We start from the raw sequence: 57,186 nt of genomic DNA, 5'->3' as shown, positions 1-57,186 counted from the left end.
CTTTGGCCAGAACTTCCTGCACGATGCCGGCGTTATCGACCGTATCCTGCGCTCTATCCATGCCAAAGCCGAAGACCGTCTGCTGGAAATCGGCCCGGGCCAGGGCGCACTGACCGCCGGCCTGCTGTCCTCCGGCGCGCAACTCGATGTGGTGGAACTGGACAAGGACCTGATCCCGATCCTTAACCAGCAGTTCGCCGGCAAAAGCAATTTCAACCTGCACCAGGGCGATGCACTGAAATTCGACTTCAACACGCTCAACGCCGCGCCAAACAGCCTGCGCGTGGTCGGCAACCTGCCGTACAACATTTCCACGCCGCTGATTTTTCACCTGCTGAATAACGCCGGCATCATTCGCGACATGCACTTCATGCTGCAAAAAGAAGTGGTCGAGCGTCTGGCCGCGGGTCCTGGCGGTGGTGATTGGGGTCGTCTGTCGATCATGGTTCAGTACCACTGCCGCGTCGAACACCTGTTCAACGTCGGCCCGGGCGCGTTCAATCCGCCGCCGAAAGTCGATTCGGCAATCGTTCGTCTGGTGCCGCATGCAGTACTGCCGCACCCGGCCAAGGATCATCGCCTGCTCGAACGCGTGGTGCGCGAGGCGTTCAACCAGCGCCGCAAGACCTTGCGCAACACGCTCAAGCAACTGCTCAGCAATGCCGAAATCGAAGCCGCCGGCGTCGATGGCAGCCTGCGTCCCGAGCAACTGGATCTGGCCGCGTTCGTACGCCTGGCAGACCAGCTCGCCGTACAAGTTCCGGCCGCCCCTGTCGCCGACTGACCGGCGATGAACGCTATCGGGCAGCACACCACTCTGGTTTACTGCCCGATACTTGCCTAGACTGATTCCCCATCAGCTACGCCCCGCGTTCCGTTTCGTTAAGGCCTTTCTGCATGTCCGATTCCCGTTATAAGGTTGATGTCAGCGTCGTCACCCGCTATCTGGCAGAACAATCGCAACCCGAAAATGACCGCTTCGCTTTCGCCTACACCATCACTGTGCAGAACAACGGTCAGATTCCAGCCAAGCTTCTGTCCCGGCACTGGGTGATTACTGACGGTGATGGCCATGTCGAAGAAGTGCGCGGTGAAGGCGTCGTCGGCCAGCAACCGTTGATCGACGCAGGCAAGAATCACGTCTACACCAGCGGCACCGTGATGACCACCAAGGTCGGCACCATGCAGGGCACCTATCAAATGCTCGCCGACGATGGCAAACATTTCGACGCGGTCATCAAACCGTTTCGCCTTGCCGTGCCCGGAGCCCTGCACTGATGACGACGTATGCCGTCGGCGACCTGCAAGGCTGCCTCGAACCGCTCAAATGCCTGCTCAAGCAAGTGGCGTTCGATCCGCAACTCGATCGACTCTGGCTGGTGGGTGATCTGGTCAACCGTGGCCCGCAATCGCTGGAAACCCTGCGTTTTCTGTACGGCATGCGCGAGTCGCTGGTTTGCGTACTCGGCAATCACGATCTGCATCTGCTCGCCGCCGCAAGAAACATCGAGCGCCTGAAGAAATCCGACACCCTGCGGGAAATCATCGAAGCGCCGGACTGCGCAGAACTGCTCGAATGGGTACGCCAGCAAAAACTCATGCACTACGACGAGCGTCGCGATGTCGCCATGGTTCACGCCGGCATCCCACCGCAATGGTCGCTGCGTCGCGCCCTGAAATGCGCCGCCGAAGTCGAGACGGCATTGCGCGATGACAATATGTTGCCGGCCTTTCTCGACGGCATGTATGGCAACGATCCGGCGAAATGGGACAGCGATCTCAAAGGCGTCGAGCGCTTGCGGGTCATCACCAACTATTTCACGCGCATGCGTTTCTGCACCGCCGAAGGCAAACTCGATCTCAAAAGCAAGGAAGGTCTGGATGCTGCTCCGCCCGGCTATAAACCTTGGTTCCAGCACAAGGAGCGCAAGACCCGCGGCCTGCGCATCATCTTTGGCCATTGGGCGGCGCTGGAGGGCAACATCCACGAACCGGGTATCTCGGCGCTGGACACCGGTTGTGTCTGGGGTGGCAGCCTGACCCTGATGAACGTCGACAGCGGTGAACGCCTGTCGTGCAAATGCGATGAACATGGCGGACTCGCACCTTCAGTCGCACCATCCATTCCCGAAACTTCACCAGTCGGCGCACCGCGTTAGACTGCGTTATCAGTTGAGCAACAGGAACACAGCCATGACCGAATTCAAACGAATCCCCCCGGAGCAGGCCCAGGCACTGCGCGAAAAAGGCGCCGTCGTGGTCGACGTGCGCGACCCGGCGACTTTTGCCGCCCTGCACATCAGGGGTGCGAAGCATCTGGACAACCATTCTCTGCACGCTTTCATTCAGGGTGCCGACCTCGATGCGCCGACTGTCGTGGTCTGCTATCACGGCAATTCCAGCCAGGGCGCAGCCGCCTATCTGGTGGGCCAGGGCTTCTCCGACGTCTACAGCATGGACGGCGGCTTTGAACTGTGGCGTACGACTTATCCTTCGGAAACTGCGCAAGGCAGCGACGAATAATTTTTTTTGTCACGCGCAGCCCCCGGCTTCCGCGGGCCTGCGCGAGGCAGACGAACGGTCTGCCACAACTAATTACGTATCTCGCCTTTACCTCTCGAATTCCCAACTATCCTTAAGCGCAGGCCATCCAAAACAGGGGAGAGCCGGTACACCGGCGCACGGGTCATCGGGAGTAGCTTCCGTGGTTGTCCACTGCGGGAGAGTTCTGGGGGGTAAACAACGGCTGCCACTGTGGCTGTTGCCAGCATCGACTGAGTGATCCGGCGTCGGCTCCACGTATCGAGCGAGGTGACGTCATGAGTATCTTTAGCCACTTCCAACAACGCTTCGAATCCACACGCCAGGAAGAATTCTCTCTGCAGGAATACCTGGAACTGTGCAAAAAGGATCGCAGCGCCTACGTATCCGCCGCCGAACGTCTGCTGCTGGCGATTGGCGAACCGGAACTGCTCGACACTTCGACCAACTCGAGGCTGTCGCGCATCTTCTCCAACAAGGTGATCCGCCGTTATCCGGCCTTTGAAGACTTCCACGGGATGGAAGAATGCATCGACCAGATCGTCTCGTATTTCCGCCACGCCGCTCAGGGCCTGGAAGAGAAGAAACAGATCCTTTATCTGCTCGGCCCCGTCGGCGGCGGTAAATCGTCCCTGGCCGAGAAGCTGAAACAGCTGATTGAAAAAGTGCCCTTCTACGCAATCAAGGGCTCACCGGTATTCGAATCGCCACTGGGTCTGTTCAACGCCACCGAAGATGGCGCGATCCTCGAAGAAGACTTCGGTATCCCGCGGCGCTACCTCAATACCATCATGTCGCCGTGGGCGACCAAACGCCTGGCCGAATTCGGCGGCGATATCAGCCAGTTCCGCGTGGTCAAGCTGTACCCGTCGATTCTCAATCAGATCGCCGTGGCCAAGACCGAACCGGGCGACGAGAACAACCAGGACATTTCCGCACTGGTCGGCAAGGTCGACATCCGCAAACTCGAGGAATACCCACAGAACGACGCCGACGCCTACAGCTACTCCGGTGCGCTGTGCCGGGCCAACCAGGGCCTGATGGAATTCGTCGAAATGTTCAAGGCACCGATCAAGGTGCTGCACCCACTCCTGACGGCGACCCAGGAAGGCAACTACAACAGTACCGAAGGCCTCGGCGCGATTCCGTTCACCGGGATTCTGCTCGCTCACTCCAACGAATCGGAGTGGCATACCTTCCGCAACAACAAGAACAACGAAGCCTTCATCGACCGGATCTACATCGTCAAAGTGCCGTACTGCCTGCGCGTCAGTGACGAAGTGAAGATCTACGACAAACTGCTGTTCAACAGTTCACTGGCCAAGGCGCACTGCGCGCCGGATACCCTGAAAATGCTGGCGCAGTTCACCGTGCTGTCGCGTCTCAAGGAGCCGGAAAACTCCAATATCTATTCGAAGATGCGCGTCTACGACGGCGAAAACCTCAAGGACACCGATCCGAAGGCCAAGTCGATTCAGGAATACCGCGACTCGGCCGGCGTCGACGAGGGCATGAACGGTCTGTCGACCCGCTTCGCCTTCAAGATCCTGTCCAAGGTATTCAACTTCGATCCGCATGAAATCGCCGCCAACCCGGTGCACCTGCTCTATGTGCTGGAACAGCAGATCGAACAGGAACAGTTCCAGGCCGAGACCCGCGAACGCTACCTGCGCTATCTGAAGGAATACCTCGCGCCGCGCTACATCGAGTTCATTGGCAAGGAAATCCAGACCGCTTACCTCGAATCCTACAGCGAGTACGGTCAGAACATTTTCGACCGCTACGTGCTCTATGCGGACTTCTGGATTCAGGATCAGGAGTACCGCGACCCGGAAACCGGCGAAATCCTCAACCGCGTCGCGCTCAACGAAGAACTGGAGAAAATCGAAAAACCGGCCGGCATCAGCAATCCGAAGGATTTCCGCAACGAGATCGTCAACTTCGTCCTGCGCGCCCGGGCCAACAACAATGGCAAGAACCCGACGTGGCTCAGCTACGAAAAACTGCGGGTGGTCATCGAGAAGAAAATGTTCTCCAACACCGAAGACCTGCTGCCCGTCATCAGCTTCAACGCCAAGGCCAGCAAAGAGGACCAGCAAAAACACAACGACTTCGTTACACGCATGGTTGAACGTGGCTACACCGATAAACAGGTACGACTGCTGTCCGAATGGTACCTGCGGGTCCGCAAGTCGCAGTGAGGCAGCTGCAAGCTACAAGCCACAAGCTGCAAGACAAAGCGCGTAAGCCCTGAATCCTGGGTCATTCGCATTACTTGCAGCTTGCAGCTCAAAACTTGAAGCTCCCCGGAGGGCCTATGAGCTATGTGATCGACCGACGCCTCAATGGCAAGAACAAGAGCACGGTGAACCGTCAGCGTTTCCTGCGGCGTTACCGTGACCACATCAAGAAGGCCGTCGAAGAGGCGGTCAGCCGGCGCTCCATCACTGATATGGAACACGGCGAACAGATCAGCATTCCCGGTCGCGACATCGACGAACCGGTGCTTCACCACGGCCGCGGCGGCAAACAGACCGTAGTTCATCCCGGCAACAAGGAATTCACCGCCGGCGAACACATCGCCCGCCCACCCGGCGGCGGTGGCGGACGCGGTCCGGGCAAGGCCGGCAACTCCGGCGAGGGCATGGACGAGTTTGTCTTCCAGATCACCCAGGAAGAGTTCCTCGAATTCATGTTCGAAGACCTCGAACTGCCGAACCTGGTCAAGCGCAACCTCAGTGGCACCGACACCTTCAAAACCGTGCGCGCCGGGATCAGCAACGAAGGCAACCCGTCACGCATCAATATCATCCGCACCCTGCGTTCAGCTCATGCACGGCGTATCGCCCTGTCCGGCAGCAGCCGGGCCAAGCTGCGCGAAGTCAAGGCAGAGCTGGAACGACTGAGACGCGAAGAGCCAGACAACTTCGGCGATATTCAAGAACTCGAGGCGGAAATCGAAAAGCTCAGCGCGCGCATTCATCGCGTGCCGTTCCTCGACACCTTCGACTTGAAGTACAACCTGCTGATCAAACAGCCGAACCCCAGCTCGAAAGCCGTAATGTTCTGCCTGATGGACGTTTCCGGCTCGATGACCCAGGCGACCAAAGACATCGCCAAGCGCTTCTTCATCCTCTTGTACCTGTTCCTCAAGCGTAACTACGACAAGATCGACGTGGTGTTCATCCGCCATCACACCAGCGCCCGGGAAGTCGATGAGGAAGAGTTTTTCTACTCGCGGGAAACCGGCGGCACCATCGTTTCCAGCGCGTTGAAACTGATGCAGGAGATCATGGCCGAGCGTTATCCGAGCAACGAGTGGAACATCTATGCCGCTCAGGCCTCCGACGGCGACAACTGGAACGATGACTCGCCGATCTGCCGTGACATTCTGATCAACCAGATCATGCCGTTTGTGCAGTACTACACTTACGTGGAGATCACCCCGCGCGAACATCAGGCCTTGTGGTACGAATACGAACGCATCGCCGAAGCCTTTTCTGACACGTTTGCCCAGCAGCAACTGGTCTCGGCCGGAGATATCTATCCGGTCTTCCGTGAACTCTTCCAGCGCAGGTTAGTGACATGACCGCCAAAGAGCAGAAGCGCCAACCCATTTCCACCGGCTCGGAATGGACGTTCGAGCTGATCCAGACCTACGACCGCGAGATCGCTCGGATTGCGGCCCGCTATGCGCTGGACACCTATCCCAACCAGATCGAAGTGATTACCGCCGAACAAATGATGGATGCCTATGCATCGGTGGGCATGCCGCTGGGGTACCACCACTGGTCCTACGGCAAGCACTTCCTCAGCACCGAGAAGTCCTACAGCCGCGGGCAAATGGGCCTGGCCTACGAGATTGTGATCAACTCCGATCCGTGCATTGCCTACCTGATGGAAGAGAACACCATCTGCATGCAGGCATTGGTAGTGGCGCACGCTTGCTATGGTCACAACAGTTTCTTCAAGGGCAACTACCTGTTCCGCACCTGGACCGATGCCAGTTCGATCATTGACTATCTGGTGTTCGCCAAGCAGTACATCATGCAATGCGAGGAGCGCCACGGCATCGATGCGGTGGAAGACCTGCTCGATTCCTGCCATGCACTGATGAACTATGGGGTTGACCGTTACAAGCGTCCCTATCCGATCTCTGCCGAAGAAGAGCGGCGCCGGCAGAAGGATCGCGAAGAGCACATGCAGAAACAGATCAACGATCTGTGGCGCACCATTCCCAAAGGTGCGGACAAGTACAGCGACAAGGACAACGCACGCTTCCCGGCCGAGCCGCAGGAAAACATCCTCTACTTCATCGAAAAGCACGCGCCGCTGCTGGAGCCGTGGCAGCGCGAGATCGTGAGAATCGTGCGCAAGATTGCCCAGTACTTTTATCCACAGCGCCAGACCCAGGTGATGAACGAAGGCTGGGCAACGTTCTGGCATTACACGTTGATGAACGACCTGTACGACGAAGGGCTGGTCACCGACGGTTTCATGATGGAATTCCTCACTTCACACACCAGCGTGGTGTTCCAGCCGGGTTTTGACAGCCCCTATTACAGTGGCATCAACCCGTACGCACTGGGTTTTGCCATGTATCGCGACATTCGGCGCATGTGTGAAGAGCCTACCGAGGAGGATCGCCACTGGTTTCCGGAAATCGCCGGTACCGATTGGCTGTCGACCATCAAGTTCGCCATGAGCAGCTTCAAGGATGAGAGTTTCATCCTGCAGTACCTGTCGCCAAAAGTGATTCGCGACCTGAAACTGTTCAGCATTCTCGACGATGACCAGAAAGACGACCTGCTGGTGCCAGCCATTCACGACGAAAGCGGCTATCGGATCATCCGCGAAACTCTGGCGGCGCAGTACAACCTCGGCAATCGTGAGCCGAACGTGCAGATCTACAGCATTGATCGACGCGGCGACCGTTCACTGACCCTGCGCCACCAGCAGCACGATCGCAAACCGCTGGGCGATTCCACTGACGAGGTGCTCAAACACCTGCACCGACTCTGGGGCTTCGACATTCATCTGGAAACCCTGCAGGGCGACCAGATCATGAAAACCCATCACGTTCCGCCACGTAGCGAACATAGTGAAGGCGATTACGGTCGACTTGATCTGGCCGTGATACATCTTTGAGCCGGTTCTGGCCTCCGAAAGTCTGACGCAAGGGTTATCCTGTCGGGCTAACGGAGGTTTTTTATGCAGGTTTACAAGGTTGGCGGCGCGGTACGTGATCGCCTGTTGGGGTTGCCGGTCACCGATATCGACCGGGTCGTCGTCGGCGCAACGACCGAAGAAATGCTCGCTCAGGGATTCCGCCCGGTGGGCGCGGATTTTCCAGTGTTTTTGCACCCGAAAACCGGCGAGGAATATGCCCTCGCCCGCACGGAACGCAAGAGTGGCCGTGGTTATGGCGGCTTCACGTTTTACGCCAGCCCTGAAGTTACCCTCGAAGAAGACCTGATCCGCCGCGACCTGACCATTAATGCCATGGCCGAGGACGATCAGCAGAATCTGACCGATCCGTACCATGGCCAGCGCGATCTGGAAGCGCGAATCCTGCGCCACGTTTCCCCGGCATTCGCCGAAGATCCTTTGCGTGTTCTGCGCGTTGCCCGCTTCGCCGCGCGATATGCAGGCCTTGGATTTACCGTTGCGCCAGAAACGCTGGAGCTGATGCGCGAGCTCAGCGAATCCGGTGAACTGCAAGCCTTGACCGCTGAACGTAGCTGGAAGGAAATTTCTCGGGCATTACTGGAAGATCAGCCACAGGTATTCATTGAGGTGCTGCGTGACTGCGGCGCGCTGAAAGTGTTGATGCCGGAGGTCGACGCGCTGTTCGGCGTGCCGCAACCGGAAGCACACCACCCGGAAATCGACACCGGGCTGCACACCCTCAGCGTGTTGCAACAGGCGGCGCTGCATAAACAACCGCTGACGGTACGCTGGGCCTGCCTGCTGCACGATCTCGGCAAAGGGCTGACGCCACAAGAAGAGTGGCCTCGACACATTGCCCACGAGCACACCGGATTGAAGCTGATCAAAGCAGTCAACGAGCGCTTCAAGGCACCAAAGGATTGCCAGGAATTGGCATTGCTGGTCGGCCAGTACCACACCCATGGTCACCGGGCGCTGGAGTTGAAAGCTTCGACACTGCTGGAGTTGCTGCAAAGCTTCGATGTGTATCGCCGCCCGCAGCGTTTCGAAGAGTTTATTGCTGCCTGCGAAATGGATGCTCGTGGCCGCAAAGGGCTGGAGCAGCGGAGTTATCCACAGGCGGATTATCTGCGTGGAGCGGCAACCGCAGCGCGCGGTGTGGCGGTGCAGCCATTGCTGGAACAGGGTTTCAAGGGACCGGCCCTGGGCGAAGCGCTGAAGCGCGAACGACTAAAGGTGCTGAAAGCCTATAAAGACGCGGCGTCTGCATAAAGCTTCGTCGGACCACAGCCCGGAGCCGACTCACTCCCACATTTTGGAACGCGCTCCCCTGTAGGAGTGAGCCTGCTCGCGATGGCGCCCTTGAGCTCAGTGCAAATCCGAAGGCGTAAGCTGCTGCCCTCGCCAGTCGAATGCCACCGGCGCCAATACCTGATCAATCTGCGCCTCGGCCCACAGCGTAGCAAAGCTTTTTCCCACACCCGGATGCACCCGATCCGGAGCAATCAGCGACAGCGGCCACAGCACAAAGGCATTTTTCAGGATTTCCGCCCGCGGCAGCACTAGACCATCGAAATTGCCGGCCAGATCGCCGTACAACAGCACGTCGATATCCAGCGGCAAGCCTTTGCGATCCGGAGCATAGCGGCCATTGTCCGCTTCGATGAATTTCAGTCGTCGGTCCAGCTCCATCAGCGGTAGATCGGTCTGCGCCGACACCACGAAATTGAAAAACGGACCGCTCTTTATGCCCACCGGCAGGCTTTCGAACACCGCCGAACAGCGGATATCCACCAGAAACGTCGCCAAAGCGTCGAGCCCGGCGCGCAAATGAGTTTCCCGGTCGATGTTGCTACCGAGCCCGAGGTAGACCTGAGTCAGCGACATCCGCGCTCGATCTCCACGCCCACGCCGCCCTTGGCCGCCGGCACCGCGCCCGGCTTGGTGAGTTTCAGACGAACCCAAGTGATGTTGAACTCGCTCATCAGCACTTCGACCAGACGCTCGGCGAAGGTCTCGACCAACTGAAACCGCGCTTGCTCGGCAAACGCCTGAATGCGCTTGGAAACGCTGGCATAGTCGAGCGCCAGGGTCAGGTCGTCACCGGCAGCGGCCGGGCGGTTGTCCCAGGCGAAGCTCAGATCAAGTCGCAGGCACTGGCGGATGCCGCGCTCCCAGTCATAGGCACCAATGACGGTGTCGACTTCCAGGCCCTCGATAAACACTCTGTCCAAGCACTTCTCTCCGCTGCACGACAAGGGCGCGATGCGCCGTTAGAATCAGGGCGTCCTCGCCCGGAATAGTTAGCATGTTTTGGTTACTGGCGATTCTCGCCTACCTGCTCGGCTCGCTGTCCTTTGCCATTTTGCTCAGCCGCCTGACCGGAAATCCGGACCCGCGAATGAGTGGCTCGGGCAATGCCGGCGCCACCAACATGCTGCGCCTGGCCGGTCGCAAACTGGCGATCCTGACCCTGCTGGGTGATCTGTGCAAAGGCTTGCTGCCGGTACTGATCGCAGCGGCTGTAGGCCTTTCGCTGCAGGATCAGGCGTGGATCGGCGTTTGCGCCGTGATCGGTCACCTGTTCCCGCTGTATTTCCGCTTCCGTGGCGGCAAAGGCGTCGCCACCGCTGCCGGCATGCTGCTGGGCCTGTATCCGCCCGCCGCGCTGCTGGCCGTTTGCGCCTGGCTGCTGACGTTCTATCTGACCCGCACCAGCTCGCTGGCGGCGCTGATTGCCACGCCGCTGACCCTGCCGTTGCTGGCCTGGCAGGAACCGGCAGCGCTGCTGCCGATGAGCGCGCTGACGCTGCTGATCGTCTGGCGCCACCGCGGCAATCTACGCGACCTGTTTGCCGGGCGCGAACGGCATTTCTAAATAGCGCCGCCGAGCGCCATTCCTTACAACGCCGACAATTGCTCCATCGGCCAGCGCGCCTGCACGCTGATCGCCAGTGTTTCCTGCTGACCGGCCTGCAGGCGCTGACAGCCGGCAAAGGCGATCATTGCGCCATTGTCGGTGCAGAACTCGGGGCGGGCATAAAACACCTCGCCTTGCATGTCGCCGAGCATCTTTTCCAGGGAAACCCGCAAAGCCCTGTTGGCACTGACGCCACCCGCGATCACCAGACGCTTCATGCCCGCCTGTTTCAGCGCGCGCTTGCACTTGATGGTCAAAGTCTCCACCACGGCCTGCTGGAACGCCAGCGCGATGTCGCTGCGGGCTTGTTCGCCGTCGTCCCCGGCGCTGACGCATTGCTGCCAGGTGTTAAGGGCGAAGGTCTTGAGGCCGCTGAAGCTGAAATCCAGACCCGGGCGATCACACATCGGACGCGGGAAAGTGAAACGTCCTGCAGTGCCCTTTTCAGCCAACTTGGCGATTTCCGGACCGCCGGGATAATTGAGGCCCATCATCTTCGCGGTTTTGTCGAACGCTTCGCCGGCGGCATCGTCGAGTGTCTCGCCGAGCAGGCTGTATTGGCCGATGCCATCGACCTGAACCAACTGCGTATGCCCGCCCGACACCAACAAAGCGACGAACGGGAATTGCGGCGGTTTCGGCTCCAGCATCGGCGCCAGCAAGTGGCCTTCCATGTGGTGCACGCCGAGCGCCGGAATGCCCCAGGCAAACGCCAGCGCCTGCGCGCAAGACGCACCGACCAGAAGCGCGCCAACCAGGCCGGGACCTGCGGTATAGGCGATCGCATCGATCTCGGTGGGCACGCAGTCGGCCTCGGCCAACACCTGACGGATCAAGGGCAGCATGCGTTTGACGTGGTCACGCGAGGCCAGCTCGGGCACTACTCCGCCGTAAGCGCGGTGCAGGTCGATCTGGCTGAACAGCGCGTCGGCCAGCAGACCGCGTTCACTGTCATATAATGCGACGCCGGTTTCGTCGCAGGAGGTTTCTAATCCCAGTACTAGCATGGGTTTGCGCCTTGTTTAGGCTGAATTCGAAGGCGCGCATAATAGTCGCCGCGGGATGCCCCGACCAGCGGTTTTCGATCAGAGGCTTTGCATTCCGAGCGATGAGGGGTTAACATCCGCAACCCTTAAAAACCGACGTCTTCAAGTGCTCTTTTGCCGCGAGGATGTTGACCCCGGTAATGAATGAAGGTAGCTCTGGATGCCAGCCGTCAAAGTAAAAGAGAACGAACCCTTCGACGTAGCTCTGCGTCGTTTCAAGCGCTCCTGCGAAAAAGCCGGTGTACTGGCTGAAGTTCGTAGCCGCGAATTTTACGAGAAGCCAACTTCTGAGCGTAAGCGCAAGGCAGCAGCTGCTGTTAAACGCCACGCCAAGAAAGTTCAGCGCGAACAGCGCCGCGCCGTTCGTCTGTACTAATACACAGACGTTCGTAGCAAGCTTCTTGCCTAAGCCCGGCTCACTGCCGGGCTAATGGCATTTGCGTAAAACGCTTGATGCTTCACCGTCGACGCCGCAGATGCGACCGAGACAAATCCGCTTCACCGCGTCAGGCCTGGCTTTTTTGCCAGCGGTGCACGTCTTTTCTGACGAGCCTTTCAAGGCTACTGACGAGCACACCCACTGATTCCTCTTACGACGATCAGCCCAAGGCACCTCATGCGTGCCCGCTTTATTGAGCTATCCGAGGCCTTTTACCGGCCGTCAGCGGACTCAGCGCAACACTTTCAAATAGTCGAAGACTGATAGGTACTAACGTCAGTGGATTTTCGGCAGATACACTTCCCGACAGCGATCATGCAGACGACACCGGTCGAGCCGCACATCTTGTGCGCTTCCAACAAAGACCCGCGTCCGACAGCCTGTCGCAACGGACTTTTTGCAGCGCAGACGACGAGAACGCCATGGCCGGGCTGATACCCCAGAGCTTCATTGACGACCTGCTGAACCGCACCGACATCGTCGACGTGGTCAGCTCGCGCGTGCAATTGAAGAAGGCCGGCAAGAACTACACCGCCTGCTGCCCGTTCCACAAAGAGAAAACTCCGTCTTTCAGCGTCAGCCCCGACAAGCAGTTCTATTACTGCTTCGGCTGCGGCGCCGGTGGCAACGCCCTCGGCTTTCTGATGGATCACGACAACCTGGATTTCCCCCAGGCCGTCGAAGATCTGGCCAAAGCCGCCGGCATGGAAATCCCTCGCGAAGAAAGTGGCCGCGAGCGCAAGCCCCGGCAACCGACCGATTCGCCGCTGTATCCACTGCTGACCGCTGCCGCCGATTTTTATCGGCAGGCGCTCAAGAGCCATCCCGCGCGTAAAGCCGCGGTTGATTACCTCAAGGGACGCGGACTGACCGGCGAGATCGCCCGGGATTTCGGCCTCGGCTTTGCACCGCCAGGCTGGGACAACCTGTTCAAGCATTTGAGCAGCGATACCCTGCAACAAAAGGCCATGATCGACGCTGGCCTGCTGATCGAGAATGCCGAAACCGGCAAACGCTATGACCGCTTCCGCGATCGCGTGATGTTCCCGATCCGCGACACCCGCGGCCGGATCATTGCATTCGGCGGCCGCGTACTGGGTGACGACAAACCCAAGTACCTGAACTCCCCGGAAACCCCGGTATTCCATAAAGGCCAGGAACTCTATGGCCTGTATGAAGCGCGCAAGAACAATCGCAACCTTGACGAAATTATCGTCGTCGAAGGTTACATGGACGTCATCGCCCTGGCCCAGCAAGGCTTGCGCAATGCCGTCGCCACGCTGGGCACCGCCACCAGCGAAGAACATCTGAAGCGGCTTTTTCGCGTCGTGCCGAACGTGCTGTTCTGCTTCGACGGCGATCAGGCTGGCCGCAACGCCGCATGGCGTGCACTGGAAGCCACCCTGCCCTGCCTGCAGGACGGGCGGCGTGCGCGGTTCCTGTTTCTGCCCGAAGGCGAAGACCCGGACACTCTGGTTCGCGCCGAGGGCACCGACGCCTTCAAGGCGCGGATCAATCAGCATGCGCAGCCATTGGCCGATTACTTCTTCCAGCAACTCACCGAAGAAGCCGACCCGCGCTCGCTCGAAGGCAAGGCGCATATGGCTACCCTTGCCGCGCCGCTGATCGATAAAGTACCGGGCGCCAATCTGCGCATTTTGATGCGTCAGCGCCTGAGCGAAATCACCGGCCTGAGCAGCGAAACCGTCAGCCAGCTCGCGCAGAGCGCGCCGCAGGAAGCGCCACCGGCGTACGACCCCGGTATCGATTACGACGCCATGCCGGACTACAGCGACTACCATCAGCCGCAGGCGCAGGACATGTATGTGCCGCAGCAGGAGTGGACGCCAAAGAAACCCGGCGCCGGCGGCAAGAAATGGGACAAGAAACCCTGGGACAAGAACGGCAAGCGTGGCGGCGATCGCGATCAGCAGCGTCCGCGCACCCCGATCGGCGTCGAGTCGCCGACCCTGACCGCCCTGCGCACGCTGCTTCACCACCCGCAATTGGCCAAGCGCGTCGAAGACGCCGGGCACATTGCCGACGAAAATCAGACCAATGCCCAGTTACTTGTGGCACTGCTCGAGGCCGTACAGAAGAATCCCCAGCTAAACTCATTTCAGTTGATCGCGCGATGGCACGGCACTGAACAGGGACGCTTGCTCAAGGCACTGGCAGAAAAGGAATGGCTGATTGACGGAGAAAACCTTGAACAACAGTTTTTCGACACCATTACTAGCTTGTCAGCCCGCCAACGCGAGCGAAATCTCGAACAGTTACTCAGGAAAGCGCGGCAAAGCGAACTGAGCGTCGAAGAGAAAAATCAACTGCGCGACCTTTTAAGTCGCAATGTTTCCGCATCAAACCCGACCTCAACTGGCGCGTGAGGTCATAGCTCAGGTATAATCCTCGGCTTGTTTTTTGCCCGCCAAGACCTTCAGTGGATAGGGTGTTATGTCCGGAAAAGCGCAACAGCAGTCTCGTATTATTGAGTTGATCAAACTGGGTCGTGAGCAGAAGTATCTGACTTACGCCGAGGTCAACGACCACCTGCCCGAGGATATTTCAGATCCTGAGCAGGTGGAAGACATCATCCGCATGATCAACGACATGGGGATCCCCGTACACGAGAGTGCTCCGGATGCGGACGCCCTTATGTTGGCCGACGCCGATACCGACGAGGCCGCTGCGGAAGAAGCAGCCGCTGCGTTGGCAGCGGTGGAGACCGATATCGGTCGCACCACTGACCCTGTGCGCATGTATATGCGTGAAATGGGTACGGTAGAGCTTCTGACTCGTGAAGGCGAAATCGAAATCGCCAAGCGGATCGAAGAAGGCATTCGTGAAGTGATGAGCGCCATCGCGCACTTCCCTGGCACGGTTGACCACATTCTCTCCGAGTACACGCGGGTCACCACCGAAGGTGGTCGCCTGTCCGACGTCCTGAGCGGTTACATCGACCCGGACGACGGCATTGCGCCGCCAGCGGCGGAAGTGCCGCCGCCGGTTGACCCGAAAGCCGCCAAGGCCGACGACGATACCGACGACGATGATGCCGAAGCTTCCGATGATGAAGAAGAAGCCGAAAGCGGTCCGGATCCGGTCATCGCTGCACAGCGCTTCGGCGCCGTCGCCGACCAGATGGAAGTCACCCGCAAGGCCCTGAAAAAGCACGGTCGCAACAACAAGGCAGCGATTGCCGAGTTGCTCGCACTGGCCGAGCTGTTCATGCCGATCAAACTGGTGCCGAAGCAATTCGAAGGCTTGGTCGAGCGTGTTCGCAGCGCCCTGGATCGTCTGCGTCAGCAAGAGCGCGCGATCATGCAACTGTGCGTACGTGATGCACGTATGCCGCGCGCCGATTTCCTGCGTCAGTTCCCGGGCAACGAAGTCGACGAAAGCTGGTCGGACGCTCTGGCCAAAGGCAAGAGCAAGTACGCCGAAGCCATCGGTCGCGTACAGCCGGACATCATTCGTTGCCAGCAGAAGCTGATCGCGCTGGAAACCGAAACCGGTCTGACCATCGCAGAAATCAAGGACATCAACCGTCGCATGTCGATCGGTGAGGCCAAGGCCCGCCGCGCGAAGAAAGAGATGGTTGAAGCCAACCTGCGTCTGGTGATCTCGATCGCCAAGAAGTACACCAACCGCGGCCTGCAATTCCTCGATCTGATCCAGGAAGGCAACATCGGTCTGATGAAAGCGGTGGACAAGTTCGAATACCGTCGTGGTTACAAGTTCTCGACTTATGCCACCTGGTGGATCCGTCAGGCGATCACTCGCTCGATCGCCGACCAGGCCCGCACCATCCGTATTCCGGTGCACATGATCGAGACGATCAACAAGCTCAACCGCATTTCCCGGCAGATGTTGCAGGAAATGGGTCGCGAACCGACCCCGGAAGAGCTGGGCGAACGCATGGAAATGCCTGAGGACAAGATCCGCAAGGTATTGAAGATCGCCAAAGAGCCGATCTCCATGGAAACCCCGATCGGTGATGACGAAGACTCCCATCTGGGCGACTTCATCGAAGACTCGACCATGCAGTCGCCAATCGATGTCGCCACCGTTGAGAGCCTCAAAGAAGCGACTCGCGAAGTGCTGTCCGGCCTCACTGCCCGTGAAGCCAAAGTACTGCGCATGCGTTTCGGTATCGACATGAACACCGACCACACGCTCGAAGAGGTGGGCAAACAATTTGACGTAACGCGTGAGCGGATCCGTCAGATCGAAGCCAAGGCGCTGCGCAAGCTGCGCCACCCGACGCGAAGCGAGCATCTGCGCTCCTTCCTCGACGAGTGATACCAGAACCCCCGGCCCAGGCCGGGGGTTTTGTTTATATGGCAGATTAAATTCTCCGCACCGCCCCTCCCCCGCCTACCGCGTCTACACTCGAACCAATCATCCCCGAGCCATAACGAGAGCGTTATGCACAGATTGGCGCCCGTGCTTTTTTTGCTGTCACTGATGATCTGGACCGCAACGGCTGACGCGCTGACTCTGACCGATGAAGAACGCAGCTGGCTGGCGGCTCACCCGGATTTGCGCCTGGGTGTCGACGCGTCGTGGCCACCTTTCGAGTTTCGTGACGATCAGAACCGTTATCAGGGCCTGGCGGCCGACTATATCGAAGTGATTCGCCAACGCCTGGCGATCAAATTGACGCCGATCGAACCGGTCAGCTGGACGGTGGTGCTGGAACAGGTGAAAAGCGGCAAGATCGATCTTCTACCGGGCATCATGTCGACCCCTGAGCGCCAGACCTACCTGTCGTTCACCCGTCCCTATCTGGACTTCCCAATCGTTATCCTCGCCCACATCGGTGGCGCGCAGCCGCGCAAGATTGGCGATCTGTACGGTTTGAAAATCGCTGTGGTGGAAAATTACGCTCCACACGAATTGCTGCGCACCCACCATCCGGATCTGAATCTGGTGGCGATGCCCAACGTCAGCTCGGCGTTGCAGGCACTCGCCACCGATGAAGTCGACGCGGTCGTTGGCGATCTCGCGTCCAGTGTCTGGAGCCTGCGCCAGCTCAAGCTCGACGGCCTGTATGTCAGTGGCGAAACCCCTTATCGCTACCAATTGGCGATGGCCGTGCCGCGCGACAACAAAGTACTGGTAGGGATTCTCGACAAAGTGCTGGCCGACATGAGCCCGGATGAAATCAGCAGCATTCAGGAACAGTGGGTCGGCAATGTCCTCGATCACCGGACATTCTGGTCAGATTTGTTGATTTACGGTCTGCCGGGACTGTTGTTGTTGGTGACGATTCTTGCCGTGGTAATCCGCATCAATCGCCGTTTGAGCTCGGAGATTGCCCGGCGCATCGACCTCGAACAGGAATTGCGCAGCAGTGAGTATCACTATCGCGGCCTGGTGGAGAGCCTGTCGGCCATCGCTTGGGAAGCGCGAATGAGCGACTTCACCTATAGCTATGTCTCGCCCCACGCCGAGGACTTGCTCGGCTATCCGCAATCCCATTGGTTGATACCCGGTTTCTGGCACAACATCATTCACCCGGCGGATCTGACCCGCACACAGAACTACTGCAAAGAGGCCCTGCGTGAAGGTCGTGATCACATTGTCGATTACCGGGTCATCACTGCCGACGGCCGCTGTCTGTGGGTACGCGACATCGTCAGCCTGATTGAACATGGTCACGAACCGGTGATGCGCGGTTTGATGATCGACATCAGCGAGATCAAGCGCACTGAAGAAGCGCTGCGGCTCTCGGAGCAGAAATTCGCCTCGGTCTTTCAACAGTGCCCGGACATTCTGGTGATTGCGCGGCTGTCCGACGGCTGCCTGCTGGAAGTCAACGAAGCGTTTGAAGAACAGATCGGGCTGAAAGCCAGGGACGTCCTCGGGCAAACCGCGACCGATCTGAATATATGGGGAATTCCCGGCGTCGGCCCGGGACTGCTCCAGCGGTTGCAGGCGGGCAGCATCCGCAACCTGGAGATGCCTTTTCGTCGCAACAACGGCCAAGTGTTCACCGGTCTGATTTCCGCCGAGCCATTCGATCTGGACGCCACCGCGGCGCTTGTGGTCGTCGTCCGCGACATCACCCAGCTCAAGGAAACCCAGCAGCAGCTGCAAACCTCTGAAGAAAAATTCGCCAAGGCTTTCCACGCTTCACCGGATGGCTTGCTGCTGTCGCGCCAAAGCGATGGTCTGCTGCTGGAAGTCAACGAGGGCTTCAGCCGCATTACCGGCTTCAACAGCGCCATGTCGGTAGACCGCTCGACACTTGATCTGGGTATCTGGGTCAATCTCAATGAGCGCAAACAGATGCTCGACCTGCTGCAGCGCGACGGCTTCGTACGCGACTTCACCTGCCATATCCGCCGCAGTGACGGGCAGATTCGGCTCTGCGAAGTGTCCAGTCGGCCGTTGCCGATCGGCGAAGAAGACTGCATGTTGACCATTGCCCGCGACATCACCGAGCGCCATCTGATGCAGGAAAAACTGCAGCAGGCCGCCACCGTGTTCGAAAGCACCGCCGAGGGCGTGCTGATCACCGATACCCAACAGCACATCAGCGCGGTCAACCGCGCCTTCACCGAGATCACCGGTTACAGCGAAAGCGAAGCTCTCGGCCATACCCCGCGCCTGCTCGCTTCCGGCCTGCATGACAGCGCCTTTTACGCGGCCATGTGGCACCAGTTGACCGCCGAAGGTCACTGGCAAGGCGAGATCTCCAACCGGCGCAAGAACGGCGAGCTGTACCCAAGCTGGCTGACCATCAGTGCGGTGCGCAATCGCGACAAGTTCATCACCCACTTTGTCGCGGTGTTCGCCGACATTTCCAGCCTCAAGCATGCCCAGGCCAAGCTCGATTATCAGGCGCATCACGACCCCCTTACCGGCCTGCCGAACCGCACGCTGTTCGAAAGTCGTCTGCAAATGGCGCTGAACGGTCAGCAGGAAAACGGCGGTCAAGGCGCTGTATTGTTTCTCGATCTCGACCGCTTCAAACACATCAATGACAGCCTCGGTCACCCGGTCGGCGACCTGCTGCTCAAGGGCATCGCCATACGCTTGAAAGAGCAATTGCGCGATATCGATACCGTTGCGCGTCTGGGTGGCGATGAATTCATCATTCTGCTGCCCGGCCTGCAGCAAGCCAGTGATGCCGACAATATCGCCAGCAAGCTGCTCAACTGCTTTGGCGCACCGTTCCAGGCGGGTGAACATGAGTTCTTTATCAGCGCCAGCATCGGCACCAGCCTGTATCCGCGCGACGGCAGCGACGTCGCCACCTTGGTGAAAAACGCCGATGCGGCGATGTATCGCTCCAAAGCCAAGGGCCGCAACCGCGTTGAAAGCTACACCCGCGACCTCACCGCCCAGGCCAGCGAACGCATTGCGCTTGAACATGAGCTGCGCCGCGCCATCGAGCGCGACGAACTGTTCCTCTATTACCAACCAAAAATCAGCCTCGACGACCATCGCCTGGTCGGCGCCGAAGCGCTGATCCGCTGGCGTCACCCGACTTTCGGCGACGTACCGCCCGAACATTTCATTCCACTGGCCGAAGAAAACGGCATGATCCTGCAGATCGGTGACTGGGTGCTCGAAACCGCGTGCCGGCAGATGTTCGAGTGGAACCAGGTCTACGACAGCCTCGGCCCGCTGTCGGTCAACCTCGCCGGCGCGCAACTGCGCCAGCCAAATCTGCTCGGACGCATCGAGCAACTGCTCAAGGACAACCGCCTCCAGCCGGATTTACTGCAACTTGAAATTACCGAGAATTTCATCATGAGTCAGGCCGAAGAGGCGCTGGCCGTGCTGCACCAGCTCAAACACCTCGGCGTGCAACTGGCGATCGACGACTTCGGCACGGGTTATTCTTCGCTCAGCTATCTCAAACGCCTGCCGCTGGACATCCTCAAGATCGACCAGTCATTCGTCCGCGGCCTGCCTGACGATCCCCACGACGCGGCGATTGTCCGGGCCATCATCGCACTGGGCCGAAGCATGCAATTCACCGTCATCGCCGAAGGTGTCGAAACCCAGGCACAACAGCAATTTCTCACCGCAGAAGGCTGCGAACAGATCCAGGGCTACATCGTCAGCCTGCCGCTGCCACCGGAAGAATTCGCGGCAACGTTTCTGCGTGTAACCGTATCGGATTTTTCGGATAGCACAGCCGAGAAACCGTCGCTATAATCCGCGACCTACTGAGGGCCTATAGCTCAGTTGGTTAGAGCAGAGGACTCATAATCCTTTGGTCCACGGTTCTTATGTGGTATGAATGTCGGTGTGGCGTTTGAACCTCGTTTCTGGTAGTTTTGCATCACCTCAGCGCCACTGTAGCTCAATTGGTTAGAGCAACCGACTCATAATCGGTGGGTCGCGGGTTCGATTCCCGCCGGTGGCCCCATCTCCTTGTATATCAAGCACTTCATGAACTCTGCACAACTTCTCTGACAACGTTGTCGGAGTTTTTCGCGTGCTAAAAAATCTTCATTTCAAGACTTTTTCTTGACATGGCAAGTGCAACACCGAAAGCTATATGGGTGTTGTATTTGGAAATGCGCTCGTGAAAAATTTCATCTTGGTCGATGCACCGCTCACAAGCGAAGCTAAACACCTATTGCTTCACCTTGACCCGGATATGCCCGACGAGCTGCGGGAATTCAAGCCTTTTACCCACTACACCATCTGGCTCGCACGTAGGGGTTATGCCCCCAACACGGCGAAGCTTTATGCCGAGCACGTGGGGCGGTTTGTGGATTACGTGTATGAAGCATCAAAAACCCAGTTCGCGGCGGATGTCGACGTCACAATTGAGACCGTCATCAACAGCTACCAGGCGTATCTGCTGTTCGGTAAGGGCGCTGCGAACCCGATAGCGTTGAAATTGGCTGACAGCCTAGGCAAGGAGAAGCTCACAGGCCAAAACTCCCTAGCGCAGACCATCGAATCGTCGATTAAATGGTTTCTTGATGTATCGGAAACTAAGAACAGAATAGCGCCAGACCAGTTATTCAGCGCGTTCTACACAAAGCGAGCTGAGTACCGCAGCCAGTATGAGATTTCGGCGCACAAGGCCAATTCTTGGTTGGCCGCAGTCATTCGTGACTCGATTAAGTCGGTGATGCCTAAGCGCAAGGGAGACAAACTATTTCCCCAAGCAGCACGCAGGGACAGGAAGAACGACCAAAAACCGTTCAAGACGGTAGCATTTCCCATCGAACGATCCGTGGATCTCATCAGGCAGGCGAAGCCAGCTAAGTCCAAAACTTTCTATAGAGACATGACCCTCTATTCCCTACTCGCGGCGACAGGTGCTCGTTCGAGCGAGGCTTTGCAGGTGAGGATGCCCGATATCGACGATGATGAGTTCGCAGTTTTCCTCCGCGACCCTTTTGCACGCAAAACGCCTGGACTCACCGAGGCTGAGCACCAGCTCCTCGCCTGGAAGGGACGGGTGACCGAAATGACGTTCGTGATCGAACCCTTTGCCGGGATGTTCTGGGAAAACCTTGAGAAGTATTTGACCCGTGAGTACAACTCGAGCGTCGACCATGACTTCCTCTTTCAAAACCTCGATGGCAGGCCATTCTTCGCTAGCGACCGAAGCAGTCGAGACAAAACCTTCAAGAGCTACGCCCAAAAAGCAGGGGTAGAGGACGTCACAGGCATTAGCGCTCACTCGCTGCGACATATGTACGGAACCTACACTCTTAATTACTTGCCAGTTCCCGGACAGAGCATTCCAGGACTGCCTCTAGCGTATGTAAAAATCCTAATGGGTCACGCGAGTGCCTCTTCTACCATGAAGTACGCAAAGCACGACACTGACATAATTGAAGCCTATATCCAACACGCCAATCAGTACGTATCACAACGTGGTGAAGCATCTTTCAAGACGATTCGAGCAGACTTCCACTACCGGCAGCTAGAGTTACTCGAGGAAGAAGCCAAGCGTATTGAAGGAGAAAAAAATGATTAATCTCACCAAAGATATTCTCATTATCAAGTCAGGAGAGGACTTGGAGAGATCGATCAAGGAGGCTATTGCCAAAGCTAAAGCGTGTGTTTCAAAGGTACTTTTTGAGTCCAAGCACATCGCTCCTAGCAAAATCTCAAGCGGCTCCGTTAATGAGTATTACCAGGCCTCCGTCCTACGTTTCTTTAACGACCACTTGGATCCGGTTAACGCCCCGGTATACGATGAAGATTGGGTACACAATCTCCATACCTGCACGAAGAAAACTCCGGACGCGAAAATTGCCAAGCAGGTGGTTCCGAAGACCGCACACGACTGGATTAACAAGTCTTCACTGGAAAGGCTTGCTAAAGATTCAATATTGATTTTGCATTTTCTCTGGCAGGAAAAAGCCGTACTTCTTCCGTTAGATACCAAGAAGCCCACTGGCAGCAACGAAACTAAGAAGAAGCATTTCGAGTTTGCTGCAGCTGACTACACTGAAGTTCTCGCCTTGGTCAGCAAGCCTTTCGTTCCTCATGTCACATACGAGAACATTCTTGATATAACTACTGTTATGAAGCCGAGCGCCATCAAGAATTTCGAGTGGTATGCGTGGCGGATGATTCGCGCCACCGACTGGCACCAAATTGAAGACATCAGGCCGGTTGACATCTCTGATCTTATTGAACATCTAATTAAAACACGCCGTGGCGAAATCGACTGGTTCATGTATCCAATTGCCCCTGCGGCTTTTCTGAGCTACGTCCAGAAGCTATACCCTGAAAGGTGCCAGCAAGCCACTACCCCTCCAAAAAATGATAAGGCAGCCAGTAAAAAGGCATTAATCTCTGGTGAATTCAACATCCCTGCTGAACACCAAAAAAGCGTCGATCTCTGGTTGAGATATCAAGGCAAGTTTATTCAACTGCTAAAAACCAAAGGAATGAAGACGTTTAGGCACTATGAAAGCAGCTTCACGGTGTTCAACACGTTCCTATTTAGTGAATATCCTGGAAGAACTGGTCTACTTCCACCAGGGCCTCGAGATCTCAATCGTACACACATCGAAGGAGACGGCCAGGTTGGTTTTCTCAGTTATCTTCGCAAGGGTCGGTCGGGCACAGCCGTTCAAAAGTCCCTGTATCACTTGGAAGCTTTGTTTGACTACCTGATAGTCAACTCTAGCGCCGATAAGGAATTATCTGGCTTCGTTAATCCGATTTCTCACATCGATTATCCAATTGTAAGCAGAAGCTCTGGCACCAACAAGCCAGCTTTCGAATCCGAGCACTTTCCCATTCTGCTGCAATACTGCTACGCAATTGAATCTTTCTCAACGCACCTTGCCGACAGGGTTCATGAAGAGCAGATCAATCTGTATGACAAAAAATTCAGGGCAGATATACCCACAAAGAACTGGAACGAAGCCCAGAAAGTTATTCAAACTGAAAAACTCGGGTACGTACCGGTTGTTTTCTATCGCAACCCAGACTTTGACGCCAGTCAGCCAAAGTCAGATATCAACCGCCCGATGAAATATGAAGCTTTACACCTTCTCCCTAGGTTCGTAGTGCCCATTATCGAACACAGTGTCGAAAGGAATGGGCAATGGGTTTTCTATCCCCAACTGAACTACATTCGACACAACATCGTAGCGCTGGAAACCGGCGTTCGAAGCATTCACATTCGGTGGCTGGAAAAGCTAACCTATGATATGCACATTGATCGATCTAGACCGCTACCGCCTCTTTGTAAGTTGCGAATCAACACAGACAAGGCAAATGGCGCTTGGGATTCCACTGTTTCCAGAAACGTAATTTATGTTTTAGACCGCCAAAAGGCCATGATTAAATGGTTCAACGATCCGTCAATGGATGTCCCGGTTTGGTACGACTACCATGAAGAAAGCCCATTTGGAAAAATCACCTCCCTGTTCCCTAAGGGCGAAACTCCTGGCGTACTGACAGGAGAAGCCTATGGCAAATACTTCAAGAGGCTTGTCTATTCTTTTGATTTGTTCTGCCGATTCCAGCTGGGAATTAATACTACGAACGCGATGCCAGAAGCTGTGGGTGACCTAGAGTCAATTGATGCGCCTCTCGATTACTTGGCGGCACTGAAACTCGAAGCACAAGCCTGTAAGCTCATCGAGCATACTCCGCACTCTTGTCGAGTTTCAGTAGTATCCGAATACATCAGGGTATTGCCGCCACATATCATAGGCGCGTTCATCACGGGGCAAGCCACTGAAGAACACGTCATGTATTACGCGAAAGTCGACCCTGCATACCTGAAGTCGGTAGCCCAGTTTCAGAAGATGAGCGTCGAGCAGGGCTGGCTCATTGATCGTCCAGCAATGTCCAATATTAAAGCCGAAGATGTCTCCTCAAAGCTCCAGCAGGCTTTCCGTCGAGACAAGGAAAAGTCTCTGATTGATTTCGGCGCCATCTCCTTTGACCGCGAGATGAAGGACGATGTCGTGTCAGGCGTCAGGGCCGCAAAACAGCGCCCAATTGATTCGCTGGCTTTCATGCCCACACACATCTGCCCGTTCGGCAATCACTGTCCAGCGGACGTGGTGAAAGACCTGGGTGCCATCCCTGGACTGAGTACGCCATGCGGTGGTTGCTACTATTCAGTCAAAACTGTCGACCATCTGCCTAGGATTCACGGCCATATCCGAGCTTTAACTGATGAATGCAGCGAGCTAGAGGCGTACATCGCAGAGGCCAAAAGGAATGGTGCATCGCTAGAAAGCCTTGTACAGAAAGCCAACCGTCGCAAATTCCTGGCTACGGAGATCATCTCCTGGAGCGTCACAGCACACTGTCTCGAACAAATGTATAGCGAGATTAAAACGCGTGAAAGTTTCTTGGTAGAGAAGCCTGAAATCGTGTCAGAACATCTGGAACGTCTGGAGCTGAAAGAGCACTCGCTCTCCAACCTCATCGCCCGGACTGCGGAAGCCAAGTCACATGCAGAGTATTTCACTCCACAACTGAACCAGCAGCTCAAGGTAGCCAGGAACAAGCTGCTGGCGTTCACAGGAGATTTCAACCGCATGTTGGAAGAAGCCCCGACTGGTTTCACGTTAATCGATGAATTCAGGGGGCTGATTCGATCTGCCTGTGAAGTCCTCGGCATTTCGCTACACGAACTGAGCGATGCAATGACCAAACCTATGGCTTTGAATCGCCCTGATTCGATTTTGAAGCTAATTTCGAGCCCTGGGGGTGTGCCAGCATGAGCAAGGGTGCAAAACCTGGCCAAAATCGCTTTGCAGGCTCCCAGAAGAGGAATCGCGAGTTCAGGATCTGCCGGATAAAGGATGAAGTTGTCCCGAGACTCAAGACGTTCGTGGGGAAGACATCTTTTGACGGCATTACCCCTTTTTCCAGGTTTTGTGCGGAGCTCTATAACGCCGACTTGCCTGTGAACGAGAAGAAAATTGGCTATCGCACACTCGTTCAAAGCACCGCTTATTGGGCACTGATCGGCCCACTGTTCCACAGATACTGGGACTCCGACAGCAACATGGAATCCACGAAGAACAAGCTAGTGGAGAAGCTATCAGCGCGTCGGGCAGATGGGCTCCAAGCAGAGACAGAAAGGCTGAAGAAAGAAATAGAGGCTCTCAAATCAGCGCTTCGTACTCACGGGGCCACCCTGGCTCCCATTTCGGATTCAAAGCACAGCGATCAGGCCTTCATGACGAAGTTTGATAAGACCTGCCGTGCCCTTAGGCTGGTGCTCAAAGCGAGCGACGGCATGTTCGTTGTTGACATGAAGGCCGGAAAAATCACCTGCACATTTGATGATCTCGAGGCTGCTGAAGGGCTTGTTCCAAAAGATATTGCCGAACCCTTCGTCCTTTGGATGAAAGCCAAGGAAAGCACTAATGGCGACCGGTGATCAAAAGCGCTCTCCGTACGACCGCTACAGAGACTATGTGCTGCAGCTTGAACAGGCTGGAAAAAAGTTTCCTGTGAATCAGTTTGGCGCCGTCAACTTCAGCAAGATCGCTGATGAATGTGGTAATCGTAGGCAGTGGTTTTCTGAAAGCGCCAAGAAGATCTTTTGCTCACAGGGCAAAACCCTTGAGCAGGTCATCGCGAAGGACATTCGCCGCATAGGCAGTGAGTTTGTTGCGGCCAAAGATCCTGAGTCTCTGGCGATTAATATGGCGGATTCGAAAAGTCGCGAAGCGAATCGGTTGCGAGTAATGCTTGAGCAAAAGTCGAAGGAAAACGAACTGCTCCGCGAGCAAGTTGAGCAACTCTCTGCCGAGCTGCGGTTGCTTCGCACATCTGCACAGGAAATCAGTAGCCAGCAGGACTTGATGATCGACTCCGGGCGGTCATTCATCCTATGAGCAATCTGTCGAGCGTGATCCAGGTGAGCTCGGTGAAGCCAGGCAGTTTTGGCGGTGCAGTCTTTTCCGGGCGCATCATTGGCCAAAACAAAATTTACACATGCAGAGCAAGCTATAAAGTCATCACCCGCATTCCTCAACCCGGTGAATGCTGGCAGTTCAAAGGCTCGATCACAGGGCATGATCAGTACAGGGATTTCGTTCTGATCGAAAGCTGTCACATCGTAAACCTGCCCATAGCGGCATATGTGGAACGATTGCTGATAAAGCATCCTGCATTTCGCGGGCTGTCATTCGGCAAAGCGAAAGTCTCGAAACTGGTCAGGGCATTTGGCGCAGAAGACCTTGCTCAGGCATTGACTGCAGGCAGAGTCAGCCACCTGGCGGAACTGATTAATCCTGATCTCGCCCAAAAGGTCGTGGATGCCTGGAGGACACTGCAGGATGAGATTTCAACAATTGAATTTCTCATGGAGCACGACTTCGATCCTGGGCTCGCCAAAAGCGTTCTCAAGGTTTGCCAGACGGATACGGTAGAGCGCCTGAAGCTTAATCCGTACAGCCTCATTGCGTTTCAAGGCATCCACCCAAACATGTGGAAAATCGTAGACGCCGCAGCAGCCAAGCTAGGCATACCTCGTGATGACCCACGCAGGCTGGCCGGCCTTGTGGAGAATTTGCTCTATGTGCGCTTGGATCAGGGCCATACCGCATACGAAGTAGGAGAGCTAAAAGCCGCCCTGATGCAGAAGCTTCCATCCGCCAGACTGGTAGACCAAGCTATCGAATGCGCCCTACAAAGGCGTGCTGTATGCGTTAAGAAGCATCAAGGGACGACGCTTATCCAGCCACTGGGAGCGGCCCTTGTCGAAAGTAAACTCGAGCAGCGAGTAGCGACTCTACTGTCCGCTCAGGCCTCATTGCTTCACGGCTCTCCGCAGGAACTGGAGCAAGCGATTGAAGATCGCTGCGCACATAGCGAGAGCGCGTCTGGATACCCACTCACCCGAGACCAGAAAAATGCAGTGCTGATGGCGCTTACTAATCGCATCAGCACGCTGACTGGATTTGGCGGTACGGGCAAGACAACCGTGCTGAAAGCCATCGTTGATATAGCCTCTCAGCACCGCCCAGTGCATGTCTTAGCACTGAGTGGAAAAGCCAAGGAGCGCGCCAAGGAGTCTGTTGGCCGAGACACCTACACGATCCACAGCTTCTTGATCAAAATCAGCACCGCAAGCTCAGGGATCAGCACTGGAGGCGACCCTCTGGTAATCATTGATGAATCCAGCATGGTAGACATCGCCTTGATGCTGAAACTGCTGAATGCCTTCGCAAAGAAAGAACTGTCTCTTTTGCTAGTAGGCGATACCGGTCAGCTATCTCCGGTTGGTTATGGAATCTTCTTCCATGCACTGGCCAAATCGAAGGCGATACCGTCGACTCACCTGATCAAGGTTCACAGGTCTATCGGCAACAGTCACCTTCAGAACATCGCCATGAAGATTAGATCTGGTCACCTGGACACCTTGCCATTCTGGAATGGCGAGCGCGATGGGGTTTATCTGATCCCCTGCACAAACACGCAGGACATGCTGACACGCCTCGCGAAGATCAAGCAGATCATCCCTGACGCTCAGATCCTGACGCCACACATGTCTGATCGCATGCCGGATTCCGGGCACAAGATAAACAAACATTTGCAAAGTGCCCTCCAGCATACAGACGAGACGCAGGGCATCTGGATGGGCAAATACTGGCTGCGAGTTAACGACCCCGTCATCGTCACCCAGAATAGCTACGAACATAATCTGTTCAACGGCAACACCGGGATCATGACTGGCGTTACGTCAATCGATGGCCAGACTTCAGGTGTGTTTTTCTTCAATGGGTTCGAAGTGAACCTGTCCAGGATGGACTTGTTCGGGCTGGGAATGAAGCTAGCCTACGCCATATCCATTCATAAGGCGCAAGGCAGCGAGTACGAGACGTCGATCCTTTGCACTTTGAGTCAAAGCGAATTTGTGGAACGAAGCATGCTGTACACAGCCGTCTCCCGATCTAAGCGGCTGGCTTTGATCCTAAGCACGCAGAACATCATGCAGCAGGGGGTAGCTCGCCCAAACCGAAGCGACACCCTCTGTGTTGGCTTCTCGGTTTGAATACCAAACAGGTCGTTAGCCCTACAATATTGCGGGCAGGGCTTTCGCTTCAGGCGCCTTACCCTCCTCGTATGATTGCAGGATCCGCGCCCAATGCCTCAAGATAGGATAATGTCATTGAAGTTGCTCACAACGCTTTGGAGCGTCATCAGCCCCGACCGCCGCCCCGAGCGTGAGAAAGCGCGTGAACGTGAGTTCATCCGGGCGGCGAACTCCTTGAAGACCCTCAAGGTGACACCCGAGGGTGGGATGTCCATCGATCCCGAAGAGCTCCGCGATCAGATAATCGCCTCGCGTGAGCAGTTGAAGCACCTTGTCCACAAGCCAGGAGCGCCTAGCAGGTCATTAACGCCAGCGGGAGACGTCCAGGCGGAACAGGAAGCGAGTCCCGCCGTAATGACTTTGGTGAACGCCTTGGACTTTATCGAGGTGGTGGCTTGGCGTCGGTTGCAGACCGGCGCTGCTGTGCGCTACGTGTGCCTCCAGTCTACAAGTCCGGGGCGATCCGCTGTCGCTACAGCCAGTCTGTTCACAGAAGCCATAGAGAGTCTCCCTACTTGGGTCGACGGCAATACCAACAGGCAAGTTGCAAATGCCTTGCAGAGCGGTGGACTCCATTGGTACGCGACTTTGAGCGAGGCGATGGATGCCTGGGATGCGGAGCTTTGATGGCTCCACTAGGAGTTTTCACTCACACCAAGGCCCCCACGTTGGCGGGTTGTCCACGAGATCGATGGACGTACCGAGCTCGTCTTGCATGTGTTCGAAGACTCTGTCGAGACTTGGATGAGCTTTCGATTCTCGCAGTGCGTTCACTAATTCCAGTAGCTCTCGGCCTTGGGCCACAGGCATTTGGATATCGCAATACACAGTGTCATCGTTGTCTCGTTCCACGTCTATTCTCCGCCTGCATCAATCCAGCTTGGGCTCACTGCAGGCAGCTCTGTGTGCCTTGAGATGCTGCATCTCTGATTGCCAGCAAGCCAGGAATTTATACCAGTCCGAGGCGTATGGCCCATCAAGCAACCTGGTCGAGCCGATACTTGCCTGGTTGAAACGCTCCCTCCAGGGCTGCGGAATAGTCTGCTCCAAAATGATGTCGATTCCGGAATGGCGATGCCGCACCGTGACACAATCCCGAAGCTGGTTGAGCTCAAGTGCCTTGACCGTATGAGGGGAGTTTTTTCGCTCTTGAAGTTCAAGGTCATCAAGGATGGATAAGGCATCGAACGCCTTCGACTCGCCTGGGGATATGCTCGATAGCATCCACAAAGCCTTTCGTCTCTTGGCTTCTAGTTCGCGGAGATCATTGTGGGGCATTTGGGTTACCTCTTGCTTGAGCCAGGCGTCGCTGATGGCGTGCCGCCTGCGGCGTCAGGCTGCGGTGAATCGAGCCCCGCCAAGGCGTGTCTCGCCCTGCGGGCGCGCATCCTTCATGCCTGTGCGCTCCGCTTGCTTGGTGTTGGTGGCTCTGTAAAGCCTAGATTGTGACGCATCCTGCCCTCATCATTCGCAGCTCAGCATCGTTATCCAAAGCGTTCTGTTATCGTTCTAAAAGTAATTTAGTCGCTCTTAGTCACCAGCCTTCTGGGGAGCCGGGAATGGACACAACTCGACGTGTACCAGGCAGAGCCTACCAAAAGGTTCGCGATCCCGAGCGCCTACTCATTGAAGAACGCGCCGAAGCTCTATCCGCTGCTGGCTACCCGCTGCCAGCTGATGACCCGGCTATGTACGCTGAGCAAAGGCTGAAAGAGGCCAGAGCGGCAGCGCGTTCATCCCAGGTAGGTAGCGTTAGCGTAAACACTGAGGCTGAGCTCTCCGCAAGAGAGGTATCCCAGGTACTTAGGGAGGCGATTTTCGGTCGAACCGTCATGAGTAAGGTGGGTCATGAATCGTGGGACGAGATTTATGCCGGCCACTTCCAGATCAATGTAGACGGTTGGAAGGTCTCGATTTACAACGACTGCGATGAGCTCGACTACTGCGAAAACTGCGTGAGCCCAGATGGGCGGCGCTGGTCGTTTGACGCAGGAGATCGATATGGGACTGATCCTGTTGCCCTGCTCTCCGTCTGGGAGCATCAAACACTCGAGAGGCTTTTGAAGGAAATCTGACTTAACGCATTCATGGAGCGCCCCTGACGGGGACTGCTGTCGTAGACCATGCCCTGGCTAACGCCAGTGTCATGGCCCGTAGGGCTTCCATCCTCGCGCCTTCGGCCATGTTGGCCTGCGCGCTCCCCCACAGTATCAAGACGTCTCATAGGCAACCACCGAGCTGAAAAATTTCTACCTGCCCAACCCCATCAGAAACTCGTCGACCCGTTCGAATAAATAAGTATTCGGGTCTCCGCCATCATCCTTCGCGATGAGCAATTTCTCTATTTGGGGCACGGTGAGTGAAACAATCAGCTTTCCTCCTTCTCGCATGGCACCTCGGATAACCCTGTCTGCTGAAGGGGCACACCCTTTGGGCGATATCATAATTGCAAGCTTTCTAAGGGCTGAGGGATACAGATATCGCTCAGTCGTAACCACCTCTTTCTGAGTGATTGGGTCGGTATAATTTTTGAACTCAAAAATCACGTACCGGCTGCCCAAATCATCGAGCATGAGTTTCCAGATTTCAGCGTTAGGAAGTATTCGACATATGAGATCCCTGCGGTGAAGCTCATCATCGGTATTCGACTGTTCATGCCATCCATGGAGGTCGGTTTCAAACAGATACTTCAAAGCGGCGATACACGCGTCCTCGAAAGCAGCCGCCATTTTTCGTCCAGGTCTGATATCCAGAAGTGTATCGGCCAATCGGCGCCCAGTCTTTTGGGGCATCCCTTTAGTTTCGGAAAGACCGGCTTCTAGCGCCAAGGCTGGCTTGGTGTAGGGAGATGTCGTTGCTTCGAAGAAGTGCTCCAGCTTCCGTGTAAGTCCTGGAAATCCAGCCGCGCGTCTGAATAGTTCCGCAGCATCCCAAATTTCGACCAGAGGGTATGCCTTCGCAGCCTCTGCCAAGCTGGGTGTTAATGGGCACGAAAAAGCAAGGATAGCAACGCGGGCTCCTACCAGCTCTCTTACACTATCTGCCTGTCTGAGAGCCTTCAGAAATAGACTGGGGGTGGGAGGAGACAAATATCTGTAGTGCTTAACTTCAGCTACGCCAACCTCACCGTCCCTAATAAAGGAAACGTCGATCTCATAATGCCTTTCCAAGGCAGTCATGCCTTGAGGGTTGTTGCGAACATCCTCGTAACCCTGCGCCCGAAATATCTCGGCGACAAGCCGCTCCAGGTACTCTCCGCTTGAGTTGATATTGTGCACAAAAGCTCCTGTGAGCTACCTGTAGAAGACCACCAAAAGTCTGCCATCGGTCGTCTATAATTTTTTGATAGTAAATCCTACTGGTGGCGCCCAGGTTGGTGTAGCACACCACATCCACCAAAATCTCATGACTTTGTTTCAAACCTAAAAACCGCCAAGGCAGGGCCGCTCATTTGAGGTAGCTTTAAGTCATCGGGGAGCCACCATTCTGATGCGCTCGTACTGTCTCTAAGTTCTCCATCATAAGTTTAAAATCCGCTACGAATTCCGGGTCACGATCCTGCCAGCGATCTCCGAACCGGTTTGCCTTTCTCTTAATTTTGACCACTGACAGCCATCGACTGAGCCTGAACTGAGAGCGCCATACAAAATGTTGGGCTGAGAGCTTATCTCCGCCGATGGGTACGGGCTCTGTGGTATCCCAATTGCTTTGAAAGAGTGAGTCTGGCTCAAGCCTTTGGCAACTATCTTTGACGTACTGAGCTTGAGAGCTCGAACTAAAAATCACTGACGACGTCCGACTTCGGAACTGCAGAGAGTTCAATAACCTGACGTCTTCTGTAGAATTTAACTTGGTAAAGCCATCCCGCCCACTGCCCACCTTATAGGTACGACTATCATAAAAGGTAAGCATTAAGCGATTTGATATGGGTAGAAAAATGTGTACCCCCTGCTTCGTCAGGCTGGTGGCACACATACCAGTTTCGTCTTTTAAATACCAATTATAAAAGCAGGATGGATTGTCTGAAAGTACAAAATCCAAGGGTGTTGAGTTAATAAATACATGGGGCTCCAGATCTCGAATGAGTGGCCAATTCAAAGCGCTTCCGACTGCTGAGATCCTTAACAGATCCTTCTCATCCTCAAGCACTATCGATACCCCTTCAAACTCCTTGGGATCATGACCAAGGATTTTAAGCTGCTGGGTCACATACGAGTCTGTGTAGCTTTTCAAATTACCTCTTGCCGTCCCGTAAGCGCCGGGTGTTCTTCCTAACTGAACCAAAACAAAACGAAGAAGATCGATGTCCTGACGCGGAATTCTCTCAGTTGGGTTGGCTATTATCTGAGCAATCTTAGGGGCTGCCAGCGCCTCAACGGTACAAAGAAAATTTTCAACTTGGTTATCTTTGTCGTAAAAGAAGTTTTCTGACAAAACACCTTCAGGCTTGGTGGAGCGAAGAATATCGCGAGAGCTATCGTATGTCCAAACTTTGCCTTTGATAGCAAAGTTTCTAATTAATAATCGAGGGACATAATGCTGATTTTTTGTGATGTTAACCATGTAAACTTCCGTATGTAGTCCATGTAGCGATGTTTGCCTACCAGAAACTTCGACAGGAGCATGAGGCTGGACACCCGGCACTCACTCAATGTGCCAAAGCCGACCAACGGTGCTGCGTGGCAGTCCCAACTGCCGACTGACTTCCAACTGGGAAAGCCCAGTATTCTTCAGTTCCCGTACCGCCTTCAGTTTTTCTGCAGCAGCGGCTGATTGGGGGGCTACAAGTTTGTTTGGCTCACTAGGGAGCACCTCGTCGAGAACACCCAAGACGAGCAATTCAGCGAGCGTCGCATTCAAAGCTGAGCGTGCCGTCTTACCCTCATGGGAGGCAGCTACCAGTGTGAGAAATGTAAGTGGTGTTACCCCCAATGCCTGAGCGATATCAGCAGTTAGGTCGACACTGGCTGATCTAGTCGATGCCTCCAATCGGCTGATGTGCCCTTGATCGGTCTGGGCTTGGAGCTCTGTCTGCGATAAGCCCCGCCGCATCCTTAGCCACTGTAATGTTGCTGCGTACGCCTTGCGCAAAGACATCCAGGCTGTTCTCCCCCAAAAGGAGACGGTATGCCGCGTTTGATTGATCCCATTCAAATGTATATAGTCATAGCGATGGGATTTGCGGCCTGCCTGCGCCAACCAACACGTGCGCCGCACGCTGAATTTTGCTGTCGTCATGAGGATCATCAATTTATGGGTAATTCTTCGGAGCACGAGTTGCTCCGGGAGGGTGAGATATCGTCCTTCGGAACAGAGCTACCTCAAGCCGAAATAGAGGCATTGGTGGCGGATCGCTTCGGTCGGAAACCGTACTGTTTGGTCGAGGACTGGCTCATCTTTCACGTGGACGAGCCTCCTGAGTCGCTCGCCAGGGTACGCGCCATAGGCCTGCAGACAATGTTCCTTTATTCCCATTGCGTCACCTACGACAGCCAGGGCCGGTTCCCTCCAGGGGGCTGGGTACGCTCGACCCTGTGCAAGTCGTTTGACGGCGTTTGCCTGTTCGAGACCCGGAATACGGTGTACGCCTTGGTAGGCAAAGGGCGCGAGATGACCGCATCGCTCAAGACAATATTCGGCTTATGTTAATCGCAGGCGCTAAGCAGGCCTGCTCCAAACGAGATACACGATGTTCAGGATAAGCATGCAAGACCAGGCCGGCCCGGTGGGTATGTTCGGGGACGGTCTCGCTCACTTCCACGCCATGTCGCGATCCTTGGTTACCCATTGGTATCACGTGAGCCTCAAGCGCCGGCATGAAGGGCGATTCGTAGCTTATGAAGAGATGCTGAACGATGAGCCTCGCTTGGTGGAGCTGCTGGTCTCCCAAGACGAGAGCATGGTCATTCAAGATGTCCAGGTCGTTACCCCGGCATGGATGAACAAAGGGTCAGGCTGGAAGATGGAACAGCTGAAATCACTTTCCATGGGGTTCAACCAGGCAGAAGTGCCAATCTGTGTTCTGCAGGTCGAGAGTGGCGAGGTGTACGTCAATACTCATCAGCGCGATCTGGATGTTGATGCCTTGGTTGGGGTCAGGGAGCTATATCGGCACAGTGCTGCGACCACCGACGTAGCCTCAGCGTCAGAGGCCGTGTAGCCATGGACGACATCAATACCGTCGCAGTCGATTTACACGAAAAGCGCTACTCGGACTTCGACCTCCTTCGCATCAGCAAAGCAGTGAGTCAAGACTACGACGGGCTAGTCACAGCCTATCTGGTGAATGTCCATATTCATGCGTGCAGTGCCGTTGGCGTTGTGTTTGGTCACATTTGCCCTGGGCCCTACCAACGATTTGCAGATGGAAGGCTGATTCGGACATCGGACATTCAGTCCGTTAAGAAGGAAGGTAGGTTCTGGGTGATCAACACGGTCAACTCGAAGTACGTCATCGCGACGTTTAGGCGTGATGTCGGACGGCGTAGTCTGCGTGAATTCATGCGCATAGCTGGAGACAGGTATCTGCCAACGCCTGATCGCCTCCAGTAGTCGTTGATCGTTGTTTTGGGCTTGCCCCTCTTCAGGGACGCCCGCCAAGGCAGAAACCCGGAAAATCCGGGTTTCTGCCTTGGCGGGCGTCACCCACAGGCCTCTGGCTCATTTAGCGCCTGCGCGCTCCGCTTGCTATCCTGATCGGCAGATTCACGGGTGAACGAGCCCCATGAAAGACAGGACACCGTTCCCCCCTTAAGATAAGGGATAGGCAAACGGGTATGTTTATGACTAACAGCAACGATAAGGGTGGCGAGTTGCTCGGCCAGGAACGCCGACGCCGCTGGAGCACCCACCAGAAACTGGCCATGGTTCGCGAGAGCCTTGAACCTGGACAAAGCGTGTCCGTGGTTGCCCGACGCAACGGCATCAATGCCAACCAACTGTTCCTGTGGCGCAAGCTGTATCAGGACGGAAGCTTGTCAGCAGTCAGTGCCGGCGAAGCCGTGGTACCGGCGTCCGAGCTGAGCGATGCGCTCAAGCAGATCCGCGAATTGCAGAGAATGCTGGGCAAGAAGACGATGGAAGCGGAAGTCCTCAGAGAGGCCGTGGAGATCGCCCGTTCGCGAAAATGGATTGCGCACTCACCCTTGTTGCCGGGGGACGACCAGTGAAGCTGGTCAGCGAATGTCTCGGTGTGTCGCGCTCCCAATTAACGGTTCGAATCAAGCAATCGGTTTCGCCCAAAGTACGGCGACCTCGGCTCGTCAACGATACGGAGTTGGTCGCCGAGATTAAGCAGCAAGTGAGTGAGTTGCCGAGCTATGGCTACCGTCGGGTTTGGGGTTTGCTTCGCCGCGAGCGTGAAGTCCAGTCGCTGGCTCCGCTCAATGTGAAACGGGTCTACCGCGTCATGCGTGATCACAATCTGCTGCTAGAACGACGCATCAAGCAGCCAGGCGTACAGCGCCGGCATGAAGGCCGAATCGCCGTCACTACCAGCGATACCCGCTGGTGCTCGGACGGCTTCGAGTTCCGCTGCGACGACGGTGCAAAGTTGAGCGTAACCTTTGCCCTGGACTGCTGTGATCGTGAAGCTATCGGCTGGGTCGCCAGCCCGACGGGCTACAGCGGCGATGACATCCGAGACTTGATGTTGGAAAGCGTGGAGAAACGTTTTGGCGATCAGCTACCGAGCACGCCGGTGCAATGGTTGAGCGATAACGGCTCGGCCTATATCGCCGAGCAGACGCGCTTGTTTGCCCGACAAATCGGCTTGCAGCCGGTAACGACGCCGGTACGCAGCCCGCAAAGCAACGGCATGGCGGAGAGCTTCGTGAAGACGATCAAGCGTGATTACGTGGCGCACATGCCCAAACCGGATCGAGAAACGGCGTTGTGCAATCTGACGATTGCCTTCGAGCATTATAATGAACAGCATCCGCACAGCGCTTTGAAATATCGGTCGCCGCGAGAGTTTAGGCGCTTGGCAGCAGCATCAATTTAACGGGGAGTTGGTGTCCGATTTGGTAGGGGCAAGTCCAACGGGGTGGCTTTCACCCCCTGATCAGTCTGGACACCATAGATCAGCAGCCCGACCTCTTTGGGCGACCCAAAACTGCTGTACAGCCTCAGCGGCCCCTCTATCCAGTGACGGACATTCTAAAATGGTAAGTCTTCATCACTGAGGAGCAAGTGCGCTACTGGCGGTTTTGGCGTCAAAGCTTTATGAATGCCCTCAAGCCGACCTAGCATCTCGTCGAAGGTAATCACCAGGACATCCTTGAGGCTGTTCCGATACTGCTCGAAGGCTCGCTGCTCACCAATCTTTGATGGGGTACGGCCAATGATGACAATGGCCGCCATGGCATGTGCGTGGACACGGTCATCGAGATCCTCGCTCAGACCGAGAATGTTCTTCTGCAGAACGCTTCGCTGGCTAATGACCTGGGCCACGGATCCGCTGAGCTCGTAAGAGGGTACGTAGGTCTTGCGGTAGGCTTTTCCGAGCAGGTCGTGCTGAGGGTGCTTGATCTCGATCAGAGCAAGGTTTCCGGTGGCCTTCGCAGCCATCAAGAAGTCGGAATACTGGCCCCCTTGACCTCTGATGTCTTTACCACCTACATAGGGCTGTTCTGCAATCATCTTGACGGGATAACCGAACGCCATGTCGAGTACGAAAGAGTGCTCACTCAGGAAGCGTTGCCACTTGTTCTCGGCGGCGTGGCTTTCCAGCATTTTCCGGTACACCTCAATGAGTTCGCCGAGCGTTATGAGCTCGATCTCAGACCTCAGCTGATACAGGGTTTTCGGTGAAGATTTCGCCAGCGCGGAGACGCTTTGCTGGGCAAGCATGACTGCCTGCTTTTGATCTTTGGGTGATAGACGAGGCGCCACTGACCCCAGCGCTACAAGATTTGCAAGCAGATCTGGCGGGAGCTTGCGTTCACGTGGAGGATAAAGCTCGGGGGCCGCTTTGTGCAGGAGCCCCGTGTAGCAAACAAGTTTTTTGTCGGCAGCGGTTTCTCGCTGATGCCGCTGAGTTAGCCGATCAAGGCTTCGCTCCATTTTCTCAAGCTGGGCAACGCCTAAACAGAAATGATTGCCCTCGATTTTCGCATCAAAATTCCCTGGCCCACCATGCAGAAACAGTGTGTCGATCCCCTCCAGATCATTTAAAGCCTGGATGATATATCGGTACTCGTAGTGGAAGCCGAGACCGTAGCGCCAGTCTTTGGTGAGCCCTACAGGGAGAAGTCCTAGCAAATCCTCAAGCTCATCCTGATTGTTAGGATGTGGATATTCTTGGAAGACAGGGCGAGTAATCACTATCGACTGGATGTTGTTGTACTTGGGCTTACCGTACTCAGAATGTTCCGAGCGGGCGTTGATAGGATAAATGGTCAAATACTCGGAGGTGACCATCAATAGGAGATGCCAGCCTGACCCATTGTCCGGCAGGGGTACATCGCTGTAGAAAACGAGTGTGGGGCCATAGTAGTCATTTTCGTCGTATTCGCCCGACTCCAGTGCTTCGAGTTCTCCCTCGCTCAGCCCTCTCGCTTCACCATTATCGAAACGAAGGAATGGGCCGCCATCCGCGCGCTGTTGCATGGCGTACTGTGAGGGGCGCATGGATGGCATGTGCTTTCGTCCTTGATCGAGATATGGTTTCTACTTGCCCACGCACTGGCGGGCCGAGTGCGAGTCTAGCGAGCCGCTAGTGTTTTGGAGAGGGATTGATGAGAGCTTGTCTGGAGAGAGCGGTATAACACTGCGAAGGCTCCAAGTCGTTTATATTTTAACTGAACATGCCAGCGATAATCCTGGCGTCGAGCAACGCGTGGTGAGGCAGCTCCTCACCCTCGCTAATCGGAGAAAGGGTCGTTGCGTCAGTAGGGAAATTACGAACGATTCTGGGCCATCGCCCGCAGTCATAGACCAGATCGCAAAAAAGCTCCCAGTCGTATTGGGGAGCATCCGTGACGATCTCGACCTCCTTTTTGAACGACGTCAGAAACCTGAGCAGCGACATCCTGGCTTCAACAATGGGCAGCGCATAGCTCCCACCCCACAGCTGCGGAAGCACGATTTCCTTTACGAAATCACTGCAGTCTTCTTCTTGCCAAGCTTCGAGCAATTCCACGTAGAATTCGCGCCCATCCTCCGCCACCAATGCGAGTGATATCAGCTTCGCAGCCGCCGAGAGCTTGGTAAACTCGCAATCAAGAAAGAGCCTCATGTTGCCGGAACTCCGTTATGACTAGGCCTCGCCTGGATATGGTGCAGGAAGGTCAGCTGTGGGAAATGGCTCTCAAGCATTTTGGCTCAGACGGGCTCCTCAGGATAGTCATAGAAATGTGGAGTCATGCTGCGCCTCCGCCCAAGCCAGTCGTGGAATACCTGTCCACCAAACAGGTGAGCCAAGAAGTCCTGAATATACTGAAAACTGCCCAGGAGCGAGTGGGTGCATTCGTTGCGGATCGGACACCGGTTCCAGACACCGTAATGCTGTACTCCCGGCATGCCAGTGACCTAGCGGACGAGCTCATTACGCGACTGCCGAAGGTGCAACTTTCCCGAGCCTGGAGGGGTTTGTGTCTTGAAATTGACCTAGGCATTTGAAATCTCCTCCTGCTCCATAGGGCATCTTGGCGTGAGCCTTCCCAAACAACTTGTTGAGTTAATTGCTGTTCTATAGAGACGATTTATGAAAGCTGATTTAACTGAGGAAGAAATGCGCCGCGCCTTGTTCGGTACAGCTAAGCCTGAAGAGGTTCTTGCATCTCCAGCACCGGAACCTGTGACAGAAGTCGTCTTCACGAAGCCGATAGCTGAGTCTGCAGCCAAGAAGAAACCGGCGAAACCGTTCACGCCTAGGCTCAGGGTTACGCTTCGAGTTGGAAACGAATTTGAGGGGAAGATGCACGAGCTGATCCATGAGGTCGACACGCTGAGTTCGTTGCTTGCTGAGCAAGATGCTGTGAAGGCTGCTAGGAAGAAATACAAATACGTGGAAGTGGAATCCGTTAAGTAGATGTAAAAGACACCGCTGTGAGGAATTGCCTACCTGGTAAAGATCGCTGAGCAGCATCGGGGGATATTCTGATTGTTGATCGAAGCGTCGATGCGGCCAGTGGAGATGTCGCTATCGCAACGCTTGGCGATACTTGAACTGCAACCGACACGACGAACCGTGCCGGTTTTTTATCATCGCAGGCTCATTTTTTTATGGAAACGATTGTGGCTTTGCCACCCTCTAGACGAAAGGTAAACGAGACACGGTCTCCGGCTGCCAGCCCTTTCAACTGATCCTCTGTCGCGGAAAACGCCATAGTCATCGGTGGCCATTGCACTGATGGAACAGCGCCATGGGCAATGGTCACGGTATGCTTTGTAGAATCGATAGCCTTGATCGATCCGTCGGCGGTGGCTACTGGAACCTGCTTTGTTTCTTGCTTCAGTTCCATACCCTCCATTTTCATGCCCGGCATGTCCTCTGCTAGGGCAGAAAAAGACAGGGTAAGTACGGTGCTAACAGCTGCAAACAGGGTCAGTTTCATACGACTTTTCCTTGAGGGAGGTTGGGTTCATCTTGGAGGTGACGGCGACGCATCAGGCGATACGCTGCCGGAATGACAAACAGGGACAGCAAGGGTGCCGTGACCATACCGCCGACCATGGGCGCGGCGATGCGGCTCATGACTTCGCTGCCGGTGCCGCTGCCCAGCAGGATGGGTAACAGACCGGCAATGATCACGGCCACGGTCATGGCCTTGGGTCGAACGCGCTGCACAGCGCCTTCACGGATCGCCGCCACCAGCCCGCGCTCAGTGCGGTCGCCGAGGTCTTCACGCTCCGCCCAGGCGTTTTTCAAGTAGAGCAACATGATCACGCCGAACTCGGCAGAAACCCCGGCCAAGGCGATAAAGCCGACTCCGGTGGCGACCGACAGGTTGAATCCCAATAGATAGAGAAACCATGCTCCACCAGTCAGTGCGAATGGCAATGTGGCCATGATCAGCAAGGGCTCATCGAATCGGGCAAAAGTCAGGTAGAGCAACACGAAGATGATCAACAGCGTGGCAGGCACCACCAACTTGAGTCGTGCGTTGGCCCGTTCCAGAAATTCGAACTGCCCTGAGTAACTCAGACTCATACCGGGCTGCAACTTGACCTGCTCATTGACGACCCGGCGTAGGTCGGCGACCACCGAGGCAATGTCCCGACCACGCACATCGATGTACACCCAGCCTGAAGGCCGTGCATTCTCGCTCTTGAGCATCGGCGGCCCGTCGCTGACCTTAACCTTCGCCACCGTTCCCAGGGTGATCTGACTCCCTAACGGGGTGTAGATCGGCAATTGCTCCAGGGCGCCGAGCGAGTCACGCCACTCCCGTAGGTAACGTACGTTGATCGGGAAACGTGCGAGACCTTCGATTGTCTCCCCTACGTTTTCACCACCGATAGCGCCAGCCACAATGGACTGCACATCAGCGATATTCAGTCCGTAGCGGGCGGCGGCCTTGCGGTCGATATCTACATCGATATAGCGGCCACCGGTCAGTCGCTCGGCCAGAGCCGAGCTGACACCGGGCACATCCTTGGCCACCCGCTCGACCGCCTGAGTTGCGGCATCGATCTCGGTCAGGTTTGTGCCGGCAACCTTTACTCCGATGGGGCTTTTGATCCCGGTGGCCAGCATGTCGATACGGTTGCGAATCGGCGGTATCCAGATGTTGGTCAACCCTGGAACTCGTACCACTCGATCCAGTTCTTCCACCAGTTTCTCCTGAGTCATGCCTGGGCGCCATTGCTCGTGTGGCTTGAACTGGATAGTAGTTTCGAACATCTCCAGCGGTGCCGGGTCGGTGGCGGTTTCGGCGCGCCCCGCTTTACCGAAGACGTGTTCGACTTCGGGCACGGTCTTGATCAGGCGGTCGGTCTGTTGCAGCAGTTGCGCCGCTTTTTGAGCCGACAATCCCGGCAGAGCCGAAGGCATATAGAGCAGGTCGCCCTCGTCCAACGGGGGGAGAAACTCACCACCCAAGCGAGACATTGGCCATAGCGCACTGACAAAAACCAATAGCGCCACCAGCAGCGTGATCTTTGGTCGACGCAAGACTGCGTCCAAGGCTGGCTGATAGATCCGAATCAACCACCGGTTCAACGGGTTCTGTTGCTCACTGGGGATTCGTCCTCGAATCCAGTAACCCATCAGCACGGGCACTAAGGTCACTGACAATCCCGCCGCTGCGGCCATGGCGTAGGTCTTGGTGAAAGCTAATGGGCCGAACAGACGTCCTTCCTGAGCTTCTAGGGTGAACACCGGAATGAACGACAGAGTGATGATCAACAAACAGAAGAACAGCGCCGGGCCTACCTCTGCCGCCGCTTCGGTCATCACATGCCAATGACGCTCCCCCTTTAGTTCTTCCCCTGGATTAGCCACATGCCACGCTTCAATCTTCTTGTGGGCGTTCTCGATCATTACCACGGCAGCATCGACCATGGCGCCGATGGCAATGGCAATCCCGCCCAAGGACATGATGTTGGCATTGATCCCTTGGTAGCGCATGACGATGAAGGCAATCAGTACCCCCACCGGCAGGGAGATGATCGCAACCAGCGACGAGCGTATGTGCCAGAGGAAGATCCCACAAACCAACGCGACAACGATGAACTCTTCGATGAGCTTGTGGCTGAGATTTTCCACGGCGCGGTCGATCAGCTTACTGCGGTCGTAGGTGGTGACGATTTCTACACCAGCCGGCAAACTGCTTTTCAGTTCCTCGAGCTTGGTCTTGACCGCTGCAATGGTCTCGCGAGCATTCTTGCCGCTGCGCAAAATCACCACGCCGCCGACGGTCTCGCCCTGACCGTCAAGTTCGGTGATGCCACGCCGCATTTCCGGCCCCAGCTGGATCGTGGCGACATCGCCCAGGGTCACCGGCACACCGCCCGAGCCCAGCTTCAGTGGGATCGCCCGAAAGTCGTAGAGTGTCTTTAAGTAGCCGGAAGCACGCACGATGAACTCGGTCTCTGCCATCTCCAGCACCGCACCACCGGTTTCCTGATTGGCCTTGCCGATAGCATCGGTCACCTCAGACTGAGTGATGCCGAGGCTGGCCAGTTTGAGCGGATCAATCTGCACTTGGTATTGCTTAACCATGCCTCCCACGGTGGCCACTTCCGCAACGTTCGGTAGGGTCTTGAGTTCAAACTTCAAGAACCAGTCCTGAAGAGCGCGAAGTTGTGCCAAATCGTGCCCGCCGCTGCGATCCACCAGTGCGTACTGATAGATCCAACCCACCCCCGTCGCATCCGGCCCCAACGCCGGTTTGGCGCTGGCCGGCAAGCGGCTTTGTATCTGACTCAGGTACTCCAACACCCGCGAGCGAGCCCAATACAAGTCAGTGCCGTCTTCAAAGAGCACGTAGACAAAACTATCGCCAAAGAAGGAATAACCACGCACGGTCTTGGCCCCCGGCACCGAGAGCATGGTGGTCGCCAACGGATAGGTGACCTGGTTCTCGACGATCTGCGGCGCTTGTCCTGCATAAGGGGTGCGGATAATCACCTGTACATCGGAGAGGTCTGGCAACGCATCAATGGGCGTGCTTTGCACCGACCAAATGCCCCAAGCGGTGACAAACAGTGTCGCGAGTAGCACTAGGAATCGGTTGGCCACTGACCAACGAATCAGGGCAGCAATCATGGCTGGCTCCCCGTTTTATCCAGTCGTTCAACACGCAAGCCATCATCGGTCTGGCTCACCGCGACCCGAACCTTGTCACCAGCCTTGAGGCCCTGCATCAGCGCCGGACTAGCGAGAGGGAAAGTCATCGTCATGCCAGGCATACCCAGCGTCTTGAAAGGGCCGTGGGCGAGCGTGACTTCTTTGTCGTTGATCTCAACGATTTGACCATCAGCCTCATGAAAACTGGAGGCTGTTTCACTGGGTGGCGACTCTTCCTCCGTGCGGGCAGCAATGCCTTTAAGACTGGCCTCCGAGTCGAGCAGGAACTGGCCAGATGTAACCACCTTCTGGCCTGCTTCCAGACCTTTCACTATCGCCGTTTTGCCATCGCTTTCCTGCCCAAGGAGCACCTCCACGGGACGGTAGCGGCCAGCGTCTTCGGCGAGCATCACCAGCGCTCGTCGGCCAGTGCGAATCACCGCCTCACTCGGCACCCACAATACACTCTGCTCGGTCGAACGATTCAGGCGTACTTGCGCCGTCAAACCCGGCCTGAGACGCCCATCCGGATTGGGTAACTCAACACGTACCCGAAGTGTGCGGCTGTCCGGATTGGTCTCAGGCAAAATCGCGCTGACCTTGCCATTGAGCATTTCCCCAGGAAAGGCTGGTAGACGCGCTTCGACTGCCTGCCCCACGGTAATAGCTCCGGCGTCCGATTCTGGAACGGCTACAGCTAGCCAGACCGTGTCCAAACCATTAACGCGAGCCAGGGTCTCGCCAGTCGTCACGGTCATACCCGCTCGCACATTCAGCTCTTGCAGAACGCCGCTGATGGGGGTGGTTAGCTTCAGGGTCGGCTGGACTTTCCCACTGCGCTCTACCTGGGATATCAATGCAGCCGGCATCCCTGTGAGTCGCAGCCGCTGACGGGCCGCCGCTAGCAACTCAGCATCTGCGCTGCGCTTGAGAGCAAGAAACTCTGTCTGAGCCGCCGCCCACTCTGGAACCAAGATATCCGCCAACGCCGCGTTGGCTTTGAGTACATCGCCGGGAGCATGTGCATAGACCCGCTCCACAAAGCCAGTGGTGCGTGGCTGGATCACCGCGACATCACGCTCGTTGAATCCCAAGACTCCTGTAACGTCGATATTGGAATCAAAGATTCCACGGGTGACTGTCGCAAAACGCAGACCGAGATTTTGAGTCAGACTCGGATCGATACTGACGGTCGCACGATCTCCTGCGCCACCGGCGTACTGAGGAACCAGCTGCATGTCCATGAAGGGAGATTTTCCCGGTTTGTCGAACTTTTGCTGCGGGTACATGGGGTCGTACCAATACAGGGCTTTGCGTTCGTCCGGGGAATTGAGGCTCTGTTCCGGGGCAGTACCGGGTACTCCGCTCATGCGCTGATGCGCGAACCAGTAGCCACCAGCAACACCCAATGCCAGCGAGACGCCTACCAGCAATGCCCCGTTCCATTTCTTAAGGATCATTGGCTGGACTCCCCATAAGCGAAGTACAGACGTGCACTGGTCAGCGCTCGCTGCTCTTCTACGTCGATCTGTTTAAGGCGGGCTTCGATGAGTTCACGTCGGGCGGCAACCACCGCGTTTAAATCGCCCTTGCCTGCACGGTAACTGGCCATGCTGAGTTCGACCTTTTCCTTGGCCAGCGGCACCAGGCTGTCCTGATTTCTGCGCACGGCACGATCCAGACGCTCATAGTCAGCCAGTTCATTTTCCAGCTGCTGGGTATGCTCGCGTGACAGCGCTTCGCGCTCGGCCTCCAATTGGTTAAGCTCAGCCTGCTTGGCCGCAATCCTGGGGTTTTGGCGAGAGTCGGGAAATAGCGGTAAATCCCAGGAAAGTTGAACGCTGACCATGTCGCCGAACTGACGGTCACGATGCTGATAATCAAGTTCCCAACTCCAGTCCGACTGCTTTTCCGCTTCGGCTTCACGAACTTTGGCTTGCGCTTCGCGGGTCATCGGCGCAAACGCGGCCAACTCGGGGTGGTGTTGCAGCTTATGAGAGTAACTTGAGGTGTCGACGGGCCATTCAGGCAAGCTGCCCACAGGCTTGTCGTTGGCGGCGGAGCCAATCCAGCGTTTGAGGGCCGCACGAGCCTGCGCTCTCTGGAGAATCAGATCGTCCTGCTGCTCCGCCAGTTGAGCTGCTTCCTGCTTGGGTGTCACCGCATCGGCGGGTTGAGCGCGGCCACCGGCAATTTGGGCCCGGACGGTATCGCTCAGCAGGCGGTTTTCTTTGTAGAAGTCCTGGAATAGCACATCTTTGCGCTCAACCGAATAGCTGCTGATCCAGGCCAGCGCCGTGGACTGGCGCACCTTCAGACGTTCGACTCGACGCTCCGCAGAAGCACGATCAATAGCTGCATCGGCGACTGCGATACGCGCTTTGCGCTTGTCGCTATTGGGTATCTCCTGCCTGACCCCGACCATCTGCATGGTCATGAAGTCCTGGTCGATACTCCAACGATCCGGGCCGCCGATGGGGTAGTTCTGAACGCCCACCAAGAGCTTGGGATCAGGTAATTCACCAGCAGGGATGGCTGCACTGCTGGCAGCCTGAATTTTGGCGTCTTGTGCGGTCAGTGACGGCGCATTGTTTTCTGCCAGCCGCAACGCTTCATCGAGTGTCAATGCGGCAGCGAAGCTCGGCAATGCCAGTACGCTTGCCGCCAGACCGACCACGAGGGGCCAACCTGTGCAATAGCACTTGGATTTCATGTTTACGATTCCTGTAATCATCCACTGCACGCGTCAAAAGACATGCGCGCAGCTAGTCCATCCCGCTAATGCAGAATGAGGCTCAATGTGGGACAGGAATCAAACGCGGGGCGGTCGCCACACCCCGGATGGGGTCTGTATGGGTAGGGATTTAGTGAAGAAGGAAGCCACTACGGGGCTGAATACGGTAACTGGAGGCTTCAGGATCGAAACTTCAAGCATGCCGCCAGTCTTGCATTCCTGGCCTGGCTTGCAGGGTTTGCCATGCTCTGTCGGGCTTTTCATGTCGTTACAGCAGTCCATTCCCATGTCATCCATCATCGCCATGCCCATTGTCATCATCGGGCACGGTTCTGCGGGCGCCTGAACACCCGCCATCCCGGACAGGGGAAGCGTCAAGCTGATCAGGAAGAGAATGCAAAACCGCAGGTAGCGTTTCATAGAAGTGGAGTGTAGTTGGCGCGAACCGTCCTTACAATTGAACAGTTCAAACGTCAAAGCTCCCATTTCAAGGCTCTGACTTCCAAGATTCGCCAGCCTTTCATTCACGAGCATTAGACCAAGCAGGCAGGCTTATCGTAAAAGTCGTCCGACCCACTTCGGAAACGCATCCAACGCTGCCCCCATGAGCGTCTACCAACGATTTCACGATTGCCAAACCCAGCCCTGCATTGTTTGCAGAGCTTTCCCTGCGCGCAGGGTCAACCCTATAAAACCGATCAAACAGCCGAGGCAGATGTTCAGCAGCGATTCGCTCACCTGGATTTTGCACTGACAAGCTCATCATGTTGCCTGATGGCTCGATGTTCACAGAAATGGTGGCACCCGAAGGTGTGTACCGGATCGCATTCGACAGCAAATTGGAAACCATTCGATCCAGCATCGTTCTGTCGCCACGAACCTCACCGTGTCCGGTGATCTGTAGCTTTAGTCCGGTGTCATCTGCAAGCAGCTGGTAATACTCAAAGAGCTTCTCCACCACCAACCGCAATTCGACTTTTTCTTTAGCGGGTAGAACCAGACCATTATCAGACTTCGCTAAAAAGAGCATGCCATCGATGATGCTTGAAAGTCGGTTTAGATCTTCCAGATTGGAGTACAGATTCTCCTCGTATATTTCTGGCGCACGCTTTTTTGTAAGGATGACTTCAGTATGTGTTCGCAAATTGCTTATTGGCGTACGTAGCTCATGGGCAATATCGGCTGAGAAATTAGATAATCGAGAAAATGACTCTTCTAGCCGAGCAAGCATGGCATTGAACGAACTGACGAGTAGCTCAAGCTCACGAGGCACAAAATCCATTGGAATGCGCTCTTTCAGCGATCCAGCCGACATCGAAGCCGCGACCTGCGTCACTCGAGCGACTGGTTTAAGGCCGCTGCGCGCGACCAACCAACCCAAGCCGGCGCTGACCAACGCACTGATCGCCAAACCTATCACTAACCACCAGCGTAAGGTCTCCACGAAATGCATGTGGCTTGTGATATCCATACTCAGCCAGGCCGTCAGTGGCTCTGATTCATTCACCAGATGAACTTGGGCTTTCATCCCTCGGTACAGATGGCCTCCGTCTGTCCACTCCCACATATCATCATCAGGAGTATCAGGAGGAATAGAAGGATGCTGAGCTGAGTTGGAGGTCGCAAAAATCGTTCTTCCGCCGTGCATGACAATCGAGGCTGAGAGTTCCTGGTGTGCCCCCAAAAGCGCTTGTAACTGAAGCAACACATCTGAACGGTCAGCCGAGCCAGCTTCACCGTCCATAATTTGACGAATAGATTCGAGCTTTTCTGTCATTGCTTGCCGGTCGAGTGCCTTGAAGTGATGCCGGCTGAAACCATCGAAGGTAAAGCCTGCTACCACGAGCACTGCTACCACAGCGCACACAAACATCAAACTTAGACGAAGCGTTAGAGATGGGCGCTTCATTCTGCGTCCGGGGCATCAAGCATGTAGCCCATGCCTCGCGAGGTCTGAATCAGCTTTGTATCGAAATCATCATCAATCTTGGCCCTAAGCCTGCGAATGGCGACCTCAATCACGTTTGTATCGCTGTCGAAATTCATATCCCAGACCTGGGATGCGATGAGTGACTTTGAGAGAACCTCTCCTCTTCGGCGCATCAGCAGCTCTAACAAAGCAAACTCCTTCGCCGTCAGGTCAATGCGTTGACCTGAGCGTGAGGCACGACGTTTGAGCAGGTCGACTTCAAGATCACCGATTTTTATAGACGTCAGATTGGGAGCACCGGCACCCCGACGCAGCAGGCTTCTGACGCGAGCGAGTAGCTCAGAAAACGCGAACGGCTTTACTAAATAATCATCTGCACCAAGCTCTAAGCCTCTAACTCGGTCATCGACTCCGTCCCTCGCTGTAAGGAACAACACGGGAACCAAGCTTCCAGCTGCGCGGACACTTCGGATGACCTCCCAGCCGTCAATCCCAGGCATCATCACGTCCAGAATCAGGAGGTCGTAGCTCTCGTTCAGCGCCTGATGCAGTGCCTCCGTGCCTGTCACGACCCGGTCGACAGTAAAACCCGCTTCCAAGAGTCCTTGCTGGAGATACATTCCGGTTTTGGGTTCGTCTTCTGCTACCAGGATTTTCATGGTGGAACTCCAGCTTTGCGTTGCTCAAGTGTGCTACGAAACCGACAACAATGCGCAAGCTGACGCAAATGTAATCGTTTCGACAGCTACCTGAAAGCGCCGGGACATCACGGCTTGGTAGGTTGTGAGTAGCTAGACGGCAGCTTACGAAAATGTAATCGGCAATAATCGTTGTTGCGCTTAACCTACCCTGGAACGGTGCGGATCCGAGGCCATGGCTATCGGCCAAGCTGTACATAGCAACCGCGCAACGAATCGTTAAAAGGTGCATCCAAATGATGAAGCGTAATTTACTCCTTGCTACGGGGCTGATGTTCATGGGCGTTGCACAAGCTGCGGAGCTGCTCAGTATCGATGTCCACCGCGACGCGAATTGCGGATGCTGCAAGGAGTGGGTCAAGCACTTGGAATCGAATGGATTCAAAGTAGTCGACCATGTGGAAAGCGATATGAGCGCTATCAAGAAAGGGCTGGGTGTGCCGCAAGGACTAGCGTCCTGTCACACGGGCGTTATTGGTGGGAAATTCGTAGAAGGCCATGTTCCAGCGGATGACATCAAGAAGTTGAATGATCGTCCCGACCTTGTAGGGATTGCAGTGCCAGGCATGCCAGCAGGTTCGCCTGGTATGGACTATGGTCAGAAACATCAACCTTACCAAGTCCTGGGCCTCACCAGGGATGGTGCTCAAGAGGTGGTCGCTGACTACCCGAACAGCAAATGATCGCCACGCAGATCTGAGCGACCAGCGCTGCTCAGACCTGCCTAGGCATTACCCTTGGGCCATCTCGATTGAAGGGCTGAGCGTTCCTAGCCAAGCCACCAAGCAAACAATGACAACCGCACAGGTCGATTCGAGCAGCACGCTCTTTTTCAAAGCCGTGACTGCGGCAGAATAATCACCCCCGCTCACAGAGCGTTCCAGTGAGGGGCTCAGGTAGAAACGATTGAGGGTCGCGAGTCCAAGCATGCCAGCGAACAATATGATTTTCGCTAGTAGGAGAATGCCATAGGTGCTGGCCACTACCTCTGTAATGGTTGGCCCGACAATGAAAAGATAATTAGCGACTCCTGTGAGTATGATCGTACCCACAATGAACCCGCCCGCTGTTTCGAATCCTTTGAGCGCCCGAGTCAAAACTCGTACGAGTTGCTCAGGATTACCTTCCCTCATGCTCAGCATCAGAGCAAAGGCTGCCAAGGCTCCAATCCATCCGCCAGCAGCCAATAAATGGAGAATATCCGCTGCGAAATGCCAGAACCGTCTAGCACCTTCATCCATTGCCCCGTGACCTGTCCATGGGAGCGTAGCTAAGGCAATACTGCCCGCTAGGGTAGCAATCCAAAGACTAGCAGATGGCAATCGAGTGCTTTGGCTTGCAGCAATTATCACCACCGCAAGCGAGACCATACGTGCCATCCAGCTGTAACCGACCTCGGTTTCAGACAACATCATTTCCAGGTGAGGTAACAGCTCCGCCCAATCGGACGCACCGCTCATGTTTTTTGTCATGACGAAGAACGCGGCCACAGACAGAAGAATGCCTATAACGGCAGCCCCACTCAGCAGCGACCCAAAATGCAACACTGTTCCCGATTCGCGCTCTTTCCCGCGAAAGCTGTACAGCCCGAACACCGCGAGCCCGAACAGGAGCATCAAATCCAGATAAAGCGCGAGGCGCAGCGCCACATTCAAAGGGTCGCTCATGCTTATTTCACTTTGAAAGTTACGGCACCGGTAATTGGATGAGTGTCGGACGATACTGCCCGCCATTCTACTTTGTAGGTGCCCGTTGTCAGGGGCGATGAAGGCGTGATTACCATGGTCTTCGGATCATTGCCGCCTGCTACGCTTGCTTTGACACCCATAGGTGAATTCGGCATACCTGGCATATCAGTCATGATCAGCTTGGCTCCGGAAAATTGGGTGACCAGGTTTTCGGAAAAGTGCAGTTCAATTTTCGAGGGGGCCGCACCGGAGTCGCCTTCTGAAGGAGTCGAAGACAACAGTTTCGGATGGGCTTGAGCGACCGAGCTCAGCAAAATACCGGATGAAAGAGCGACGGCCACAACACAGGCTTTCAAGAACGACATGCAAGGCTCCTCACAGCGCATAGCTGTTGTAATGAGGTTGAATAATTATTTTTGGTGCTACTAACTTGGTTTAGAACCAGACCCGAACGCCTAGCACCAGGCGTGCTTCGTTATTGTCTTCGCCTTCCTCGCTGGCGTAGTCAGCCGTTTTTCCATAACTACGATTCCAGGTAACGCCCACGTAAGGAGCGAATTGTGGACGGATCTCGTATCGGAGCCGCAGACCAATCTCACTTTCTGATAACCCGGAGCCAATGCCACGCTGGGGATCGTTTTTCCCGTAAAAATTGAATTCTGCAGTCGGTTGCAAAATGAGCTTATTGGTCAAAAGGATGTCGTAGTCTCCTTCCAGCCGCGCCGCAGTCTGGCCACCTTCGCCCAGATAAGCAGTAGCCTGGGCTTCGAAGTTGTAGAGCGCCAAGCCCTGGATGCCGAAAGCCGCCCACGTTTGTGGATCACCCGGTTTGAAGTCTTGGCGAACCCCACCGACCAGATCCCACCATGGACTAATAGAGTGACCCCACAGCGCTTGCACCTCGGCTTCCTCTGTCTTCCCATTGGTGCGCTCTCCCTCAGAACGCAACCATAGACGATCCACATCACCGCCTATCCAACCTTGGGCTTCCCAGTTCAGCGCACTTCCTTCATCAGCATCCTGCCATTCCAATTTTTCGAAAATGAAGTACGAGTTAAGAGCAGTGTCATGAACCGCATGGCCACCAGGCGCATTGTAAACTGCAGCTCTCTCAGCATCTGTAATTGGAGGTATGGGAGTTCGGCTTTCACTACGAGCCTGCTGCTTGGCGGGCTGCATCCCCTGCATCTGGCTGTGATCCATGCCCTGCATTTGGGAGTGATCCATGCCTTTCATCTGACTGTGATCCATGCCCTGCATTTGCGAGTGATCCATGCCCTTCATCTGGCTGTGATCCATGCTCTGCATCTGCCCGTCATCTGCAGTCTGACCGGTGTCAGCGGCTGCCGGCAGAACAAAGCCAAGGCTCAGAGCGACCGTAGCTACAACTGAGTGAATGCGAGTGCCACAAAAATAGTTGCTCATAGTCGACCCCTTATTCCTCTACTCGCACTTCTCGGAACATACCCATTTCCATGTGATACAGAAGATGGCAGTGATAGGCCCAGCGACCTAGCGCATCGGCGGTGACTCTGTAACTGCGCTTCGATCCTGGCGGCATGTCGATGGTGTGTTTACGAACGAGGAATTGGCCATTTTCGTCTTCAAGGTCGCTCCACATCCCATGCAAATGGATGGGGTGCGTCATCATGGTGTCGTTAACGAGCACGATCCGAACCCGCTCGCCATACTTCAGCCTCACCGGCTCGGCGTCAGAAAACTTCACCCCGTTGAACGACCAAGAGAATTTCTCCATGTGCCCGGTCAGGTGCAGTTCGATAGTGCGGCTTGGCTCACGGCCATCAGGATCTTCAAACGTGCTCCTGAGAGCTGAATATGTCAGCACCTTGCGACCATTATCACGAAGCCCCATACCAGGATCATCAAGCTTCGGTGAGGTCGACATTGCTTGCATGTCGACCAGAGGGTTGTTGGATTCCGTCTTGGGGTGCGCCTGCATGTCCCCCATCCCACCCATGCCTTCCATAGACATTTTGCTGTGATCCATTCCGGCCATGCCTTCCATGCCGGACTTATCCTGCTTAGCGCCATGGTTCATCGATGTCATGGAGCCGCCGTCCATTCCCGACATGCCATTCATTGAGCTGTCACCCATGCTGGCCATTTTGCTGTGATCCATTCCAGCCATGTCGCCCATTCCGCCCATCGAGCCATGATTCATACCCGCCATGCCCATGTCCGCCATGGTGACGAGAGGACGAGGATCGAGCTCGGGTACAGGCGCGACTAACCCTGATCGAACAGCCAAAGTACCTCGGGCATATCCCGACCGATCCATCGACTGTGCGAACAATGTGTAGGCTTCTTGGGTGGGCTCGACTATCACATCGAACGTTTCAGCTGTGGCTATTCGGAACTCATCCACGCTCACGGGTTTTACATACTGGCCATCAGCAGCAACAACAGTCATCTTCAGTCCAGGAATACGGACGTCGAAGTAGCTCATGGCCGATCCGTTGATGAATCTCAACCTGAGTTTTTCGCCAGGTTTGAAGGTGCCCGTCCAGTTCGAATCCGGAGCGTGGCCGTTCATCAAATAGGTGTAGGTCGCACCACTGACGTCTGCGATGTCAGTAGGGTTCATCTTCATTTCTGCCCACATCTTGCGATCAGCAACGGTGGCTGACCAACCTTTGTCAGCGACGTCATTGATAAAGTCGCTAACCGTGCGCTTGTGGGTGTTGTAGTAGTCAGCCTGTTTCTTCAGCGTTTTCATCAACGAGGCCGGATCTTCATCCGTCCAATCGGTGAGCATCACCACGTAGTCACGGTCATACACAAACGGCTCGGGGTCTTTCGCTTCAATTACTAACGGGCCATATACACCGACCTGTTCTTGAAAGCCGGAATGACTGTGATACCAGTATGTTCCGTTCTGCTTGACCTTGAACTGATAGACGTAAGTTCCGTCGGGCTCAATCCCGTGAAAGCTAAGGCCGGGTACACCATCCATATTGGCGGGAAGAATGATCCCGTGCCAGTGAATGGAAGTCATATCCTTCAGGCGGTTTTTGACGCGCAAAGTTACCGTGTCACCCTCACGCCAGCGCAGGAGGGGCCCCGGAAGCCCTCCATTGATCGTCAGCGCTGTACGGCGATTGCCAGTAATGTTTACCGGCGTTTCTCCAATAAACAGGTCGAACTCCGTTCCTGACAGGACATTCGCTTCCCCAAAGCCAGGTGCAGCCCATACAGGGGTACGCCAGAGTCCTAGGCCCGCGAGAATTCCGCCTGCGGTAAGGCCTTTTACGAAGGTGCGCCGAGAGGTGTTGGAGTGCATACCGATTCGTGTCCCGTCAGTCGGAGAGAGGCGCGCACTACTGCGCACATTCCGAGGATTCAATCTATTGATCGCCTGCGCGATTTCATACCTCGAAAGATGCCACAGGCCAGCAAACGAGGTAATTACATTTCCGTAAGCTGGGCGACTCAGCAGTGATGGTTAGGCTGTTCAGCCACAGGTTTTTCCTGCGCAACGTCCTCTTTCGGCTGCGTTCCTGTACTCGCGACAAGAGTGGACATCGCCGTCTCGCGGGCTCGCTCCATGCGCTCAGCTGTACGGTCGCCACCGCCCTCAGCAAACGCCAGCGACGATATAGCCAAACTGAATGTAAGAATCAGAGCATTGGTTGCTTTCATGGCGCATTTCCTCAACAAAATTAGCTCTCCGGTAGTCAAGAGAGTCTGAGCATCGGCTCAATGAGGATGATGGAGACTTGCACCTGTCAGCAGGCTGAGCCTGCGATTACAACTTTGACAGCGGCGTGGGGCGGAACTGGTCAGCATGACGGGAGTGCCATAGGTGATTTGGATTGCAGGCCATCTACTCCAGCCACTCGCTCCGCGCATTGCCGCCTGCATGGAGAGCCGAATTTCCAGACCTATGCCTGAGGGCGACCGCTCGATGAGGCGAGCTGAGATGTGAAAGCTTGCCTACCTTACAAAACTGTAATTTTTTTCTCGAAACCCTGCCTACCCGCTTGGGTCGGACGAATTGTACCTTCGAGAAAGGTACATCAAGTGAATCGACCGTCGACCTCGGAGAACTGGTTATGAACAGTAGCTATGAAGATTGCATTGCGGAATGCCTGCGTTGTGCTATGGCATGTGAGAGTTGCGCGTCCGCGTGTCTAGAAGAGCAGGATGTGAAAATGATGGCGGCTTGCATAAAGCTCGATAGGGATTGTGCAGATATCTGTAGGCTCGCAGCGACCCTGATGGCACGGGGAAGCCCCTTTGCAAATGAAATTTGTGTGCTCTGCGCAAAAATTTGCAAGGCATGTGGTCAGGAGTGCGGTACTCATGAAGCAGAGCATTGCCAGCAATGCTCTAAAGCGTGCTTAGCTTGCGCACAAGCATGCGAGTCAATGGCTGCTTGAGCTTCCCTTCGACCAAAGGTGTCATCACCCTAGTGGCGAACCATTGAATGATGGGTTGGCCACTAGGGTGAAAAACCCGACACGGCGTTTTTTTGGGATAACTACCTATCGAAATAATTGCATGCCCCAATTCCACTACAAGAGAGCGCGGGAAAATCGAAAATTTGCTCCGAAAAAGGTACTGTTACCGCTTTGGATCATGGATGACCGGTATGGCTTTGAAGATCCGCACGGCAGCGGTAGCAGATGCAGAGGCCATCCAGCGCATTTATGCTCCCATAGTTTCGACAACGGCCATCTCGTTCGAAGAGATTCCGCCAAGCGCTGAGGAAATCGCTCAGCGAATAGCGACAACGCTTTTGACATATCCCTACTTGGTGGCCGAAGAAGGTGGGGAGATCAAGGGCTATGCCTACGCAAGCCAGCATCGCGCTCGTCCGGCCTACCGATGGGCTGTGGACGTGACGGTGTATATAGCCGAGTCGGCTCGCCGGCAGGGCGTTGGCCGTGAACTCTATGAAACCTTGCTTCCGATTCTCGAAAAGCAGAGGTTTCGCGCAGCTTACGCCGGAATTGCGCAGCCCAATGAAGGCAGCGTGGGCCTGCACGAGTCGCTAGGATTTACTCACATAGGGACGTATCCAGAGGTAGGCTTCAAGCTTGGGAAATGGCACGACGTCGGCTATTGGCGGCTCGGGCTGTGCCAGGCAACCCCTCCACTGGAACCTATTCTCTTCCCCGAGCTTGAAGTCGCATCAAAGTAGGCTCACTCGACTTTTCAGGGCGCGCTATCAGACCCCGCCTGTGAGATACGTTTGCACTTGCTTGACTACATCTCGAGCGGTGCGGGTTACTCCGATCAATGTCGCGGAGGCGAGCCCCGTCCAATCGCCGTAACCCACCAGCCACAGATTGGGTGAAGCAACACTCCGGTTTTCGTCCACAGCCACTTTGCCATCCTGGCCTACAATGCCCAGGTTGTTTAGGTGGTCGAGCGCTGGAGAAAACCCAGTGCACCAAATGACGACATCCACCGCTGTTTCGTCTCCTGATGACCAAACAACGCCTGTTGAAGTGAAGTGCGTGAATGGCCGTACTGCGCTCAATACACAGCGTTCACGAGCGTCCTTCACCGATGGCACCATTACGATGTCGCCCAGCCCCCCAGCGGGTTGTTCAGGCTCCACACCTTCCTGTTGCGCCTTAAATCGAGCAGTAGCTCGTTCGAACAGGACGCGCCCATCAACCTCATCAGGTAGAAACTTTGGGGCCTCTTGAGTTACCCAGGTTGCCTGAGCCACTTTAGAAACCTCGGCGTAAATCTGGGCTCCCGAGTTGCCACCACCCACGACAAGGACGGTTTTCCCCTCAAACTCATTCGGCCCAACGTAATGAGCGGAATGAAGCTGCTGCCCTACGAACAACTCCTGTCCGGCATAGCTCGGGGTAAATGGGCGGCTCCAGGTGCCTGTTGCACTGATAACCGCCTTGGCATCCCAGTTTCTATCCCCGGAGACAACCCGTAATCCTTCTTCGATTTTTTCGACACGGGTCACCCTGGTGGATCGGATGATGGGGAAGTCATATCGACGCTCGTACAGAGTCAGATAGTCGATAACATCATCACGGTGAGGCGTTTCTTCTGATACGGCAGGCATCGGCCAGCCCGCAATCGAGCTCCATGCCGATGGAGAGAAGAGTCGCAGCGAGTCCCAGCCATGCCGCCAGGCTCCTCCTGGTGCCGACTCCGCATCGAGCAGCACATAAGACAAGCCTGACCGCTTCAAAAAATAGGCGACTGTCAGCGCGGATTGACCACCGCCAATGACCACAACATCAAGTTTCGAATTCTGACTCACCAGCATCCTCCAGGCTCAATCGCGGCACCTCACTGTCGTCGTATCAGACTCTGCGACCGTGCTCATCAATGACCACTTGGCCGTCCTCTTTGACGAAACTCCCACGCTGCTCTTGCGGTAACAAATCGAGCACAGCTTCTGACGGACGACACAAACGCGTCCCCAAAGGCGTCACGACGATGGGGCGATTGATCAGGATAGGGTGAGCCATCATGGCATCGATGAGCTGTTCGTTCGTCAGCGATGCATCGCCCAATCCCAGCTCTTCGTAAGGAGTGCCTTTGATACGCAAAAGAGCCCGCACCCCGATACCCATATCCTCAATGAGTCTGACAAGTGTGGTGCGATCAGGCGGGTTCTTCAGGTACTCGATAACCATCGGTTCTTCCCCGCTGTTACGGATCAACTCCAAGGTGTTGCGAGAGGTGCCGCATTCGGGGTTGTGGTAGATCGTGATCTGGCTCATATCGCTTCCTCGTGCTGACGTTAGATGGAGCGCTGGTTGACGC

Annotated in this window: 53 protein-coding genes and 1 tRNA gene (2 of these 54 running past the window's edge); 29 read left to right on the top strand and 25 right to left on the bottom strand. The window is 55.5% G+C overall.

The genetic code is table 11. The features are described from left to right. The 8 genes from rsmA to BLU24_RS04175 form a co-directional block, all read left to right on the top strand. A protein-coding gene (rsmA, locus tag BLU24_RS04210; RefSeq protein ID WP_090286845.1) for a 16S rRNA (adenine(1518)-N(6)/adenine(1519)-N(6))-dimethyltransferase RsmA crosses the window boundary here: on the top strand, positions 1-784 show its 3' portion. It extends 35 nt beyond the left edge of the window; only the last 784 of its 819 coding nucleotides appear in the window; its start codon lies off the left edge, out of view; its stop codon occupies positions 782-784. Positions 785-897: 113 nt separating this feature from the next. Beyond that, the gene (apaG, locus tag BLU24_RS04205; RefSeq protein ID WP_093097793.1) at positions 898-1,278 is read left to right on the top strand and encodes a Co2+/Mg2+ efflux protein ApaG; all 381 of its coding nucleotides are present in this window, start codon (positions 898-900) and stop codon (positions 1,276-1,278) included. Further along, on the top strand, positions 1,278-2,159 hold the full coding sequence (locus BLU24_RS04200; RefSeq protein WP_093097791.1) for a symmetrical bis(5'-nucleosyl)-tetraphosphatase: 882 nt from the start codon (positions 1,278-1,280) through the stop codon (positions 2,157-2,159). The genes apaG and BLU24_RS04200 overlap by 1 nt, the downstream gene beginning before the upstream one ends. 34 nt (positions 2,160-2,193) lie before the next feature. Continuing rightward, positions 2,194-2,523: a thiosulfate sulfurtransferase GlpE gene (glpE, locus tag BLU24_RS04195; RefSeq protein WP_093097789.1), complete on the top strand. Its 330-nt coding sequence runs from the start codon at positions 2,194-2,196 to the stop codon at positions 2,521-2,523. 296 nt (positions 2,524-2,819) lie between these two features. Beyond that, the gene (locus tag BLU24_RS04190; protein ID WP_090286853.1) at positions 2,820-4,742 is read left to right on the top strand and encodes a PrkA family serine protein kinase; all 1,923 of its coding nucleotides are present in this window, start codon (positions 2,820-2,822) and stop codon (positions 4,740-4,742) included. A gap of 116 nt (positions 4,743-4,858) precedes the next feature. Then, entirely contained in the window at positions 4,859-6,130 is a 1,272-nt protein-coding gene (locus BLU24_RS04185) for a YeaH/YhbH family protein (protein WP_090286856.1), read from the top strand. Then, positions 6,127-7,689, top strand: a complete 1,563-nt coding sequence (locus BLU24_RS04180; protein WP_090286858.1) for a SpoVR family protein — start codon at positions 6,127-6,129, stop codon at positions 7,687-7,689. The genes BLU24_RS04185 and BLU24_RS04180 overlap by 4 nt, the downstream gene beginning before the upstream one ends. Positions 7,690-7,752: 63 nt before the next feature. After that, the gene (locus tag BLU24_RS04175; protein ID WP_093097787.1) at positions 7,753-8,982 is read left to right on the top strand and encodes a multifunctional CCA addition/repair protein; all 1,230 of its coding nucleotides are present in this window, start codon (positions 7,753-7,755) and stop codon (positions 8,980-8,982) included. A 96-nt stretch (positions 8,983-9,078) separates the two neighbouring features. On the opposite strand, the gene folK is transcribed toward BLU24_RS04175, so the two are convergent. Next, entirely contained in the window at positions 9,079-9,597 is a 519-nt protein-coding gene (folK, locus tag BLU24_RS04170; RefSeq protein WP_093097785.1) for a 2-amino-4-hydroxy-6-hydroxymethyldihydropteridine diphosphokinase, read from the bottom strand. Continuing rightward, positions 9,588-9,944 carry a dihydroneopterin aldolase gene (gene folB, locus BLU24_RS04165; RefSeq protein ID WP_093097783.1) on the bottom strand — a complete coding sequence of 119 codons (357 nt, stop codon included), beginning with the start codon at positions 9,942-9,944 and terminating at the stop codon, positions 9,588-9,590. Before folB ends, folK begins: the two co-directional genes overlap by 10 nt. 74 nt (positions 9,945-10,018) lie before the next feature. On the opposite strand from folB, the gene plsY reads away from it, so the two are divergent. After that, positions 10,019-10,588, top strand: coding sequence for a glycerol-3-phosphate 1-O-acyltransferase PlsY (gene plsY / locus BLU24_RS04160; protein ID WP_093097781.1), 570 nt, complete (start codon positions 10,019-10,021; stop codon positions 10,586-10,588). A 23-nt stretch (positions 10,589-10,611) separates the two neighbouring features. Here the strand turns inward: plsY and tsaD are convergent, their stop codons facing one another. Further along, a complete protein-coding gene (gene tsaD / locus BLU24_RS04155; protein ID WP_090286867.1) occupies positions 10,612-11,637 on the bottom strand; it encodes a tRNA (adenosine(37)-N6)-threonylcarbamoyltransferase complex transferase subunit TsaD in 1,026 nt (341 codons plus the stop codon). Between the two features lie 199 nt (positions 11,638-11,836). Between tsaD and rpsU the strand changes: the two genes are divergently transcribed. The 11 genes from rpsU (at position 11,837) to BLU24_RS04095 (ending at position 29,261) form a co-directional block, all read left to right on the top strand. Beyond that, positions 11,837-12,052 (top strand): 30S ribosomal protein S21, encoded by a 216-nt coding sequence (rpsU, locus tag BLU24_RS04150; RefSeq protein WP_002551877.1) that lies wholly within the window; start codon positions 11,837-11,839, stop codon positions 12,050-12,052. Positions 12,053-12,537: 485 nt separating this feature from the next. Next, a complete protein-coding gene (gene dnaG, locus BLU24_RS04145; protein WP_093097779.1) occupies positions 12,538-14,502 on the top strand; it encodes a DNA primase in 1,965 nt (654 codons plus the stop codon). A 67-nt stretch (positions 14,503-14,569) separates the two neighbouring features. After that, a complete protein-coding gene (gene rpoD / locus BLU24_RS04140; protein WP_093097777.1) occupies positions 14,570-16,417 on the top strand; it encodes an RNA polymerase sigma factor RpoD in 1,848 nt (615 codons plus the stop codon). Between the two features lie 126 nt (positions 16,418-16,543). Further along, entirely contained in the window at positions 16,544-20,290 is a 3,747-nt protein-coding gene (locus tag BLU24_RS04135; RefSeq protein WP_093097775.1) for a bifunctional diguanylate cyclase/phosphodiesterase, read from the top strand. Positions 20,291-20,427: 137 nt separating this feature from the next. Then, a tRNA-Ile gene (locus BLU24_RS04125) sits at positions 20,428-20,504 on the top strand. Positions 20,505-20,663: 159 nt separating this feature from the next. After that, a complete protein-coding gene (locus BLU24_RS04120) occupies positions 20,664-22,079 on the top strand; it encodes a tyrosine-type recombinase/integrase (protein ID WP_231990191.1) in 1,416 nt (471 codons plus the stop codon). After that, on the top strand, positions 22,072-25,305 hold the full coding sequence (locus tag BLU24_RS04115; RefSeq protein WP_093097771.1) for a hypothetical protein: 3,234 nt from the start codon (positions 22,072-22,074) through the stop codon (positions 25,303-25,305). Before BLU24_RS04120 ends, BLU24_RS04115 begins: the two co-directional genes overlap by 8 nt. Further along, positions 25,302-25,970, top strand: a complete 669-nt coding sequence (locus BLU24_RS04110; protein WP_093097769.1) for a hypothetical protein — start codon at positions 25,302-25,304, stop codon at positions 25,968-25,970. Before BLU24_RS04115 ends, BLU24_RS04110 begins: the two co-directional genes overlap by 4 nt. Then, entirely contained in the window at positions 25,957-26,430 is a 474-nt protein-coding gene (locus BLU24_RS04105; RefSeq protein ID WP_093097766.1) for a hypothetical protein, read from the top strand. Before BLU24_RS04110 ends, BLU24_RS04105 begins: the two co-directional genes overlap by 14 nt. Beyond that, on the top strand, positions 26,427-28,592 hold the full coding sequence (locus BLU24_RS04100; protein ID WP_093097764.1) for an AAA family ATPase: 2,166 nt from the start codon (positions 26,427-26,429) through the stop codon (positions 28,590-28,592). The genes BLU24_RS04105 and BLU24_RS04100 overlap by 4 nt, the downstream gene beginning before the upstream one ends. 111 nt (positions 28,593-28,703) lie before the next feature. Continuing rightward, positions 28,704-29,261, top strand: coding sequence for a hypothetical protein (locus BLU24_RS04095; RefSeq protein ID WP_093106439.1), 558 nt, complete (start codon positions 28,704-28,706; stop codon positions 29,259-29,261). 18 nt (positions 29,262-29,279) lie between these two features. Here the strand turns inward: BLU24_RS04095 and BLU24_RS27945 are convergent, their stop codons facing one another. Next, entirely contained in the window at positions 29,280-29,486 is a 207-nt protein-coding gene (locus BLU24_RS27945; RefSeq protein WP_093097762.1) for a hypothetical protein, read from the bottom strand. 18 nt (positions 29,487-29,504) lie between these two features. Continuing rightward, positions 29,505-29,912 (bottom strand): hypothetical protein, encoded by a 408-nt coding sequence (locus tag BLU24_RS04085; RefSeq protein ID WP_093097760.1) that lies wholly within the window; start codon positions 29,910-29,912, stop codon positions 29,505-29,507. Between the two features lie 281 nt (positions 29,913-30,193). Here BLU24_RS04085 and BLU24_RS27940 point away from each other — a divergent pair, with 281 nt between their 5' ends. Further along, positions 30,194-30,709, top strand: coding sequence for a DUF7693 family protein (locus BLU24_RS27940; protein WP_231990190.1), 516 nt, complete (start codon positions 30,194-30,196; stop codon positions 30,707-30,709). 174 nt (positions 30,710-30,883) lie between these two features. On the opposite strand, the gene BLU24_RS04075 is transcribed toward BLU24_RS27940, so the two are convergent. From BLU24_RS04075 to BLU24_RS04065, 3 genes are all read right to left on the bottom strand, one after another. Next, a complete protein-coding gene (locus tag BLU24_RS04075) occupies positions 30,884-31,912 on the bottom strand; it encodes a restriction endonuclease (protein WP_093097758.1) in 1,029 nt (342 codons plus the stop codon). Between the two features lie 184 nt (positions 31,913-32,096). Continuing rightward, positions 32,097-33,197 carry a DUF4238 domain-containing protein gene (locus BLU24_RS04070; protein ID WP_093097756.1) on the bottom strand — a complete coding sequence of 367 codons (1,101 nt, stop codon included), beginning with the start codon at positions 33,195-33,197 and terminating at the stop codon, positions 32,097-32,099. 81 nt (positions 33,198-33,278) lie between these two features. Next, positions 33,279-33,686 (bottom strand): helix-turn-helix domain-containing protein, encoded by a 408-nt coding sequence (locus BLU24_RS04065; protein WP_231990218.1) that lies wholly within the window; start codon positions 33,684-33,686, stop codon positions 33,279-33,281. A 201-nt stretch (positions 33,687-33,887) separates the two neighbouring features. On the opposite strand from BLU24_RS04065, the gene BLU24_RS04060 reads away from it, so the two are divergent. The 4 genes from BLU24_RS04060 to BLU24_RS04045 all read left to right on the top strand — a co-directional run bounded on the left by BLU24_RS04060 (position 33,888) and on the right by BLU24_RS04045 (position 36,636). Continuing rightward, entirely contained in the window at positions 33,888-34,283 is a 396-nt protein-coding gene (locus tag BLU24_RS04060) for a DUF6957 family protein (protein ID WP_020308628.1), read from the top strand. A gap of 40 nt (positions 34,284-34,323) precedes the next feature. Then, the gene (locus tag BLU24_RS04055) at positions 34,324-34,794 is read left to right on the top strand and encodes a hypothetical protein (protein ID WP_093097754.1); all 471 of its coding nucleotides are present in this window, start codon (positions 34,324-34,326) and stop codon (positions 34,792-34,794) included. Positions 34,795-34,796: 2 nt separating this feature from the next. After that, entirely contained in the window at positions 34,797-35,186 is a 390-nt protein-coding gene (locus tag BLU24_RS27935) for a hypothetical protein (protein WP_093097752.1), read from the top strand. A 230-nt stretch (positions 35,187-35,416) separates the two neighbouring features. Continuing rightward, positions 35,417-36,636, top strand: a protein-coding gene (locus BLU24_RS04045; RefSeq protein WP_197677836.1) for an IS3 family transposase whose coding sequence is annotated in 2 segments (ribosomal slippage) — positions 35,417-35,762 and positions 35,762-36,636 — 1,221 coding nt in all. Because the reading frame shifts where the segments join, the coding sequence is not laid out codon by codon here. 155 nt (positions 36,637-36,791) lie between these two features. Here BLU24_RS04045 and BLU24_RS04040 read toward each other — a convergent pair. Both BLU24_RS04040 and BLU24_RS04035 read right to left on the bottom strand, forming a co-directional pair. Continuing rightward, positions 36,792-38,273: a Shedu immune nuclease family protein gene (locus tag BLU24_RS04040; protein WP_093097750.1), complete on the bottom strand. Its 1,482-nt coding sequence runs from the start codon at positions 38,271-38,273 to the stop codon at positions 36,792-36,794. Between the two features lie 157 nt (positions 38,274-38,430). Further along, on the bottom strand, positions 38,431-38,871 hold the full coding sequence (locus tag BLU24_RS04035) for a 3'-5' exoribonuclease (protein WP_093097748.1): 441 nt from the start codon (positions 38,869-38,871) through the stop codon (positions 38,431-38,433). A 468-nt stretch (positions 38,872-39,339) separates the two neighbouring features. On the opposite strand from BLU24_RS04035, the gene BLU24_RS04025 reads away from it, so the two are divergent. After that, positions 39,340-39,666, top strand: a complete 327-nt coding sequence (locus tag BLU24_RS04025; RefSeq protein WP_093097744.1) for a hypothetical protein — start codon at positions 39,340-39,342, stop codon at positions 39,664-39,666. 184 nt (positions 39,667-39,850) lie between these two features. Here BLU24_RS04025 and BLU24_RS04020 read toward each other — a convergent pair whose 3' ends face one another. The 7 genes from BLU24_RS04020 to BLU24_RS03990 all read right to left on the bottom strand — a co-directional run bounded on the left by BLU24_RS04020 (position 39,851) and on the right by BLU24_RS03990 (position 48,691). After that, positions 39,851-40,192, bottom strand: a complete 342-nt coding sequence (locus tag BLU24_RS04020; RefSeq protein WP_093097742.1) for a copper-binding protein — start codon at positions 40,190-40,192, stop codon at positions 39,851-39,853. Then, positions 40,189-43,347, bottom strand: coding sequence for an efflux RND transporter permease subunit (locus BLU24_RS04015; RefSeq protein WP_093097739.1), 3,159 nt, complete (start codon positions 43,345-43,347; stop codon positions 40,189-40,191). The genes BLU24_RS04020 and BLU24_RS04015 overlap by 4 nt, the downstream gene beginning before the upstream one ends. Continuing rightward, entirely contained in the window at positions 43,344-44,828 is a 1,485-nt protein-coding gene (locus tag BLU24_RS04010) for an efflux RND transporter periplasmic adaptor subunit (RefSeq protein ID WP_093097737.1), read from the bottom strand. The genes BLU24_RS04015 and BLU24_RS04010 overlap by 4 nt, the downstream gene beginning before the upstream one ends. Beyond that, positions 44,825-46,081: a TolC family protein gene (locus BLU24_RS04005; protein WP_093097735.1), complete on the bottom strand. Its 1,257-nt coding sequence runs from the start codon at positions 46,079-46,081 to the stop codon at positions 44,825-44,827. Before BLU24_RS04005 ends, BLU24_RS04010 begins: the two co-directional genes overlap by 4 nt. A 99-nt stretch (positions 46,082-46,180) precedes the next feature. Next, positions 46,181-46,522, bottom strand: coding sequence for a hypothetical protein (locus BLU24_RS27930; RefSeq protein ID WP_093106429.1), 342 nt, complete (start codon positions 46,520-46,522; stop codon positions 46,181-46,183). A 100-nt stretch (positions 46,523-46,622) separates the two neighbouring features. Further along, positions 46,623-48,011, bottom strand: coding sequence for a heavy metal sensor histidine kinase (locus tag BLU24_RS03995; protein ID WP_093097733.1), 1,389 nt, complete (start codon positions 48,009-48,011; stop codon positions 46,623-46,625). Continuing rightward, positions 48,008-48,691: a heavy metal response regulator transcription factor gene (locus BLU24_RS03990; RefSeq protein ID WP_054092731.1), complete on the bottom strand. Its 684-nt coding sequence runs from the start codon at positions 48,689-48,691 to the stop codon at positions 48,008-48,010. The genes BLU24_RS03995 and BLU24_RS03990 overlap by 4 nt, the downstream gene beginning before the upstream one ends. Before the next feature lie 278 nt (positions 48,692-48,969). Between BLU24_RS03990 and BLU24_RS03985 the strand changes: the two genes are divergently transcribed. Further along, a complete protein-coding gene (locus BLU24_RS03985) occupies positions 48,970-49,413 on the top strand; it encodes a DUF411 domain-containing protein (RefSeq protein WP_054092765.1) in 444 nt (147 codons plus the stop codon). Positions 49,414-49,461: 48 nt separating this feature from the next. Here BLU24_RS03985 and copD read toward each other — a convergent pair whose 3' ends face one another. From copD to BLU24_RS03960, 5 genes are all read right to left on the bottom strand, one after another. After that, positions 49,462-50,397 (bottom strand): copper homeostasis membrane protein CopD, encoded by a 936-nt coding sequence (copD, locus tag BLU24_RS03980; RefSeq protein WP_093097731.1) that lies wholly within the window; start codon positions 50,395-50,397, stop codon positions 49,462-49,464. A gap of 2 nt (positions 50,398-50,399) precedes the next feature. Next, a complete protein-coding gene (copC, locus tag BLU24_RS03975) occupies positions 50,400-50,783 on the bottom strand; it encodes a copper homeostasis periplasmic binding protein CopC (protein ID WP_054092733.1) in 384 nt (127 codons plus the stop codon). 70 nt (positions 50,784-50,853) lie between these two features. Next, positions 50,854-51,843, bottom strand: a complete 990-nt coding sequence (locus BLU24_RS03970) for a copper resistance protein B (protein WP_093097729.1) — start codon at positions 51,841-51,843, stop codon at positions 50,854-50,856. Between the two features lie 10 nt (positions 51,844-51,853). After that, a complete protein-coding gene (locus BLU24_RS03965; protein ID WP_093097727.1) occupies positions 51,854-53,719 on the bottom strand; it encodes a copper resistance system multicopper oxidase in 1,866 nt (621 codons plus the stop codon). 149 nt (positions 53,720-53,868) lie between these two features. Beyond that, positions 53,869-54,078 (bottom strand): co-regulatory protein PtrA N-terminal domain-containing protein, encoded by a 210-nt coding sequence (locus BLU24_RS03960; RefSeq protein ID WP_093097724.1) that lies wholly within the window; start codon positions 54,076-54,078, stop codon positions 53,869-53,871. A 413-nt stretch (positions 54,079-54,491) separates the two neighbouring features. On the opposite strand from BLU24_RS03960, the gene BLU24_RS03955 reads away from it, so the two are divergent. Next, complete coding sequence (locus tag BLU24_RS03955) at positions 54,492-54,818, top strand: four-helix bundle copper-binding protein (RefSeq protein WP_093097721.1); 327 nt, start codon at positions 54,492-54,494, stop codon at positions 54,816-54,818. Positions 54,819-55,030: 212 nt separating this feature from the next. Then, complete coding sequence (locus BLU24_RS03950; RefSeq protein WP_093097719.1) at positions 55,031-55,582, top strand: arsinothricin resistance N-acetyltransferase ArsN1 family B; 552 nt, start codon at positions 55,031-55,033, stop codon at positions 55,580-55,582. A gap of 27 nt (positions 55,583-55,609) precedes the next feature. Here the strand turns inward: BLU24_RS03950 and BLU24_RS03945 are convergent, their stop codons facing one another. The 3 genes in view from BLU24_RS03945 to arsH are tightly spaced (at most 37 nt apart) and all read right to left on the bottom strand, a layout consistent with a single transcriptional unit that may run on beyond the window. Continuing rightward, a complete protein-coding gene (locus tag BLU24_RS03945) occupies positions 55,610-56,683 on the bottom strand; it encodes an ArsO family NAD(P)H-dependent flavin-containing monooxygenase (RefSeq protein WP_093097717.1) in 1,074 nt (357 codons plus the stop codon). A 37-nt stretch (positions 56,684-56,720) separates the two neighbouring features. Continuing rightward, entirely contained in the window at positions 56,721-57,143 is a 423-nt protein-coding gene (gene arsC / locus BLU24_RS03940) for an arsenate reductase (glutaredoxin) (protein ID WP_093097714.1), read from the bottom strand. A gap of 20 nt (positions 57,144-57,163) precedes the next feature. Further along, positions 57,164-57,186 carry the 3' end of an arsenical resistance protein ArsH gene (gene arsH / locus BLU24_RS03935; RefSeq protein ID WP_093097711.1) on the bottom strand. 691 nt of this gene lie beyond the right edge of the window, so the window shows 23 of its 714 coding nt (coding positions 692-714); its start codon lies beyond the right edge, outside the window; the stop codon is at positions 57,164-57,166.

The organism is Pseudomonas sp. Z003-0.4C(8344-21) (assembly GCF_900104975.1).
In the GTDB taxonomy this organism is placed as follows: domain Bacteria; phylum Pseudomonadota; class Gammaproteobacteria; order Pseudomonadales; family Pseudomonadaceae; genus Aquipseudomonas; species Aquipseudomonas granadensis.
Note: the sequence above shows the minus strand (reverse complement) of the source record. Positions and strands in the feature narration are given on the sequence as shown.

Bases quoted from the DNA above. Each gene is read 5' to 3' on its own strand.
- apaG (WP_093097793.1), top strand. From the start codon at position 898: ATGTCCGATTCCCGTTATAAGGTTGATGTCAGCGTCGTCACCCGCTAT.
- BLU24_RS04200 (WP_093097791.1), top strand. From the start codon at position 1,278: ATGACGACGTATGCCGTCGGCGACCTGCAAGGCTGCCTCGAACCGCTC.
- glpE (WP_093097789.1), top strand. From the start codon at position 2,194: ATGACCGAATTCAAACGAATCCCCCCGGAGCAGGCCCAGGCACTGCGC.
- BLU24_RS04190 (WP_090286853.1), top strand. From the start codon at position 2,820: ATGAGTATCTTTAGCCACTTCCAACAACGCTTCGAATCCACACGCCAG.
- BLU24_RS04185 (WP_090286856.1), top strand. From the start codon at position 4,859: ATGAGCTATGTGATCGACCGACGCCTCAATGGCAAGAACAAGAGCACG.
- BLU24_RS04180 (WP_090286858.1), top strand. From the start codon at position 6,127: ATGACCGCCAAAGAGCAGAAGCGCCAACCCATTTCCACCGGCTCGGAA.
- BLU24_RS04175 (WP_093097787.1), top strand. From the start codon at position 7,753: ATGCAGGTTTACAAGGTTGGCGGCGCGGTACGTGATCGCCTGTTGGGG.
- folK (WP_093097785.1), bottom strand. From the start codon at position 9,597: ATGTCGCTGACTCAGGTCTACCTCGGGCTCGGTAGCAACATCGACCGG.
- plsY (WP_093097781.1), top strand. From the start codon at position 10,019: ATGTTTTGGTTACTGGCGATTCTCGCCTACCTGCTCGGCTCGCTGTCC.
- tsaD (WP_090286867.1), bottom strand. From the start codon at position 11,637: ATGCTAGTACTGGGATTAGAAACCTCCTGCGACGAAACCGGCGTCGCA.
- rpsU (WP_002551877.1), top strand. From the start codon at position 11,837: ATGCCAGCCGTCAAAGTAAAAGAGAACGAACCCTTCGACGTAGCTCTG.
- dnaG (WP_093097779.1), top strand. From the start codon at position 12,538: ATGGCCGGGCTGATACCCCAGAGCTTCATTGACGACCTGCTGAACCGC.
- rpoD (WP_093097777.1), top strand. From the start codon at position 14,570: ATGTCCGGAAAAGCGCAACAGCAGTCTCGTATTATTGAGTTGATCAAA.
- BLU24_RS04135 (WP_093097775.1), top strand. From the start codon at position 16,544: ATGCACAGATTGGCGCCCGTGCTTTTTTTGCTGTCACTGATGATCTGG.
- BLU24_RS04115 (WP_093097771.1), top strand. From the start codon at position 22,072: ATGATTAATCTCACCAAAGATATTCTCATTATCAAGTCAGGAGAGGAC.
- BLU24_RS04110 (WP_093097769.1), top strand. From the start codon at position 25,302: ATGAGCAAGGGTGCAAAACCTGGCCAAAATCGCTTTGCAGGCTCCCAG.
- BLU24_RS04105 (WP_093097766.1), top strand. From the start codon at position 25,957: ATGGCGACCGGTGATCAAAAGCGCTCTCCGTACGACCGCTACAGAGAC.
- BLU24_RS04100 (WP_093097764.1), top strand. From the start codon at position 26,427: ATGAGCAATCTGTCGAGCGTGATCCAGGTGAGCTCGGTGAAGCCAGGC.
- BLU24_RS04095 (WP_093106439.1), top strand. From the start codon at position 28,704: ATGTCATTGAAGTTGCTCACAACGCTTTGGAGCGTCATCAGCCCCGAC.
- BLU24_RS04085 (WP_093097760.1), bottom strand. From the start codon at position 29,912: ATGCCCCACAATGATCTCCGCGAACTAGAAGCCAAGAGACGAAAGGCT.
- BLU24_RS27940 (WP_231990190.1), top strand. From the start codon at position 30,194: ATGGACACAACTCGACGTGTACCAGGCAGAGCCTACCAAAAGGTTCGC.
- BLU24_RS04070 (WP_093097756.1), bottom strand. From the start codon at position 33,197: ATGGTTAACATCACAAAAAATCAGCATTATGTCCCTCGATTATTAATT.
- BLU24_RS04065 (WP_231990218.1), bottom strand. From the start codon at position 33,686: ATGCGGCGGGGCTTATCGCAGACAGAGCTCCAAGCCCAGACCGATCAA.
- BLU24_RS04060 (WP_020308628.1), top strand. From the start codon at position 33,888: ATGGGTAATTCTTCGGAGCACGAGTTGCTCCGGGAGGGTGAGATATCG.
- BLU24_RS04055 (WP_093097754.1), top strand. From the start codon at position 34,324: ATGTTCAGGATAAGCATGCAAGACCAGGCCGGCCCGGTGGGTATGTTC.
- BLU24_RS27935 (WP_093097752.1), top strand. From the start codon at position 34,797: ATGGACGACATCAATACCGTCGCAGTCGATTTACACGAAAAGCGCTAC.
- BLU24_RS04040 (WP_093097750.1), bottom strand. From the start codon at position 38,273: ATGCCATCCATGCGCCCCTCACAGTACGCCATGCAACAGCGCGCGGAT.
- BLU24_RS04035 (WP_093097748.1), bottom strand. From the start codon at position 38,871: ATGAGGCTCTTTCTTGATTGCGAGTTTACCAAGCTCTCGGCGGCTGCG.
- BLU24_RS04025 (WP_093097744.1), top strand. From the start codon at position 39,340: ATGAAAGCTGATTTAACTGAGGAAGAAATGCGCCGCGCCTTGTTCGGT.
- BLU24_RS04020 (WP_093097742.1), bottom strand. From the start codon at position 40,192: ATGAAACTGACCCTGTTTGCAGCTGTTAGCACCGTACTTACCCTGTCT.
- BLU24_RS04015 (WP_093097739.1), bottom strand. From the start codon at position 43,347: ATGATTGCTGCCCTGATTCGTTGGTCAGTGGCCAACCGATTCCTAGTG.
- BLU24_RS04010 (WP_093097737.1), bottom strand. From the start codon at position 44,828: ATGATCCTTAAGAAATGGAACGGGGCATTGCTGGTAGGCGTCTCGCTG.
- BLU24_RS04005 (WP_093097735.1), bottom strand. From the start codon at position 46,081: ATGAAATCCAAGTGCTATTGCACAGGTTGGCCCCTCGTGGTCGGTCTG.
- BLU24_RS27930 (WP_093106429.1), bottom strand. From the start codon at position 46,522: ATGAAACGCTACCTGCGGTTTTGCATTCTCTTCCTGATCAGCTTGACG.
- BLU24_RS03995 (WP_093097733.1), bottom strand. From the start codon at position 48,011: ATGAAGCGCCCATCTCTAACGCTTCGTCTAAGTTTGATGTTTGTGTGC.
- BLU24_RS03990 (WP_054092731.1), bottom strand. From the start codon at position 48,691: ATGAAAATCCTGGTAGCAGAAGACGAACCCAAAACCGGAATGTATCTC.
- BLU24_RS03985 (WP_054092765.1), top strand. From the start codon at position 48,970: ATGAAGCGTAATTTACTCCTTGCTACGGGGCTGATGTTCATGGGCGTT.
- copD (WP_093097731.1), bottom strand. From the start codon at position 50,397: ATGAGCGACCCTTTGAATGTGGCGCTGCGCCTCGCGCTTTATCTGGAT.
- copC (WP_054092733.1), bottom strand. From the start codon at position 50,783: ATGTCGTTCTTGAAAGCCTGTGTTGTGGCCGTCGCTCTTTCATCCGGT.
- BLU24_RS03970 (WP_093097729.1), bottom strand. From the start codon at position 51,843: ATGAGCAACTATTTTTGTGGCACTCGCATTCACTCAGTTGTAGCTACG.
- BLU24_RS03965 (WP_093097727.1), bottom strand. From the start codon at position 53,719: ATGCACTCCAACACCTCTCGGCGCACCTTCGTAAAAGGCCTTACCGCA.
- BLU24_RS03960 (WP_093097724.1), bottom strand. From the start codon at position 54,078: ATGAAAGCAACCAATGCTCTGATTCTTACATTCAGTTTGGCTATATCG.
- BLU24_RS03955 (WP_093097721.1), top strand. From the start codon at position 54,492: ATGAACAGTAGCTATGAAGATTGCATTGCGGAATGCCTGCGTTGTGCT.
- BLU24_RS03950 (WP_093097719.1), top strand. From the start codon at position 55,031: ATGGCTTTGAAGATCCGCACGGCAGCGGTAGCAGATGCAGAGGCCATC.
- BLU24_RS03945 (WP_093097717.1), bottom strand. From the start codon at position 56,683: ATGCTGGTGAGTCAGAATTCGAAACTTGATGTTGTGGTCATTGGCGGT.
- arsC (WP_093097714.1), bottom strand. From the start codon at position 57,143: ATGAGCCAGATCACGATCTACCACAACCCCGAATGCGGCACCTCTCGC.